Raw genomic sequence first — 57671 nt, 5'->3', positions numbered from 1 at the left:
GCCAGCTCGCTGCCAGCATTCCTGGTGCGCAAAGCGTGGTCCTCGCCGAGCAACGGCATATGATGCCTGTGGAAGCCCCGCGTGAAGTCAACAAGATGCTCCTGGACTTCCTCGCCCAAGCCCGCACCCTCACCGAATCCGCCAAGGGGATTGTTGCATGACCCTCGTTCGTTTCCAGATGTGCATCGACGGCCAATGGCTCGATGCCCAGAGCGGCAAGACCTTCGACAGCCTCAACCCGGCCACCGCCCAGGCCTGGGCGCAACTGCCCGACGCCGACGAAGCCGATGTCGAGCTGGCCGTACAGGCCGCCCAGCGTGCCTTCGACAGCAAGGCATGGCGCAGCATCACCGCCACCGCACGCGGCAAGCTGCTGCGTCGCCTGGGTGACCTGATCGCCGAGAACAAGGAACACCTGGCCCAGCTGGAAAGCCGTGACAACGGCAAGCTGATCCGCGAAACCCGCGGCCAGGTCGGCTACCTGCCGGAGTTCTTCCACTACACCGCGGGCCTGGCCGACAAGCTCGAAGGCGGCACCCTGCCCCTCGACAAGCCAGACCTGTTCGCCTACACCGTGCACGAGCCGATCGGCGTGGTCGCCGCGATCATCCCGTGGAACAGCCCGCTGTACCTGACCGCGATCAAGCTGGCCCCGGCCCTGGCCGCCGGCAACACCATCGTGATCAAGCCCTCTGAGCACGCCTCGGCAACCATCCTCGAGCTGGCCCGCCTGGCCCTCGAAGCCGGCTTCCCGGCGGGCGTGGTCAACGTGGTCACCGGCTACGGCCCAAGCACCGGTGCGGCGCTGACCCGCCACCCGCTGGTGCGCAAGATCGCCTTCACCGGCGGCGCCGCCACTGCCCGTCACGTGGTACGCAGCAGTGCCGAGAACTTCGCCAAGCTGTCGCTGGAGCTGGGCGGCAAGTCGCCGAACATCATCTTCGCCGACGCCGACCTGGACAGCGCCATCAATGGCGCCGTGGCCGGCATCTATGCCGCCTCCGGGCAGAGCTGCGTGGCCGGCTCGCGCCTGCTGGTGCAGGACGAGATCTTCGACGAGTTCGTCGAACGCCTGATCGCCCGCGCCAAGCGCATCCGCATCGGCAACCCGCAGGACGACGCCAGTGAAATGGGCCCGATGGCCACCGCACAACAGCTGGCCGTGGTCGAAGGCCTGGTCGCTGCGGCCAAGGCCGAAGGCGCCAAGCTGCACATGGGCGGCAAGCGTGCCGAGGTCGAGGGTGACGGCTGGTTCTACGAGCCGACCCTGTTCGAGTGCGACAGCAACTCGATGACCATCATGCAGGAAGAGGTGTTCGGCCCGGTCGCTGCGGTGATCCGCTTCAAGACCGAGGAAGAGGCCCTGGCCATTGCCAACGACTCGCAGTTCGGCCTCGCCGCCGGCATCTGGACCCGCGACCTGGGCCGTGCCCACCGCCTGGCCCGCGACGTGCGCTCGGGGATCATCTGGGTCAACACCTACCGCGCGGTGTCGGCCATGGCACCGATCGGCGGCTTCAAGAACAGCGGCTACGGCCGCGAGAGCGGCATCGATTCGGTGCTGGCCTATACCGAGCTGAAGACCGTGTGGATCAACCTGTCCACCGCGCCGATGCCCGACCCGTTTGTGATGCGCTAAGAGGTAGCACGAGATGATCGAACCTGGCATCTACAAAGACGTGATGGGCTCGTTCCCGTCCGGCGTCACCGTGGTCACCACCCTGGACGCCGATGGCGGCATCGTCGGCATCACCGCCAGCGCGTTCAGCGCGCTGTCGATCGAACCGGCGCTGGTGCTGTTCTGCCCCAACTACGCATCGGATACCTACCCGATCCTGCGTGACAGCAAGCAGTTCGCCATTCACCTGTTGTCCGCCGACCAGACCGCCGAGGCCTATGCCTTCGCCGGTAAGGGCAAGGACAAGGCCAAGGGCGTCGAGTGGCAGCTGAGCGAGCTGGGCAACCCGCTGCTGACCAAGGCCACGGCGATCATCGAGTGTGAACTGTGGCGCGAATACGACGGCGGTGACCACGCGATCATCGTCGGCGCGGTGAAGAACCTGGTGCTGCCGGCCGAACCGGTGACGCCGATGGTCTATCACAAGGGCAAGCTGGGTGCCCTGCCGCCGCTGGGCTGATAGACCTTGAAGTCGGTGTTGGCTTCTTCGCGGGCTTGCCCGCTCCCACAGGGACAGCGCAGTTCCCGAGACCTGTGCAATACCTGTGGGAGCGGGCAAGCCCGCGAAGAAGCCACCACCGATGTCCCTGTTTTCAGGGGCCGCACTAATCGTCTCACCCTCGGTTGCGGCCCCTTTTTATTCCGGAGTACTGCGCATGAGCAACGAAAAGTACGAGAAAGGCCTGCAGATCCGCACCCAGGTGCTGGGCGAGGAATACGTCAACCGCTCGATCCAGAATGCCGACGACTTCACCAAGCCCCTGCAGGAACTGGTCACCGAATACTGCTGGGGCCACGTCTGGGGCCGCGAAGGCCTCTCGCTGAAAGAGCGCAGCATGATAAACTTGGCCATGATTTCCGCGCTCAACCGGCCCCACGAGCTCAAGCTGCACATTCGCGGCGCATTGCGTAATGGCCTGAGCCGTGAACAGATTCGCGAGATCCTGCTCCAGGTCGGCATTTATTGCGGCGTGCCCGCGGCGGTGGACAGCTTCCGCCTGGCCCGCGAAGCGTTCGCTGAAGCCGATGCGGAGCCAACCCGTTAACAGCGGGCTGTTCGAACCACTGCAAGGAGTGCCTCGGTTCAGGGGGCTCCGTGATGTTGGCGCAACAGCCTCATAAAGAGCGCACCTGATGAAACGCCAGCCACTCGACGACAGCTTCAAGGTCAACCGCAACCCCGTTACCCTGCGTGAAATCGTGCTCGACAAGCTGCGCGGCGCGATCATGAACTTCCACCTGCTGCCCGGCGACCGCCTGGTCGAACGCGACCTCTGCGACCGCCTGGGGGTCAGCCGTACCTCGGTGCGTGAGGCCCTGCGCCACCTGGAATCCGAAGGCCTGGTGGAGTTCGCCGACGCCAAGGGCCCACGCGTGGCCATCATCACCCTGGAAGACGCCCGCGACATCTACGAGCTGCGTTGCGTGCTCGAAGGCCTGATCGTGCAGCTGTTCACCCTCAACGCCAAGGCCAAGGACATCCGTGCCCTGGAGCGCGCGCTCGAGGTCAACCGCGAAGCGCTGGAAGAAGGCGAGCTGCAGCAGGTGCTGGACTCGGTACAAGGCTTCTACGACGTGCTCCTGGAAGGCTCCGGCAACCAGGTCGCGGCCCAGCAGTTGCGCCAGCTGCAGGCACGCATCAGCTACCTGCGCGCCACCTCGGTGTCGCAGGAAAACCGCCGCGGCGCCAGCAATCGTGAAATGGAAAAGATCGTCGAGGCGATCAAGGGTGGTGACCCGCTGGTGGCCCACCAGGCCTCGGTCGACCACGTCCGCGCCGCTGCCAAGGTGGCCCTGGACTACCTGCGCCAGAAGCAGGACGACAACACCAAGGTGCGCGACATGGTCGAGCCCCTGGCCCTGAAGGATCCACGTATATAAGACCCGCACAGGCCGCTGACCATGCCCAACGCCCCGCGCTACTGCCCACACTGCACCACGGAACTGGCCCGGGGCGTTCCCACAGGCGACACCCACGAACGCCTGCACTGCACCGGCTGCGGCTATATCCACTACATCAACCCGAAGATCATCGCCGGTTGCATCATCGAGCGTGATGGCAAGTACCTGCTGTGCCAGCGCGCCATCCCGCCGCGCCCCGGCACCTGGACCTTGCCGGCCGGCTTCATGGAAGCCGGCGAGACCACCGAGCAGGCGGCCTTGCGCGAGGTGTGGGAAGAAAGCGGCGTGCGCGCCGACATCGTCTCGCCCTATTCGATCTTCAGCGTGCCGAAGATCAGCGAGGTGTACATCATCTTCCGCGCCATCGCCACCGAAGAGACCGGGCAGTACGGGCCGGAAACGTTGGCGTACAAGTTCTTCGAACCGGACGAGATCCCCTGGGACGAGATCTATTACCCGGCGATCCGGCAGATTCTCGAGCGCTACATCCTCGAACGGCAGGCCGGGGTCTATGGCATCTACATGGGCAATGACGACACCGGCAAGGTGCATTTCATGCGCTGAGGTACCGTCCCCCTCGCCAAGCGTCTATTCTCGGTGCAATCTAGAGGCCTCAAGCAAACGGACCGGCACTGCACATGGCAAACTGGCTAGACGGCGGCGGGCTGATGGCCGAGCGCATTCGCAATCACGACTGGGCTGCCACACCCCTGGGGCCGCTTGCTCAATGGCCTGAAACACTCAGGACCAGCGTCGCCCTGTGCCTGGACTCGCGCTTTCCCCAGGCCGTGCTCTGGGGCCCAGAGCTGATCACCCTGCACAACGACGCCTTCGCCCAGATCCTCGGTAACAAACCGTTGGCCCTGGGCAGCCCCTTCAGTGTGGTATGGCAAGAGGCATGGCACGAAATTGGAGGCATGGCCGCACGGGCACTCGCTGGCGAGGCGGTGTTCATCGAGGACTTCCCCCTGCTGATCGACCGCTGCGGCAGCCCGGAAAAGGCCTATTTCACTTTCTGCTACAGCCCCATCCGCGGTGAGGATGGCCGTGTGCTGGGAATGCTAGACACGGTCACCGAAACCACCGCCAGCGTAGTCACCAACCAGCGCCTGAACTTTCTCGACAACCTGGGCCGCGCCGTGGCCAATGCCACCGACCCGGACCACATCATGGCGATCACCACGCGCATGCTGGTGGAGCACCTGGAGCTTGCGAGTTGCGCCTATGCCGTGATGGAAGCGGACGAGGACGGCTTCACCATCTGCGGCGATTGGGTTGCACCGGGCTCGCCGCGCCTGCTTGGGCAATACCGCCTGGCCGATTTCGGCCGACTGGCCGTCAGCCGCCTGCGCGCCGGCCTGCCCTTGGTGATCAACGACAACCTCAAGGAGCTGGCCGCCGAAGAGGCGGCCACCTTCCAGGCCATCGGCGTCACCGCCACCGTCTGCATGCCGCTGATCAAGAATGGCCGGCTGACGGCGCTGATGGCCATCCATGACCGCCAGCCACGTACCTGGACGCTCTACGAGCAGGCACTGATCAGCGAAGTTACCGAACGCTCCTGGGCACACATCCAGCGCATCCAGGCCCACGCCGAAGTGCGCGAGGCGATGGCCGCCCTCGAAGCGCTCAACGCCACTCTGGAACACCGGGTCGAAGAGCGTACCGCGCAGTTGCTGCATACCGAAGCCGTGCTGCGCCAGACGCAAAAGCTCGAAGCCATCGGCCAGCTGACCGGTGGCGTGGCTCACGACTTCAACAACCTGCTGACCATCATCCGCTCGTCGCTGCACTTTCTGCGGCGCCCCAACCTCGACGAACAGCGCCGCGAACGTTACCTCAAGACCATGTCCGACACCGTCGACCGCGGCGCCAAGCTGACCGGCCAGCTGCTCGCCTTCGCCCGCCGCCAGGCACTGAGCCCGCAAGTGTTCGAAGCCGGGCCACGGCTGGAGGCGATGGCCGACATGCTCGACACGGCCACCGGCGCACGCATCCACGTCGAGCTGCAGCTGCCGGCATCGCCCTGCCATATCCGCGCCGACCTCAGCCAGCTGGAAACCGCGGTGATCAACCTGATGCTCAATGGCCGCGACGCCATGGCCGGTGAAGGCACCCTGCGCCTGCGCCTGCAGGCCGATCAGCACATGCCCGGCCACGACGGGCTGTTCGCGGCCATTTCGGTGAGTGACAGTGGTGTCGGCATCGCCCCCGAGTTGCTGGAGCGAATCTTCGATCCGTTCTTCACCACCAAGGCGCCGGGTGAAGGCACCGGGCTGGGCTTGTCCCAGGTATTTGGCTTTGCCAAGCAGTCCGATGGCGACGTCAAGGTCGATAGCGTCCAGGGCCAGGGCACCCGTTTCACCCTGTACCTGCCACAAGAGCCGGCACCGGCCAGCGACGCACCTGCCAGCGACCCGCAAGACGGGCCTCAGCCCAGTGGCGAGCGACGGCGCATCCTGGTGGTCGAGGACAATCCCGATGTGGGCAGCTTTACCGCACAGATCCTTGAAGACCACGGCTACCAGATCAGCTGGGCCAGCTCGGCCGAAGCTGCCCTGGTGCAGCTTGCCAACGCGCCCGAAGGCTTCGATGCCGTGTTTTCCGATGTGGTCATGCCAGGCATGGGTGGCCTGGCACTGGCCAGGCAGTTGCGCCGCCAGCGCCCGCAATTGCCGGTGATCCTCACCTCCGGCTACAGCGAGGCGATTGCCGAAGGCGGGCACCAAGGGTTTGCCTTCCTGGCCAAACCCTACTCGGCCGAACAGGTGTGCCAGCTGCTTGGCAAAGTGCTAGGCGTGTAGAGCGATAACCGCCACATCTGCGTCGAAGGTAATCGCTGAAATCAGTGGATCTGCCCGGCTATCAAACCCAGGGCCACCGTAATCATCGCCACCCCCGACACCCGTCCGACGAGCTTTGCCGCCCCTGGCCGGGTGCTCAGCACAGCCTTGGCGCCAAAGCCGACCAGCGAATAGATCACCAGCGAGCTGCACAGGTGCACCAGCCCCAGCAGCAAGATCTGCAACGGCACGGGCCAGCTAGACTGGGGGTCAGTGAATTGTGGCAGCAGGGCCAGGAACAGCAGGAATACCTTGGGGTTCAGCCCACTCACGCAAAAGCCTTTCAATGCCCAGCGCGAGCCCGACTCCCCAGCCCCGCCCTGCCCGGCCGAAGGCAACGCCGGGCTCAGCAACAGGTTACCGCCGAGCCACAGCAGGTAGCTGCACCCTGCCAGGGTCAGCAAGGTCAGCGCCAACGGGTGGCCCGCGAGCAGGCTCCCGACCCCGGCCGCCACCACCAGGGTGGCAAGGAAATGCCCCGACAACATCCCCGCCACTGCGGGCATTACCCAACGCCCGCGCATGCCCGCCGAGATGGCATAGGCCCAGTCTGCTCCGGGGGTCATCACGAACAGCATCGACACAGCCCAGAACGCCGTCAGCACACTGATAGCCACTTGAATCTTCCTTATCTACTGCCTTGGGATGAGGAAAGATTACGGATTCCGCCCGGGGATTTTCTTTCGTATATTCCCTCCCAGCACTCACTTACTGGAAGATTCTTCCCCATGGACAGAACTGATCGAAAAATCCTTGCCGAGTTGCAAAAAGATGGTCGGCTGTCGGTTACTGAACTGGCCGACCGCGTGGGGCTCAGCCTGTCCCCCTGCCATCGGCGCCTGAAGGCACTGGAAGAGTCCGGGGCGATTCTGGGCTACCACGCCCGCCTGGCGCCGAGCGCCCTGGGGCTGAACTTTGCCGCGCTGGTGTTCGTCACCCTGCGCGAAGTGACCCGACAGCCTGTGGCGGACTTCGAAGCGGCTCTGGCCGAGATCCCGCAGATTGTCGAGGCGCAACGGCTGTTCGGGGATCCGGATTACCTGCTGCATGTGGTGGCCAAGGACTTGCCGGCGTTCCAGAAACTGTATGACGAGCAGCTGACCAGCATTCCCAATGTGAAGCGCCTGAGTTCGACCCTGGTGATGAAAGAAGTGATTCAGGATCGGTTGTTGCCGATGTAGATTTTTTCCTGTGCCGGCCTCTTCGCGGGTTTACCCGCGAAGAGGCCGACACAGGCAACCTCTCCATCTGCCCCATCAAGGCGCACTGTGCACCACCACAGTCCTATCGCACCAAGCCCAGGCCACAGCAACCCCCTCTACCCCAAGCCCTCCAGCCAGCTGGCACCCTCCTTGCTACCGTCCACCGCTTAACCTTTTGTCAGCCTTAGGTTTTTTAAGGTTTATGGGCACATATTTACTAATTTCTCGTTATCCCCGCGCCCCGCATCATCGCTCCAACAAGAACGCGTCGCCCTTCGCCGGCACGCACCCGGGCAGCACCCGATGCCCCACCTTGCCTTGGAGTCAGTCATGACCAGTGCAGCCAATTCGGCACCCCTGATAGAAAAACACACGATCGGCTACGTGCCGCCGGAAGACCGCCATGGAAAGGTGAGGGATCTGTTCACGCTGTGGTTCGGCGGCAATATCGCGCCGCTGCCCATCGTCACCGGCGCGCTGGGCGTGCAGCTGTTTCACCTGAACCTGATATGGGGCATCGTCGCCATCCTCGTTGGCCACCTGGTCGGCGGCGTGCTGATGGCGCTGCACTCGGCCCAGGGCCCGCAGATGGGCATCCCGCAGATGATCCAGAGCCGCGCCCAGTTCGGCACCCTCGGTGCCTTGCTGGTGGTGGTGATCGCCGGGGTGATGTACATCGGCTTCTTCGCCTCCAACATCGTGCTGGCCGGCAAGTCGCTGCATGGTGTGGTCGAGGCCGTACCGGTGCCGGTGGGCATCGTCATCGGTGCACTGGGTTCAGGCATCATCGGCATCATCGGCTACCGCTTCATCCACGTGCTCAACCGCATCGGCACCTGGGTGCTGGGCATCGGCATCGTGGTCGGCTTCGGCTACATCTTCAGCCATGTGCAAAGTGACGACTTCCTCACCCGCGGCGGCTTCAACCTGGCCGGCTGGCTGGCCACCGTGTCGCTGGCAGCGCTCTGGCAGATCGCCTTCGCCCCGTATGTGTCGGACTACTCGCGCTACCTGCCAGCCGACGTAAAGGTCAGCTCGACCTTCTGGACCACCTACCTGGGCTCGGCCCTGGGTTCGAGCCTGTCGTTCGTCTTCGGCGCCGTGGCAGTGCTGGCGATCCCGGCCGGCATGGACACCATGGACGCGGTCAAGCTGGCCACCGGCACCCTCGGCCCGGTCATGCTGGTGCTGTTCCTGCTCAGCGTGATCAGCCACAACGCCCTCAACCTGTATGGCGCGGTGCTGTCGATCATCACCCTGGTGCAGACCTTCGCCTACCGCTGGATCCCGACCGCCAAGAGCCGCGCGGTGCTGTCGCTGATCGTGCTGTCGGCCTGCTGCGTGGTGGCGGTGTTCGCCTCGGCAGACTTCATCGGCCACTTCGTCGACATGGTACTGGTGCTGCTGGTAGTGCTGGTGCCGTGGACGGCGATCAACCTGATCGACTTCTACGCGATCCACAAGGGCGACTACGACATCCAGTCGATCTTCCAGGTCGATGGCGGCATCTACGGCCGTTACAACCCGCAGGCGCTGATTGCCTATGCGGTGGGCATCGTGGTGCAGATCCCGTTCATGAACACGCCGCTGTACGTCGGGCCGATCTCCGAGCACATCAACGGGGCTGACCTGTCGTGGCTGGTAGGCCTGGCAGTGACCTCGCCGCTGTACTGGTGGCTGGCCAGCCGTGACAGCGCCTACCGCCGTCGCCAGACCAGTGCCAAGCTGGCCATGGGGCACTGATCAAACCTGTACTGGCCTCTTCGCGGGCACGCCCGCTCCCAAAGGGATACGCAATCCCCTGTGGGAGCGGGCGTGCCCGCGAAGAGACCAGTACAAGCAACCCATCCATCAGAGGTTGTAGGCACGCTCGTTGTGCTCCGCCAGGTCCAGCCCCTGCTCTTCCTCTTCCCGGCTGGCCCGCAGCCCCACGGTCAGCTTGATGGCCCCGAGAATCGCCCAGCTCACCACGAAGCAATAAACAAAGGTAAACGCCACGCCCTTGAGCTGCACCAGGGCCTGCCCGATCGGCGAAGCCCCCTCCACATAACCGCCCAACGACGGCGCGGCAAACACGCCGGTCAACACGGCCCCGATCATGCCGCCTACACCATGCAGCCCGAATACATCGAGACTGTCGTCGTACCCCAGCGCCTGCTTGAGCCGGGTCACGGCAAAGAAGCAGATTGCCCCGGTCAGCAAGCCGATCACCACCGCGCCCAACGGCCCGACGAAGGCACAGGCCGGCGTGATCCCCACCAGCCCGGCCAAAGCACCTGAAGCCGCGCCCAACGCGGTAGGCCGACCATGCATGACCTTCTCGGTCAGCAACCAGCCGACAATCCCGGCACAGGCCGCGACCATGGTCGCCAGCATCACCACCCCTGCTCCTTCGTTGGCCGCAAGCCCGGAACCGACGTTGAAACCGAACCAACCGACCCACAACAACCCCGCGCCCACCAGGGTGAAGCCGAGGTTGTGCGGCGGCATGGCCGTCTGCGGGTAGCCCTTGCGCTTGCCCAGCATCAACGCCGCCGCCAGCGCTGCCACACCGGAGTTGATATGCACGGCGGTGCCACCGGCAAAGTCCAGCACACCCCAGTTGACCATCAGCGCCCCCGGCCCGCCCCAGACCATATGGGCGATGGGCGCATACACCAGGACGAACCAGGCCGCCATGAACAGCAACGAGGCGCTGAACTTCATGCGCTCGGCAAAACCACCGGCAATCAGTGCCGGAGTGATGATGGCGAAGGTCAGCTGAAACACTGCGAACACGCCCTCCGGGATGCTGCCTACCAGGCTGTCGTGGCCAATGTTCAACATCAGCGCCTTGTCCAGGCCGCCGATGAAGCTGTTGACGGTCAGCTGCCCTTCGACCATGCCGCTGGTGTCGACCACCAGGCTGTAGCCGAACAGCACCCAGAGGATGCCGATCACCCCGGCCACGGCGAACAGCTGGGTGAACACCGAAAGGAAGTTCTTCGCCCGCACCATGCCGCCATAGAACAGCGCCAGGCCCGGGATGCACATCATCAGCACGAACATTGCCGCGCAGATCATCCAGGCGGTGTTGCCGGTGTCCAGGGTGGGTTCGGCGGCGTGGGCCCGGGAAGTCAGGGCTAACAGCATTACAGCGAGGGTGAGATGCTTCATGGAGTCACTCCTGTGTGAATGTGGGGGGCCCTGGGGCTGCTTTGCAGCCCTTTCGCGACACAAGGCCGCTCCTACAGGAGATCGCGGTCCCTTGTAGGAGCGGCCTTGTGTCGCGAAAGGGCCGCAAAGCGGCCCCCGATGGTTAACTCAATACTGCGCCTGGCCCGGCACCCACGCGGTCCCCGCCAAAGGCACCCGCGCCATCGCCGCAGCTTCGACGGTCAACGCCACCAGGTCCTCAGGGTCGAGGTTGTGCAGGTGTGACTTGCCGCAGGCGCGGGCCATGGTCTGTGCCTCCAGCACCAGCACCCGCAGGTAGTTGGCCAGACGCCGGCCGGCCTCTTCCGGGTTCAGGCGCTTGGCCAGCTCCGGGTCCTGGGTGGTGATGCCGGCCGGGTCGCGGCCGTTCTGCCAGTCGTCGTAGAAACCGGCAGCCGAGCCGATCTTCTTCAGCTCACCGTCCAGCCGTGGGTGGTTGTCGCCCAGGGCGATCAGCGCCGCCGTGCCGATGGCCACCGCGTCGGCACCCAGGGCCATGGCCTTGGCCACGTCGGCACCGTTGCGGATGCCACCGGAGACAATCAGCTGCACCTTGCGGTGCATGCCCATCTCCTGCAGCGCCTGCACCGCCTGTGGAATGGCCGGCAGAATCGGGATGCCGACGTGTTCGATGAACACTTCCTGGGTGGCCGCCGTGCCGCCCTGCATGCCGTCGAGCACGATCACATCGGCACCGGCCTTCACCGCCAGCTTGACGTCGTAGTACGGGCGACTGGCGCCGATCTTCACGTAGATCGGCTTCTCCCAGTCGGTGATCTCGCGGATCTCGGCAATCTTGATCGCCAGGTCGTCCGGGCCGGTCCAGTCCGGGTGGCGGCAGGCGCTGCGCTGGTCGACGCCAATCGGCAAGGTGCGCATGCCGGCGACGCGCTCGGTGACCTTCATGCCCAGCAGCATGCCACCGCCGCCCGGCTTGGCACCTTGGCCGAGGACGATCTCGATGGCATCGGCCTTGCGCAGGTCATCGGGGTTCATGCCATAGCGCGATGGCAGGTACTGGTACACCAGATGCTGCGACTGGCCACGCTCTTCCGGGGTCATGCCGCCGTCGCCGGTGGTGGTGCTGGTGCCGGCAATGGTCGCGCCACGGCCCAGGGCCTCCTTGGCGTTGGCCGACAGCGCGCCGAAGCTCATGCCGGCGATGGTCACCGGGATCTTCAGGTGGATCGGCTTCTTGGCGAAGCGGTTGCCCAGCACCACGTCGGTGCCGCATTTTTCGCGGTAGCCTTCCAGCGGGTAGCGCGACACACTGGCGCCGAGCAGCAGCAGGTCGTCGAAGTGCGGCACGCGGCGCTTGGTGCCGCCGCCACGGATGTCGTAGATGCCGGTTTCGGCGGCGCGCTGGATTTCCTGGATGGTCAGGCGATCGAAGGTGGCCGACTCACGCAGTACCGGGGGGAATTGTTCGCTCATGGGAATGCTCCTGGATCAGTACGCGCTGGCGTTGTCGACTTTGAAGTTGTACAGCTGGCGAGCCGAGCCGTAGCGTTTGAAATCGGCGGCCTTGTGCGCAAGGCCGGCCTTGTTCAGCAGTTCCTGCAGCTCTTGCAGGTGCTCGGCGCGCATCTCTTTCTCGATGCAGTCCGAGCCCAGCGACTGCACCGAACCCTTGACGTAGATGCGCACCTCGTACAGCGAATCGCCCAGCGCATCACCGGCATCGCCACACACCACCAGGCGCCCGGCCTGGCCCATGAAGCAGCTCATGTGGCCGATGCTGCCGCCGACCACGATGTCCACGCCCTTCATCGAGATGCCGCAACGTGCGCCGGCATCACCCTCGATCACCAGCAGCCCGCCATGGGCGGTGGCACCGGCGGCCTGGGAGGCGCTGCCCTTGACCCGCACCGAGCCAGACATCATGTTCTCGGCCACGCCCACACCGACGTTGCCGTGCACGGTGACGCTGGCCTGCTGGTTCATGCCGGCGCAGTAGTAGCCGGCGTGGCCTTCGATATCCACCGACACGGCGGCGTTGATGCCCACGGCCAGGTTGTGCTTGCCGTCGGGGTGGGTCACCCGCCATTCGTGGTCTTGCACGTCGCCATGCAGGGACTGGTTGAGCATGCGCACCGAGGCGCTGGAAAGGTCGATCGTCTTCATGAATGTCTCCAGTGATTCGGTGAGGGTCAGGCGCTTTCGCGTTCCCAGACGTACAGGGTGGCCGGCGCCGGCTCCCAGACCTTGGCGTGCTCGATGCCCGGCAGGCTGGCCAGGGCCTGGTACTCGGAGGCCATGGCCACGTAGTCCTCGGTCTCGGCCAGTACCGCTGGTTTGCAGGCGATCGGGTCGCGGATCACGGCAAAGCCGTTGCGGGTGCCGATGGCAAACGTGAAGAAACCGTCCAGATCTTCCAGCGCACCATCCAGGGCCTGGGCCAGGGTGTCGCCCTGTTGCAGGCGCCAGGTCAGGTAGCCGGCCGCCACCTCGGTGTCGTTGTCGGTCTCGAAGCTGATGCCTTCGCGCTTGAGCTCCTGGCGCAGGCGGAAGTGGTTGGACAGCGAGCCGTTGTGCACCAGGCACAGGTCGGCGCCGGTGGAGAACGGGTGGCTGCCTTCCATGGTCACGGCGCTTTCGGTGGCCATGCGGGTATGGCCGATGATGTGGCTGCCCTTCATGCTGGCCAGGCCGAAGCGGCTGGAGATTTCTGCCGGCAGGCCCATGCCCTTGAGGATCTCGATGCTCTGCCCGGCGCTCATGATGCGCACGTCGGGGGCCAGTTCGGCCAGCGCGGTGCGGGCGGCGGCTTCATCGGTGTGCACCTTGAGCACGGCGGCGCTGGCGTTCTGGAACCAGTCCAGCGAGCAGCCCAGGCGCCCTTCCAACTGGCCCATCAGGGCCGCCCAGGGGTAGTTGATGTCCGTCGCCTGAAGGGTCAGCTTGACCCAGCCATCGGCCACTTCGTCACCGTAGATGGCGAAGCCGGCACTGTCCGGGCCACGGTCGGTCATGGCTTCGAGCATGGGTTCGAAGAGCTTGCCGAGCTGGGCTTCCAGCTCTGGCTTTTTCAGGTACAGACCTACGATTCCACACATGGTGATACTCCTTCTAGGCAGTGGGTAGCCGCTGCTGTCGCCGCTACCCAGGGATAGGGTTGGCGGTCAGAAGAATTCGGTGTAGCGCTGGATTTCCCAGTCGGAGACGTGGCGGCAGTACTCCACCCACTCCATGCGCTTGAGCTTGATGAACTCGTCGACGATCTCGGCGCCGAGCACCTCGCGGAACAGCGGGTCGGCTTCCAGGGCGTCGGCCGCTTCCTTGAGCGACTGCGGCAAGGTCTTGATGCCGCGTGCGGCGATCTCTTCCAGGCTCAGGTTGTAGAGGTTCTCGTTGCACATCTCGCCCGGCTCCAGCTGGCGGTCGATGCCATCGAGGCCGGCGGCGATGATCGCGGCGGTGACCAGGTACGGGTTGCAGCCGGCGTCCGGCAGGCGGAACTCCAGGCGCCCATAGGGGATGCGCACCATCGCCGAACGGTTGTTGGCGCCGTAGGCGACGAAGGCCGGGGCCCAGGTGGCACCGGACAGCGAGCGGCCGACCACCAGGCGCTTGTAGGAGTTGACCGTGGGGGCGGCGAAGGCACACAGCGCCGGGCCGTGGGCCAGCAGGCCGGCGGCGAAGTGGTAGGCCAGTTTCGACAGGCCCATGCCGCTGCTGTCGGACGGGTCGTGGAACAGGTTCTTGTTGCTGCTGCTGGCCAGCGACAGGTGGAAATGCATGCCATTGCCGGCGCGCTTGGGGTCGGGCTTGGGCATGAACGAGCAGATCATGCCCAGGTCGTTGGCAATCTCGCCGGCGGCCATGCGGAAGAAGGTGAAGCGGTCGGCCGACTCCATGGCGTCGCTGTAGGTGTAGTTGATCTCGAACTGGCCGTTGGCGTCTTCGTGGTCGATCTGGTAGATGTCGAAACCGACCGGTTGCAGAGCCTCGGTGAGGCGCTCGAGGAACAGCCGCGAGCGCGACAGGCCCTTGTAGTCGTAGCACGGCTTGTCGAGGTTGTCGGAGGCATCCACCAACTGCAGCTTGCCGCCTTCGTCACGACGGAACAGGCTGAACTCGGGCTCAAGGCCAGTGTTCAGGGTCCAGCCCTTGTCGGCCAGGCGCTGCACCTGCTGCTGCAAGACGTAACGGCTGTCGTAGGGCCACGGCTGGCCGTTGACATGGCCCACGCACACCACCCGCCCATAGCCCGGCTGCCAAGGCACCGGGATCAGCGTGGAGAGGTCGCCACGGGCCATGAAATCCGGGCCATGGGGCTCCATGCCCATGCCGCAGATAGCGAACCCGGCAAAGCCGGCGCCCTCTTCAGCCACCATCTTGAGGCCCGATACTGGCACCGACTTGGTCTTCGCCGAACCGTGGATATCGACGAACTGCGCCAGCACATACTTGATGCCGTACTGGTCGAGGGTGCGCTGGGTTTCTGCTGGCAACATGGGTTGATCACTCCTGGGTGAGGGGCACTAATTCCGCATGAGAAACTTACTTTCCTCACAGGAATGCAACGTGCTTGCCAACTTCGGATCAACCTGGGTCATGTGGCGCCTGTGCAGGCCTCTTCGCGGCTAAAGCCGCTCCTACAGAGACCGTGCAAAGCCCTGTAGGAGCGGCTTTAGCCGCGAAGAGGCCCGCGCAGGCTGCACAAAACCCATGCAGGTTTTTATGCTCTATTTATGGGAAACTTGTTTTCATCTGAGGAAAGAAGCAGCCAACGCAGCTGCATTTCGCACTTTCCCAGTGCGAAATCTTTATTCTTGAACTGAAACCGTGCAGGACATTCGATGCCAACCGACACCCAACCGCGCCTTCGCCTGGAGCAGTACCTGGGCCTGCAGATCAAGCGCCAGCGCCAGGCCCAATCGCTAAAGCTCGCCGATGTGGCGCGCATCGCCGGCATCAGCCAGGGCATGCTCAGCAAGATCGAGAACGCCCAGGTGTCCACCAGCCTCGATACCCTGAGCCGCCTGTGCGATGTGCTGGGCATGCCGATGGCCAAGCTGTTCAGCCAATACGACCAGCCCGACGGCAATGCCCTGCTGGTCAAGGCCGGTGAAGGGCTGGAGGTGGTGCGACGCGGCACCGAGAAGGGCCATACCTACCATTTGCTCAATCACGCCAGGGGCCCAAAGAAGAACTTCGAGGCGTACATGGTGACCATGGACGACGCCAGCGAAGAGTTCCCGACCTTCGCCCACCCCGGTACCGAGTTCCTGCATTTGCTGGAGGGGGAACTGGTCTACCGCCACGGCAACCAGCTCTACCACATGCAGGCCGGCGACAGCCTGACCTTCGATGGCGAAACCCCGCACGGCCCTGAGCAGCTGGTGCAGGTGCCGATTCGCCTGCTGTCGATCATGAATTACGGTGAGGAATAAGAAGGCGCTGCAAGGCAACAGCCGATGTCGCGATCAGACAAGCACACGTCGCCCGCAATCGGCTTCCAAACCGTGTCTACAAAAATAATACACACATCGACCAGCCCCGCGCCGTGGGCTGATCGATGTGGTATTCGCGAGTAAAACAGCCTCGCTTCACAATTCCAACGCTGTGGCGCCTTTTTGCACCGGGCAGTTCGTCCGGGCTCATAACGATAAAACTCCCAGTATTAGAGACCCGCGCCGCGCCAATCGGGAGTGTTTGCGCGCGCCACATTGTGAAGACTTGACTGCCATGATCGCGACTTCAATCCCCGTAGCCGGTGCTGCCACCGGCCACCGTAACGCCCTGTGCGTTGCCCACATCGCCGCTGTGCTGTTCGGCCTGACCGGTATCCTCGGTCACCTGATCGACGCCGACGCCAGCATCATCACCTTCGGCCGCGCCACCTTCGCCTTCATCGCCCTGGGCTTCGTCGCCGGGCTCAAGGGCACCCGCCTGCTCGACGCGCTGACCCTGCGCAACCTGCCGGTACTGGGCCTGACCGGCGCCTTGCTGGCGACTCACTGGGTGACCTTCTTCATCGCCGTCAAAGTGGGCGGCGTGGCCGTGGCCACCCTGGGTTTTGCCAGTTTCCCGGCCTTCATCGCCATGATCGAGCGCGGCGTGTTCGGCCAGCGCATCGGTGCCGTGCAAGGCTTGCTGCTGTTGATGGTGACGGCGGGCCTGGTGCTGGTGGTACCAACCTTCGATTTGCTCGACAAAGGCACCGTCGGCCTGCTCTGGGGCCTGGGCTCGGGCCTGGCGTTCGCCCTGCTGACCGTGGCCAACCGCCGCAACGGCTCGAGCATGAATGCCATGCAGGTAGCGTTCTGGCAGAACGTGGTGGTGGCTGCACTGGTGGCGCCGTTCGCCTTCAGCCACCTGGGCAACACCAGCCTGGGCAGCAATGACTGGGTCAACCTGGCGCTGCTGGGGGTGTTCTGCACCGGGCTGTCGCAGTTCCTGTTCGTCAAGAGCCTGGAAGGGCTTGAGGCGCGGACTGCCGGCATGATCATCGCGCTGGAGCCGGTGTACGCGATCCTCGGTGCCTGGTGGCTGTTTGGTGACCAGCCGAGCCTGCGCATGGCGGCCGGTGCTGCGCTGATCGTACTGGCGACCATTCTGGCAGCGGCGCGCAAGGCCCCGGCCGAGCAAGGCGATACCAGCCGCTGCGCGCATTGACCTGCTTGAACGCGACCTAATGTGGGAGCGGCCTTGCGTCGCGAAAGGGCCGCATAGCGGCCCCAGGATTCCAGCGCAAAATCACGAATTGCTGGGGCCGCTGCGCGGCCCTTTCGCGACGCAAGGCCGCTCCCACAAAGACCGCGCCCACAAATAAAATGTCGCTCAGGCGCCTTCGGGTAAAAGGCTCCGGTCGAACATGAACACCCGCTCCCCCTGTGGCGTGTACTGATACAACTGCTGCGGCCGGCCCAGCCTGGGCTGGTTCTTCTCCCCGGTATCCCTCACCCAACCCAGCTCGCGCAAGCGCTCCAGGCGTTTGCGCAGCGAGGTGCCGTTCACCGCCTGCCCCAGGCACGCCTGCACCGCCCCCAGCACATCGAGCACGGTGAACTTCTGCGCCAGCAGGTGCAGCGGCAGGCTGCTGTACACAGTCTTCGAAGCCAAGCGCTCGCGCGCACGCTCTACCAGCAGGTTATGGTCGAACGGCAGCAACACCTTGCGGTCAATCACGCTGTCCAGGTCAAAAAACGCCAGCTGCTCACCCTCAACCTGCTGCTGCGGGTCAAGCAACGCCAGGTAGTAGGTACTCAACGACCAACCCCGCGGGTCACGGAAGGCATTGCCTTCGGTACCCACCTGTTCGAGGTGGCGCGGCTGCACCAGGGCTTTCTCGCCCAGGGCGCGTTCGGCAGCGCCCTCCAGGCTGGTGTCCGGGGTTCGGCCATTGACGATTACGCCGGGCAAGGCCCACTGGCCAACATGCGGCTCGCGCTCACGACGGTGCAACAACACTTGCAGATGCTGGGCATCAGGGGCCAGGCGCAGGGCGACGATATCGACACTGGCCAGAACTTCGACTGTACTCACCGGGGACTCCTTGTTCATCAGCGCAATAATCCACCAGAGCTTCTAAGTATGGCAACCCGCAGGCCCGTAAAAGTTGTCACTTGACACACTTAATACACCAGGTGAATTATATAGCCATTCCAGCGAGGAGACCCGCCATGAAGATCGCCAGTTTCGATGTCGACGCGCAGAACACCTTTTTTGCAGACACCTAAGCATAAGATTGCATTAAAACACTTATAATACAGTACCTTGTAGAGATCCTGACACCACAAACTTGACACCTAAGATTCTCAGCCTAGCCTTTCATTACCTTTCCCTTTGATGAGGTAATGGCTGATGAAAGCAACAGTGATAGTGACTAACGGCTACTTAACTATCTTTCGTCCAAATGTATTGATGCGATCAGGTGGCAGTTCTATCAAGGCTAAAATGCCAAGCCATTTATCTATATCTGATGCAACTCGCATTGGACATTCTTTTATACGATCAATTAACGGGAATACTTTTATATCAGGTACGACGATGTTTTCCGGAGTACGGACGCTTTTTTCGTACCTTGATCGCTCTGGGCGCGCACTACCGAAAACAGTAGAAGAAACCAAGCTATTTATTGCCGACAGTCAGAAATGCATTTTGATTGGCGACATTCACAACGGATGCAATACGGAAAGTCGAAAAAACATGTGGGAGTGTTGCAAAAGCTTATTGCGCCAGCTTATGGCTGATAAGTTAATGCCGACCGTCATGATGCCGCCAGCTATTCTACCACGGGGTAGGCTGCTAGATGATGCTTCTCAACTAGGTGTTCTTGGCGAATCAATTATCCCCCTCCCTGCTCCTTTATCTGCATCAGATACCTGGCCAGATATTTACCTTGGCACACCTAGCTATGTTGATTCTACTGATGATTTTTTAGATCATATCCACGAAAAATTGAAACACCTTGCGCACGAAACCGTCACTATTGCTGAAGAGCACTGGAACTCAAAAATAATTAAATATCGAGCACTTAGAAATAAGATTGACTCAGTGCCTCCTCATCGAGCAGCAGAACTTCTTCGCAGCTTAGATAACAAAACTATTGATCGCTTCACGTCTGAAATCAACCCAATGACTAAGAAAGGTCTGATCAATATTTTAGCAATAATGAAGTACATGATCATCAACCATGACGACGTCCAACAGATCACTTGGAAAACGCTAGCAAACTCAACACCTAGATTTGCTTTCAACACTTATCTACAAGTGCAGGTTACAAAAGAAATCATACGCTTCGCCGACTGCGAACTATATGATAACAAGAGAATGTCGAAAGCTTTGTGCGAAATACTAGGAATTCCTAACGCAACAGACTATGCCGCTGCCATGATTGTACTGATAACCGACAATCCTAAGTTCAACCCTATGTCGCTGACTCAATCAAAACTGACCAATAAAAATGGCAAGCGCTATCTGATCATAGGATCTGAACATGTCCCAACGACATTTAGCGTCGAAAAACCACGGTCTAAATCACGTAAAAGCTCCAACCTATCAACTCGCTCCAGCCGCATTATAAATGAAATACTCGAACAATCTTCCATAGTGCGAGAAAAGCTTCAAAAAGCTCAGCATCCTGCACTACACTCACTTTTCATTGAAATCACAAATAAAGGCATTAATGAAACAGTTGGAATTTCTCATGAGTTTTGTGATAGAAAATACTCTCTCTGGGACACATTAAGTGATCGCTTAACTGCCGCTGGCGTTAACGTGCAAAACTTTTCTTTATCTGCGGTAAGAAATACCCAGGGAATTCTCGAATGGTTTCGCACGGGCTCAGTACGCATGATGGCAAAAAAAATGGGTAACTCAGCAAAAACCGTGCTGAAAAGCTATATACCACCATGGATCCTCAGACGTCAGTATGAGCGAACAGCTCGTGCATTCCAGCAGAAAATGATCGTGCTTGCCAATATCGATTGCCCTTGGCTCTTGGCTGCATCTGACTTTAACACAATTGAAGACTTAAAAGCGTTCATGGACTCAGTGCTTTTTCGTCCCCATGGAAGAGATCAGTTCACCAATGCAATGGAAAAGTCTTTCAGGAATGAGTTCCCTGATGAATTTGAACCATTTGAGCACCTAAAAGCTAAATTTCTTTGCCTGAATCTATCTTCTGTGAGTTTGGCGGCACTAAGATTATTTCTCGACATTACTGAGAAAAAAGAGGAAACCGCCTCAGAAGTAACGCAAAGCGAAACAAATTCGCTGGCTATTCCATTGAATGACCTCAATCTCCTAGCCCGAATGATGCAGGCTGCAGTAGAACTCCCTGCCACCACTGCTGCAGCCCAAGCAATTCGCTCTAACCTTCAGGGAAATTCATTTAAAGAATTAACAATTGCGTGGCAGCAGTCCTCGGAGCTTCTAACAAAATGGAAGTTAGACGCAACGCACCCCAAGCTTTCCCCGTAGATTCCTGAGAACATAATGATTCTCCTTTAGAACTTACATCTTTCGAAATACAAAGCGAGGAAATTCACTATGCCACGCTATGAAAAAAGACAATATTCTATCACTGACCTTGAACGTGTCATCGCCATAAATAATGAAAGGCTGAATCGAGAACCAGACGACTTTACTGCGAGTTGGCTTCTTGAAGGTAATATTGGGTCTGACGCCTGGAAAACATCTAATGGCGATAAACATGTCCTAACTGAAGAAGGTTGGAAGCACACAAAGAATGTTAATTTTAATGTACGGCTTCCCGATGATTCTCTACTTACAGATTCACAAAACACCATAATGTTACACGCGATTCAAAAAACCCTTTTTTATATCAGGTCAGGCTCTTTTGGAATTTACCCTGGGCCCGCCGCCTGGGGTGATCACATCCAACCAATTTTTAACTTAGCTTCATACATGTATCTAGACAAAGAACGATTCATGCCTGATAAATTTGGGTTCAATCTCCTGAACGAAGACGCTTTGAAGCACTTAGTAACCAAACTTGCTCAAGGCGGATGGGAAAACGCCCTTGAAATTATACCTAGGACTTTGGACAAACTTCACATTAAAGCACTTGGACAAAAGGCGCCAGATGCGTTGCACAAACGAGCGTTCAATCTCCCAGAAAATGTGCGCTCCAAAATTCTGGACGCGCTATTTAGTGATCGTGGTTTTATCAAATACCAAACGGATACAAGGGGAAAAAGCCCCGAGAGAATCCCCACAAATTATATTAAACACATTATAGGAAAGCCCGGAATCAACCCAAAACACTCAAAGCTAGTAGTGTTTCTTGCGCAATTTAACAATGAAACAACCAGTGAAAAAACCATCAATGATTATTTGCGCACAACGCAGCACCCCAGGACAACCACAAGACTGTTAGACCACGAACCTAGCCACCCACTTACAGAAGCAACTCTAACGAAAATCATCTACAATTTAAATAATTTTTTTAAGGGAAAGCATCACCCATCAACAACCATCCCAAATATCAACTACAATCCTCAAGAGCTAAGATTGTTGGCGAGCCAATATATAAATTCATCGCAACACAAGCAGCTCATCCCATTGCGATTCGGTTTGAAAATCCTTAGAAAGTCGACTGAATTCGTAATAGTTTATGGCGACGCTTTAATTGACTGCTGCCTTGAATACATAAGACACCTGCACAACGAAAACCCTAATAAAAGGCTAGCAACCCGGATGCATTTAGCCAACTTAGAGCTACCAAAAATACTTGAAAAATACATGACCTTAGAGTGCCCTGGACTGCCGAGCAACAACATTGGCGACGCACTTAAAATACGATGCGCAAAGAAAAACTTGCAGGATTTAGACCCTGAAAATTTAACCCTAAACCAGGCCTTAGGACTACTGATATGCGCTCAAAGCAATATTATTTGCATGCTAAAACCTCTTAGAATTAGCGAACTCATTAGCTTGCGCCGAGATTGCGCGATGTACGACACGTTGTTAGGAGGGGCATGGATGGAGTCAACAGTTGGCAAAACTGGACTTGAAGGGATAAATATGGAATTTGCGCGCCCCATACCGAAGCTTACTCTCAAAGCTATATCCCAACTTCAATATCTTGGAATGAATCTTGCCGAACTATTTGAGGACACCTCGCCACACGCCACCGATGATTTATTCTATATCCCGTCTATGGGGACTTTCAAAAAAAGCTACAGATCCGCATTAAAAATTAAACTTAGTTTGTACACGGGGCTTTTTCACGATTATATAGACTCACCCATAGACGAGCATGGGCGTCGTTTCTACCCGGGGCCACATGAGTTTCGAAAATTTTTTATATTGATGATGTACTGGCACGAACAAAACATAGGTTTTAGCTGCGCCGCCTGGATGGCAGGCCACCGTTTGACCGAACACACCCAGGCCTACACTGACGCGTCGGTTAGTGCAGAAGAAATTAGTCTGTGGGAAGCGGAGTGCATTGAAGATAAAATAATCGAACTTGAGGCCGGCAGGTCTAACAGACAAGACGTCGACGGGTTAGTAGCCCTGTACAACGCAGTGAAGGCACGTTTTGGCGTAGGCCGTGTTGAAGGCTTGCAGAGAAAAGCTTACATTGAATTTCTGCAAGACTTACGCGCAGAGGGAACAATAACAATCAAACCCTATTTTATTTTTGCGCCTGGTTGTATGGAGCCAGACGGTATTGACTTGGCATTTAAATATGAGGACAAGCAGGATGAGCAATTCTAGTATCAAAAACGCCGAAAACCGGTTCATCTGGCTTGAGCAGTTGCTAAACTCTCAAATTACTCTCACACCAGACCTAATACCCTACCTTAAAGACTTGCGCACATTTTGCTCTTTAAAAATTCCTGGTTTTTTTACCAAAATATCTTACAACACGCTTCAAAAAGCAACCTTAGACCCCAAGGCTTCTTACCCAACAAATGCCAATGCACGTGACCGCTGGGAACTAATGAAAACGAGGCGCGAACAGGCATACCAACTCTTACAAAAAACCTTTCAGCCAGCCCCCCCCCCACAGAATTCAAAGTCTGACGACAGGGACTCTAAAGCAGAAATCAAAGAGTGCCTCTGGCACGCCACTCAATGCTCCCAAGCCTACTTAGAATTATATAGAGCTTTAAAAATATTCGTAGATCAACCGGCCAACGCATCAACTGAGATTGACCGCATCACATTGAAAAACATACTAGACAAAAGCCGTATAACTTACTTAAATATAATATCTTCAGAGCCTAGCCCAGAACCTGGAAACCTAAGGGTAATCGAAGGTGGCAAAGATGCCTAAATCACTTTTTATAGAGTATCTCAATGTAGACATCCCTGACTATGTAGACTACCGAAGAGAACGCTCGCACCTCAAACATAAAAAGTCAATATCATTGATGCGCTGGCCAAATGGCAAACCTTGTTCCTTAGTAAATTTCTGGATAATGGAACTAGCATCTAAGTCCACTGGGCAGTCGCTCAGGCAGTATTGTTCAAACCTGACTCACCACATAAAATATTGCTATAGAAATCGAATAAACCTCACAGAAACAACTGACTTCGACCTTCACGAACTTGCTTCGGAGCTTGTCAGCGCTCGAGATCCCCGAAACCCAGATAGGTACTTAAGAGATAATAATACCATCAGAGCTATAATGATTACAGTCATCGAATTTCTTCGATGGCTGGAAGTCAACCTACGAGGCCCGCTTGATCAATGCCTTATAGGCCCTGCAGACAGGAATCCAAAAGTCACAATCGAAAAATTGGTTAACCCGATGACCGGGCGCGCTTACTATCAACACCCCTCTATACCTATCGACGCGAGCGAGCAAAATGACAAGCGCGCCATGCCTGACAACTTTATTGACGCAATCGAAAACGAGATATCTAGTTTATTAATATCCGCTACTGCTCAAGATGGACTCCCACAAGCTCGATTCGTATCTCAAGGCCTTTTCAAAGCGCAACAAGAATATCTCTATTCCCGGAGGTTTTTTATGAACTGGATCATGAAAAATACCGGCCTGAGGCCTGGCGAACTTGTATCCATACCGCTTACTCCCCTCCTGAATATTTATAAAACTCGAGACCTCCAGATCCCTACATTAAAAAGACGAATGGAACCCCCACCCATTAGGCACTTTCGTTTAAACCTCACTGGCTGTGGTCAGGTCTCTCGATACCTCACAGCGCGCACAGTTTTCTTACAGAGTTTAATCGACAACAAAATAGATCCTCTGCATCAGGACGCTCTTTTTCTGACCCAACAAGGGACGCCATTGTCCGCGGCCTCATTGGCCAAAGATTTTTCCCGCTTGGCCATCAATGCTGGATTAGGAGATGAGCGAATTTGTCTTTCCATGTACCGACATCGTTTTATCACAACTGAAATTTTGATCCACCTTCGTGACCTTCTTGATACAGATAAGCCCAATAGGGAAATCCTCTCAGAACCCCTGACAAGGACAATATGTGAAAGGATACGTAAAAAGATTGGGCATGGATCCCCCTCATCAATGTGGCACTACTTTGATGCAGCTTTCGATCTTTTGGACTTCTGGGGATCAATCGACGCTGCTCTTGATCACCTTTCAGAACTGGACGACGTCAAAGACCAGCTAAGACGGTTGAACTACTTGATGCAGAGGGATGGTGCCACCGACGAGCAGAAGAGCATGGTAACATCTCTACAAGAACAGATTGATGCCATGCGGGCTAAACGCAGCCTCAAACAATGAAAGCTGCAAAGTATGCTCAGACACCGGCCTATGCAGCCAGTGCCTGAGCAGTTGTACAAGCGACAACTATCCAAATTACGAAATTTAAGACGCCAGTAGTGCTCTCATATTCTCCTATAAGCTCTGCGGCGTATCTGAGGTTTTTCTGAGGCGAGTAAGGATCTGGTTAAGCATGACTGCTGCTCCCTCGCAACCAAGCTCTACCGCGTATTCGAGGTTTTGCACCAGACTGATTGGTTGGCAAATCGTAGCTGTGTTTGTCAACAAAAGCTTAGCTAAGGCGACGCTGGCAGGGGGGTAGTTCATACGGGCAGCTTGCTGGTAATGAGCGTATGCGATCTCTGCGCTATTGGGGGCCTCGCCAACGCCCCACTCCGCGAGTTGCCCCAACTGATAATGACAAGCGCTGCAGCCCATTTCTGTACCTCGGTGATATACCACAGCAGCCTCTTCGACACGCTTCTCTTTAAGTAGGTGGTCGCCGAGAAACGCGTACAGTGCGATATTCCCTTCATCTTCAGCCACTCGAAGAGCGTCCATTTCCTTACCGCTGTTGCGCAGTGGTGGAAACCGGTCACCGATCAGTTGGAGCTCAGCGATCACTAACAACGCATTCAGTGACCCCTTGGCATAGAGAGCTAAGAGCGACTGATACATTTCGTCGTAGACTCCGCGTAGTGAAATGGCCGGCTGCCCTTTATCCAGCAGCTCTTCAAACACAGGGATCCTTTCACGAATCGCACCGAGGCGCGTGCTCAGGTCATGTAGCGCGGCGCATCGCAAGGAGGCCCAGGTTTCGCCGTAATAAGACTGGCAATACTCAGCTAATATTTGGCGGTCAGTGCTGATCTCTTCCGCCATACGCCCATCTGGCAGGTTAAGCCTATTTTCAACAGGTGTTTCGATCAGCGAAGGGTGAAATTTTCGGGGGGAAACAGGTGGAAGGTCTGGTTTCATCTCAGGCTCCAGACAATAGAAAACGAACTCCCCGCCGAACGGGGCAATGGTTTGTCTATGGTCTGGCCACATCACTACTGACGGCACGATGTCAGCGTACATCACCAAACAAGCGTAGACGCTTGATGACGTGAGTCAAGGAAAGAAGAGTTAAAGTCTGCCTGATGAGCACCTCGCTTCTCCCTGAGCCTAGCCCGAGCTACAAGATTACCAGGTCTGTAGATCTCTACGAATGATCGCTTGTCGCTAGACCATGCGGGCATAGCCCAGGGTGTTCATAGGATCTAAGTTTCCTGGGAGTTAGAATCTAGCTTCAGCAAACCTCTCACACTTAGCTTGCAGCTCTGCCGCTTCTGGAAAGACTTTGGATACACCGAAAAAATGATGCGCCGCCTCCGAAAATTTCCCCTGGCTCATATACAGATGTGCCAATTCCAGTTTGGCCTTAGCTGCCAACCCGGGCGAAGCATACTCAGACCCGCAGACACGCAGATACCATCTCTCGGCTTCTCTTAGATCTACCTGCACATCGAGCACACCAAACTCATTACCGGCCAGCAGCCTCGCCAGCTTCATCTGTGCATCAACGTCACCATACGCTGCGGCACAACGATAGAGGGAGATCACCTTACGCTTGGTTCCATTAGAGCTGTTCGTGTGCAGATACAACCCCGCCAGCGCCATCTCAGCCCCATCACACCTCATCTCAACGCGCTCCTTAAGCACGGTTTCCAGGCGTGTTGGCTGAAGAGGCTGTAAAGGACTCCGTAGCCACAGTGTCGCCATCGCAACATCAGCTGGCGGATAGTTTTGTTCAGCTGCTTGGAGATAGAAATCGAATGCAGCGGAGTCACTCTGAGCGAGCCCTCCGACGCCTCGTTCGGTGAACTGCCCCAGCTGATACAGGCAGGCGCTGCAACCTTTCTGAGCTCCCTGTTGATACATCGTAGCCGCTTCATCAGCCCTTCCCTCCTCTAAGAGGTAATCGCCCAGAGAACAATAGGCTGCGATATACCCGAGATCAGCGGCCATCAGAAAGGCCTCATCACCAGCCCTCGGATTGGCCAGCGGAGGAAACTTGCTTCCGATCCTAAGACTGAGGTGTCCCATCAGCACTAACGCTTTGAGTGATCCATCGCTGTGCGCTTTTTCCAAGGCCTCCCAGATGTCGTCATATGCTTGGATGAGCGTCTCGGGTGGCTGACCTTTTCGTAGCAGCACTTCCAGCGGAGCCATTCGGTCAGTGATTTCAATGAGCCGGGAAGACAGCTCTACCTCGGCGTCGCACCGCACACGCAGCCAACTCTTGCCAAATGCGGCCAGGCAGTATTCATCCAGCTTCTCAGGGTCTGAGGCTACCTGCTCTACCATGCAGCCATTAGGCAGTTTGAGCCGATTTTCTTGGAAGGAGTCAAGAATAATGGGATGGAAATCAAGGGGGGATACTGGTGGAAAGTCTGGCTTCATGTCGAACTCCAGACAATAGAAAATGATCTCCCCGCCGACCGGGGCAATGGTTTGTCTGTTGTCTCGCCCCTGCTCAATGGGCGGGATGATACCCACCACATGGCATCACGTTAAGCTTAGAAGCTGGTTTTGGTTCGTCCAGGTTGTGTTTGAGGGTTGATTTGGCGCCCTGAGCACAACCTGTGGTGGCGGACACTTAACCGCTCCGCTAGCCGACTCTTCGAGCCGGAAGAGACGACAGGCTCAAGGTCACGGCTTTAGCTCTGATGGATACTCAGGATTTGAACCGCTCGAATGATTGGATTGAAAGGAATGCCTAGCTTGGACGAGGATTTGAGGCGCGTAACCCATGTGCATTACGTCACAGGGAATGCCGCAGTCAATTTCCACTGGCCTGGAAAGGCTACGGGTGGATGGCATCGTTTGTCCTACTGGGATAGCTCAGTCGGCAGGGTCAGAGTTGCGCTGGCCGGGATTCACTACCCTGACACCACTCGATATTTCGCCGAAGTAGGCATCGTCAACGCCAGCCGAGAACTTGAGCGCCAAGGCTGGCTGATCGAGGGTGATATCTTCATGGCTAACCATTACCGAGCAACCGCAGATATGGTCGTCACCTGGGCATTGGGATCCTCTAAGCACTGCAACGTAGACCTTGCGGACTGGTTTCCGGAGGATGCAGAAAGCCAACAGGTCATTGACCTCCTCGCCAGCGCCCTGCCAAAGCTAGATCAATTGCCTCGAAAGCGGCTCAGCCAATGGCTGGAATGTCAGCAGCAGTAACCTTGCTGGCAGCCCCCATCTAATGCATCGACCTAACGTAGCTAATTGTCCTGGATCCGAGCCTAGTCGACCCAAAGAGCGTCCTACCACTGCTGAAATGCTAAGCGACTAAACCAAACCGCAACACACTCGGATCGGTCTAGAAGCGGTTGCGAATTGATCGACGGTCAAAGAGCAAGCGTAGCGGTCGAGATGAGAACGAATCCTGATACCTCGGCGACACGATTGATCCCTTGCACGAAAGGTCATGCTGAACGGGCACTGGTTACTGGCAAGCGTCAAACCATAGCGGCTCGTCTCGGTTTTTTCTACGAGTTAGGAAATCACCATCCATCTTGACAGCGGTGTAACACCATACTAGGGTTTTTGTGCGGTGTGCCTGCATCGTGCGGTCGGCTCGCAGAGGTACAACATCCACCAGGCAGCATTGTCTCCCTTCATGCACGCATTTCGACAATAGTCAGCGGGCAGCCGACACCCTGACGCTATTGGAGATTTGCCATGCGCGTGCCCGTCCTCCCAAGTGATCTTGCCCCTAAATCCGGCCTTAAACGGCTTGAAAAAGCACTGCAGAAAAGATGGTGTGGCGCCAGACCGATAACACTGTCAGGAGCTCGTGAAATCCTTTCCAAAGGGTTGGGATACCGCGACTATCGAGATCTTTATGAAACTTCTAAAATAGCGCGCATTGGTACGACGACACCTCTAGAATCTGAAGTGCGCAGCCAGATTCTCTCAGCGATCAAAGTGGCCTTGAAGCCTCAAGAATGGATTGCTACCGATCTTGTCGCATGGGAAAAACTTGTTACATCGCTTCCCGTAAATTCTCTCTCAGCCTTTACGGCATCACTCCATATTCGAACGCACGACAGGCATATAAGCTCATTTGGAAGTTCTGCAGCTCATTTGGATACGGCCGGAGACTTTAAAACGCATCGAATTATTTGCGAACAACTTGAACGGATTAGTAGATACGTTGCAGCTTCAGGCGACCTGAGAGATGCGGCATTACTGGCCTGTCTTGTGAACGGAATTAGACCATACGAATTGTTGTCAGCCAAGATTGATCAGAATTCCACTTTCACCTGCAGAGCACTAATTGATATTAATTTATCAAAAAAATTAAAACACGCCGATACGAGAGGTATTTGCACAACAGAATTCAGCGCAATCGAAGTTTATATTAAAGCAATGAATCTCTCTCAGGGAGATTACCTTTTTCCCGCAGCTGTCAATTCAGGGGCCTGTATGACCTCTAATCAGCTTTCGAGGATATGCGAATCTTGGGCGGTAAAGGCTGGAATTGAGGGTAGTACCAGCATGCTGTCAAGAATTCGAACTCTAGCGATTTATAAGCGATTTCTAGAGTTTAAAATGCAGAGTGGGACGTCTGTAGATTATATAAACTGGAGGCTGGGGCACATGCATGCTGACGCCTTAGGATCTTACTCAAACAAACGCACTTAAAGTGTGGATCTGGCTCGACCCGCCTCTCTCTAGAACATAGCTTCTAGCCGCGGGTCAGTCCTCATCATCGCTATATTTGGCATCCGTGATGCAATACGAACCGGCGCCAAGCCGCCCTGCATAAAAGGGATGCTCATCAGGGCTCTGTGAATTTAGGACGCTGAAATAGCATGCCGTAACCCCGATTTCATCTTCCAACTGCAATGCCAACGCTCGAGCGATTTGTTGACGCTCCCTCAAATCTCGGCCAGGATCCAGTTCATCCAATGAAGCCAAATAACGCCCCAGCTTGTTCACTTTGACACGGCCGACCGCCACTAAGGCCCTGACATAGGGGTGCGTGTTGTCTTGGAATGAAAGCCAGCATCCTCCATTTTCACGGATTTCATTCCGAGGGGTTGACGATTCAAGGTTAGCGAGCCGGGAGGAGAAATCTCTTAGTGCCTCCGCTGCTACAGTCGCCGCCACGGTCATGCATGATTTGTAGTCGAAGGTAGCTCTGGACAGCGCGCCACCTATCTCTTCATCTGAAAGACCATAGAGACACTCAGGGAGTTGGTCACATACCAGGACATACTCGAAATGAGCCTCCGAAACGATCCCTTGGTCAATCAAGCAGATCAGGTCGTACTGAACCTCGCGGGCGGCTGCGACGTCAGGTACCACCACTCCTATGCCTGACATGCTCTTTTCGGTAATGTCTAGGCCCGGAATCGCCGCGCAGCTAAGTCCTTTAGCAACGATCCTAGTCGTTGCACGGCGATAGTCTTTGAGGTACGGCCACCGCCACTCCGAGGGCTGATTGGCCGAGTTTTCCGCAAGCACAACGAGCCTGAATTGGTTGTCTACAATATCCTGCTCGGGTAGTACGGAGCCATCATGTAAGTAGGTGCGCCCCTGCATCAAGTATGCGACATGCTGTGCACCGGCACTCTCGGCAATGCTCGTTGGAATTGTTATCGCATACCGAGTAGCAGCCAAATTCACGTCTTTCCCTCCGTCTCGGACAGCAATCAAATCCGAGGCACTGAATTTGGAAAAACAGACAGCCGGCTTTGACCCTTGGATAGTCCTCTCACCTTCGCGAACTCCATAGGTTGCCCAGATATGATGGAAGCGAAGCGCGACTCTCTGAAGAAATCGAGCAGGCCAACAGTCGTCTTCCACCCAACAATTCGATGAGAAGGCTTCCGGTACGAACTCGGGGCATGAACTACTGCAAAGATCAACGTCGCGAAAATAGTGGACGACCCTTGGGACTAAGTGAGGTTCGAGCACTTTATGCACCATCGTAGCCTCCGACATTCCGTGGGTTACCGCACCCACTTCCCGGATTAATCACCTGAGGCAATGGGGGGAACTTTATCAAAGATTGCCCTCAAGCTAGACCCAATTCACATAATTATCAACAGCGACCAGAAAAAAATATCACCCCAAAAACAATTAGCTTATATTGACAGCACTAAGATAGACCATAAACTCCATTAAGCAGCTTTCAACTTTTTCTTACAGAATACGCACCAACTCAATGCCAAATTACTTGTCAGCACAAACAACAAAACCAGAAACGCAAAGCAAGATAAGACTATATTTAGTCTGAGCTTAGATCAGGCGACCAAGCTACTATGCAGAAGGTATCGAGCATTAGACCGTCACCTAAAGCGACTTAAACGGTTGAAGTACCTAACAGCTAGCTAGCCAAATGTGGTTGAATTGATAGGTACCAAGCAGCGTAAGGCGTGTTGATCGCCTTGTGACGGTTGTAGTCCGGACTACCATCATCCCACCAAACCGGGCCCCTCTCCCCTAGCACCACCTTGGCCTTATGTACTGACGCTCGAGCCGCACGCAGCTGGTCTTCGTCGTTCGATGCTTTCGCTTCCTTCACGGCTAGCCGAGCCTCCATCAGATCGTGCACCCAATGCTGACGCTCCTCATCAGGCAGCGCGGGATTGCTGCGGCGCCAGAGCTGACCTTTGACTACGAAGTAGCGACCGTCTGGCGTGGTTGGATGCATAGCGTAGATCCCGTGGGTTGATACATTTGGGACACTGAATACGACTCAATGGCTGCATCAGACACTTAGGCGAGTCGCGGCATAGCTTGCGTCAATCGAAGACGCGCTGTAAGCCCTCCGGCTCAATGACCGCTGAATCAGTCTTTACAAGCCCAATGGAGTACATTTGTACTCCATCGTTATTCCGGTCACTTCGCCTAGCCCAACTTTCGCTCCAAACGGCTTGATTCCTGTACCACCTTTTGCACGGGGTAGTATCTTCGACTTGATAACCGACAGGCCTGGGCTGTTTATGATTCAACATGACCATCACGACGTACCACCAAGCACCCTGACGGCTCGAGAAGTCTGCCAGGTGCTGCGAGAGGTGGTGCTAGGACGACGGACGATGACCAAGGTGGGCAGCCAGTCCTGGGCGCAGCTGTACGCCTGTCATTTCGAAGTCGATGTAGAAGGGTGGCAGATCACGATCTACAACGACTGTGATGAGCTGGACTACTGCGAGCGGTGCGTGAGTCCGGAGGGGAACTGCTGGGATTTCAATCCAGGTGATCGGACAGATCCGATTGCTCTGCTATCGACGTGGGAACTTCAGACCCTGGAGCGGATGTTGAAAGCCCTGTAGGCCGATCAGGGCGTGTCCTGTCAGGCCCGGCTGTCGTGAATCGAGCCATAGTCGTACGCCGACGTCTCGCCCCATCGGGCGTCCATCCGTCACGCCGGCGCGCTCCGCTTGCGAAAACGGCTACGTTTTAGCGATTAGATGATGACCTGGCCGTTTACAGCCATGACCGACCTGAACTCGAGGTCGCCCAGCAATACCCCCGGCGCTCGTTGGAGTATCCCCGATTGCGAGAAATAGCCTCACGGCTGGCCGACCATTCGCCACATCGGTCGGACTGCCGACGCTCACTGCTGGATCTGCCAATCCTCCAAGCGCTCGCACATGTCGATGACTACCACTTTCTCAGCGGTGCTGGCGTCAGCACCCTTTGACAGCACAAAGTCGTCCAACTGGTCATACGCAAACACTAGCCCTTCGCAAATCAAATCCTCATAGCACGCCATAACGTCCTCAAGACCTGAGTCGCTGCGAGACATCACAACTTTCATTTCAGGATCGAAGGCTTGCAGTAACTGAATCAACTCACCGACCTTCATGCTCTTACCTCACTCCACGACGATCACTAAATGCAACTGTTCACGCCCTCCTCTTCCTGCTCAGGCTTGCAGGCCTCACGACGCTGCAGCCGGCCTCTGCCCAAAGGTTCGACAGATATGATCGAGCGCCTCTTGGTATGTGCGCGACACCAAACCTCAGCTGATGACCGAGCCATCAATGGCCATGATGGATCGGAACGCCACGCCATGAGCCTCGAATTCCAGCTTTGACCATTCAGACCTATAGTCGAGAGAATCATGATGATGGCCATGCACGACCATTTTAACCCCCATGGCTTGAGCGAGCTCATCGATCTCTGAGTAGCCGTAGGGATGACAGCTAGGGGCCTCATGACAGACCAAAATATCCGCCTTCTCCATGGCGAGCGAGAAGTAATCATCTGGGTAGATTGCTGACAGCGCGTGCTGCCTCTTCGTCGCGAGTATGTCTGCCTGCTGTGGCCGGAGCGCTAGATGCTCGAGGAAGTCTCCGTAATTCTGAATGCCGGTATCAGGGCTACCTGGTAGCCAGACTTGCGACTCGAAGGTGCCCCCCAACCCTGCTATTCGATGGCCAGCAATCTCCACTACACGGCCATGCAGGCTGCGCTTAGAGAGGCCGCAGCCATGGAGGTTATGCCAATAGGCTGGACGATCCGTGTCATGGTTGCCGTGAATGAACCAGACCTCTGTCTGCCCTAAGATCGGGCGAAGGATCATGTCCAAGGGCAAACCGCATTCAAGGTCGCCCAGGAATACCACTGCCTCGGGACGGTGAAGCTTCACCAACCTGATGACATGATCAAAGCGCCCATGTACGTCACCCAAAAACCAGATCACTCTTTTCCCCCACGCACTCCAAGATCTCCACGGTGTAATCGACTTGATAAATTCGGTGATTTGCCTCCAGTAGAGGAGTAGCAAACGCACCAGAGGCATAGGGGTAGTGATTGCCCTCTAGCAGTTGTAGTCCACGTGCTGACGTTCCTGTTCAGATAGCGTGGGCGTACCCAGTCGGAGCCGGCTGTGGTGAACCCAAGTCTCCGGCGTGCGCCGCAATCTCGGCCCTGCAGACATCCATCCATCACTCCTAAGCGCTCCGCTTGTTGCGAAATCTAGTACGTAACGATCAGATGCCAGCTTTACTAACTGAGGCTGTGATACAAGGTCTACTGCCAACCTTAACAGGACACGCTAATCATGAAAGAGCTACGGACAGCCGCTGAAGCCCTTGAACGCCTGAGCCACAACCAGGATGCCTTGCGCGCCGCCGTCGAAGAGTTAGCCAAATGGGTTGGTGACCGAGGAGCTGCAACGGTTGTGGACAACGTCAATGGAGCCCTTGCAACCCTGGACGACAACATCGATGCCGTACGATCAGGGATTGCAGAGCTAGTCGCCGCCAGCGTCAAACCGTAGTCAGTCCTACTCCAATGAATGATCAATGATTCTGTACAGGTTAGGGGCCAAGATGATAACTGGTGAAGTCCGGATGCAAGCGGTACCTGATCGCCTTCCGAACAAGCAGTGCTGGATGCTTTTCAAGGTAGCAAATCTCGATCGACTACAGGCACTTCAACGCGGCCTGCTTTACATGAACAGCGTCGACTATTTCGCGAAGCTTGAAGGTGAAGCCGGCGCTGCGCTTCGAAAGGACGAGCTGGAGAATGTTTATCTCAAACTCAGCTCCGGACTCAGAGATGGGGTTGTCAGCGAGCTCGTGCTCCAGGTCGAGGGTCAGGACGAAATGATTTTGAATCCTGAAACGGTGATGACCCTGAATCTGCCTCGACCTGAAACTGTCATGATCTACTGCCTTGGATCTGTTTCAGCCGCACATGATGGCAAAATTTGGGGACTCGAGAACGGAGAACTGCGATTCAGTGAACGATTTCGAGAGTTTGGTACCCATGTCCTTCGCATTACAAATCACGCAGAATTTTCTAGAAGGCTTTCACAAGCTATCGAGGCCCATCCCCATCTATACAATTCTCCTTTTTTTGAAGGAGGCTACGGTCAAGTCGATTACGTAGACTTCAGTAACTACAGCGGGCCCATAGGATTGTTCCGAAAACCGATTGAGTACGCCTGGCAACGAGAGTACCGACTGTGCTTCGGGGCAGAGCCTGAGGCTCTAAACGATCGTGGCGCGTTAGAGCTGAACATCGGCGATCTATCGGACATCACTCAGATTACAACGATCGAGAGCTTCACAGCGAACCCGATGACTGTTATTCCGAGAAAATACAGGATCGTCGATGGCAAGCCTCTGCAGGTCTGCGATTAGGTCAGTATCTCTTTCATAGATTTAACATAGCGCCCCGCCGTCTTGAGACTGGGCTCACGCGCAGGCGCATAAACAAGAGCTCGCTGGTAATTTCAGGCTTTTGAAAGAAGACTGATAGCACAGACTAAGACTCAGCGAGGAAATGCATTGCACCGCCATTGGTTTCATCTGGGTAAGTCTTGACCTTTGAAGATAGCTGCATTTCAGACTCAAATTGCAAACCAACAAATACCTATGAACACATGAGAAACAGACCATTGGAAATATTGACCCTCGAAAAAATCGAAAAAATCGCAATCCAGTTCAACCTAGCATTTGGAACTTCAACTGTAGTCTCAGCACCTAAAACAAGGTCATACAAGCTGGCATTCATCTCATTTACCCTGACCATTTTTTTCTTGGCCATTTCAGCCATTAACCATGATGCGTCACCATTCTTCGTGCTTCTTTCTAGCCTCGCCGCCGCCGTCTTTGAAGTGATTGGCATTTATCTTTTTGCTTCGAAGTATGATCAAGAATACCGGCAGTTCATGCTAAGAAAATGTGGTGTGCTCAGCAATGAAAGCAGGTTCTCATACAAAAATCTCGAAGTCTACAAGACATTATGGCTCAAAAAGCACTTTAAGGTTCCACAGGAATCATACCTAGAGATCATAGAAAACATTGACAAGACGATAATTCTTGGCAAGCGCTTCAAAGAAAACTCTTTAACTCTAGGCGAAAAGACTTTAGGTCATATTTTCAGCGGCCGCCTATTTTTAAGGCTTTTCACCTTAAGCTTCTTAAGCATAGCTCTAAACGTATCCTTTAAATTTATTGACCTAAGCGGGGAACTAAAAATGCAAATTTCGCCATACTTAAATAAACTACCAGCATACACAATAGCAGGCGGGGTTATTGCAATTTACACTGCTGCATTATTTGGGCTCTTGGCTTTGGCTTGGCGGGGAGGCCGAGATCTTTATCTTGAGCGGCGTAAAGGGAAGTGCTCTAAAAACTCAATGAACCTCTTCGTACAGACCCTTATCAAGAGAGCTACGCTACCAATTTACGATGCACGCGCGCTTGCCCGTGCCACTGACTAGATGGCTGCATAGATTCGAAATACGATGCTACAACCACTATCTATCATAGCTGAAGCCAACCCACTATCCTCGGTTAGATGAGCGAGGATTTAGGCTGCGTATGATTCTAGACGTCTGCGATGACACTTCCCCAAGCGCGATCACGGCCCGGGAAGTCTGCCAGGTGTTGCGAGAAGTGGTGCTCGGACGCCGGACAATGACCAAGGTCGGTAGCCAGTCCTGGGAGCAGCTGTACGCCTGTCATTTCGAAATCGATGTGGAGGGATGGCGGATCACGATCTACAACGACTGTGATGAGCTTGACTACTGCGAACGGTGCGTGAGCCCGGAGGGAAAATGCTGGAAGTTCGATCCCGGGCCGATCCGGTTGCTCTGCTGTCGACCTGGGAGCATCAGCCCCTGGAGCGTAAGTTGAAAGCTCTGTAGAGCGATGAGGGCACGCCCTACCAGGCCCGCTGTCGTGAATCGAGCCCTCGTCGTACGCCGAGGGCTCGCCCCTTCGGGTGTCCATCCCTCACGCCGGCGCGCTCCGCTTTTCTGCTGAACCTTTAAATTGTTCACAGCCCTCAATTACGTAGAATGCTCCACTGTGCAGTAAGTAGACTGGACAGTAACGCGTTTGAAAGCAGCACCACCATACTAAATCTTCTGGTATTTTTGGAAACCTGGTTTTGAAAGTTAAGCCATCAATTGTAACACCAATTATCTCTGAGCATTTCAGGGCAGTAGGTAAAGAGCTTGAGGTTGCATCGCAACGTCTCAATCATGCAAAACATAGCGACATTAAGGGCGGTGGTCGCGAGGCACTGGCATCTAAATTCTTGTCATCACATCTACCTAAAACTGTTGACTTCTTCACAGGGGAAATCATTGACCCTGAGCACAATAGATCCTCTCAGATTGACCTAATAATTTATGGAGGAAATACTCCTCGCTTGCCATTAGTAGACGCTTATCATCTAGCATTCATTGATGCCGTCATGGCTGCAGTCGAGGTAAAGTCCACACTCGACAGTGCTGAAGTAGGCAAATGCGTGAAGGCAAGCTACAGACTCAAGTCACTTGTGCGTGCCGAGGAAATTATTGGCAGGAATGATGTAGGCGAAGGAGATCGCGTCACTAGTCAATTAAAAAACGCAGTCAAATACTTCACGAACCTGGGATTGAAATTGGAGTATCGCGACGACCTTCGCAGCTCAAACCTAAAAAAAACGCCTTATATAGTATTTGCATACAAAGGCATGAAAGCGCAGTCAGTCATTTCATCCATGATCGAGCACGCCAAGTCAGAATGCCCTGAGCACACCCTTGCTAGTCATGGCCCAGACATGATAATCAACCTTGAGCAGGGATATTACATATTTAAGGATAATGATTTTTTATGGCCTCGCGGTCGACTAGGGAATGTAGCCGGATATGGCGTCTGGGAGATGGGGCCGGACGGACACAAAGGGGATGCACTCATCGGCCTGTATATGCTCCTTTCAAATCTATCGACAGCTTTTCAACTGAGACCTCCTTTAGTAAATCTGCCTGACTATTGCTTCTCAAAATAAGCAAATCACTAGTTAAAATACACTCAGCCCCTTCAACAAAACTTAATAATGGGGCTGAATCAATGCAATTAAGCAAGCAGAAAGATTTTTTCTGAGCTCCGCTTCATCAGCGCTTCTCAGCAGATCTCACGTATGACATCAGGCTCAGTGAACAGCCAAATAGCTCTGCTCAGGCCGCGCCTCTTCTCTGACTAATCATCTCCGCTCTACCATAAGGTCACATCAGCTCTCGGTGTTGGTAACAACAGGATAATGCTCAGCCTCGTATGCTTCGATCAGCAAAACCATGGCTTCGAAAGCCTTAGCCTGTTCAGTACCAGGTTCTGGCTCATTGTTGAAAAGTGGCGAGACCTCTCTGAGGGCTGCTCAGTACTCATCCTCGTTACGGATTTGGCGGATCGCCACAGTAGGGCCCTCTCCCTAATGAATCGGCTCACCTAGTGTGCCGGCCTTGTGCAGTTGATAGTCGATGACCGTCTGATACAGGTGGTCAGCCTCAAGACGTAGACGTTCAATTTCCGCAGCTGGCCGCGCTTCAGCTAGTGCTTCGTTGTGGTCTCGAATTGCCTCCAGCGCCTGCCTCAACAATGGCTCGCCGGCTTCAGCCATACCCAACAGTGTTCTCTTCACTTCTTGAGCCTCAGTGATGTGGCATCCTAGTGTTGGTGCTAAGTGTACTCATCTACCGAGGAATCCTTCACACCCAAGCTCAGATGGCGCTGAAAAATATCCGCAAAAAAATCCGCAAATTTTCGGCAGTTTCTTCGCTACAGCCCAGGCACACCAGGGCCTCCAGAGTTCTGAGAAATCCGCGAAATCCGGCAGTCGATATGGAGATAGGCATGACAATCACAGCAGTTATCTTCGACGCCTTCGGCACAACCCTCAGGATCACCTCCCCCTCGCATCCGTATCGCCAGTTACTGCGAGAGGGAGCAAAGCATGGTCGTCGCCCTACCTCTGGCGATGCCCACAAACTGATGACCCTCGATGCTGGGATTCGAGAAGCTGCTGACATCCTCGGCATCCAAGTTACACCGTCACGCATGGCTGAGATCGAGTCTGACCTTCAACGTGAAATCGAATCGATCGAGGTCATCCAGGATGCATTCGACGCAATCACCCTCCTCCGTGAGTACGGGATCGCCACCGCTATCTGCAGCAACCTAGCTGCTACCTATGGGCCGGTGGTGAAGAGGCTCCTGCCAGACCTCAATGCATACTCGTTCAGCTACGAGCTAGGAGTCACCAAGCCTGACCCTGCAATCTACCGCGCCGTGTGCCGTGATCTTGGAGTTGCACCTGGACACCTGTTCGGGAATTCAGCCCAGGTAGCCATGATCGGAGACTCGCCGCGCTGCGACCGTGATGGGCCTCGAGCTGTTGGCATCAAAGGCTTTCATATCGATCGGTCAGGTACCGGAGCCATCGGAAACCTCGTGCAGTTCGCAGAGCTGGTTGTCGCGCAGTCCACAGAGGGAAGTAAGTCGCCAGCCTCATGCAGGTGGGACACACCTAGGGAGCTGGGGCGATGAGCCAGCATTCATCTCCAAGTACGGGCGGCAACTACTGGGGAGCATCCCCCTCGCTGTTCATACCGCCTTACATCTTGGCAAGAGCCGAGAAGCTGGCAAGCAAGGCAGCGGAATTGAAAGGACTGATTGCGCCTCAACCCGCCAGGTGTCTAGCGAAGCTCTTTGAGGCGGCAGATGCGCCGCTGACTCAGGTGTGGGGTAGCACGGAACAGAGGGGATCTGCCCCACAGGACACTCTTGCGGATTCAGCAATCGATCCTCGCCGTCGTATCGTTGCGCTGCTGTCCCTTTACGATCAGTCGCTCATCAGCGAACCAATTGGGTACGGCGCCGCGTGGACAAACATTAGGCACAGCTTCGCGCTTCTTGGCCTCAATCCCCACTTGTGGCGGTTGCCCAGGGCAATCAGCCGCTGGAACCAGATGCACGCAGGTGAAGTCGAGCTGTTGGAATACAAGCTCACGACGTGTATTGAAGAAGTCGACCACATCCTTGATGCGTTCAACCGCAAAAATCTTCGCGAGCGAGTTCTCCAATCCTTTAGTAACAGCAAGCTCTTGATGGATGCTGGGGTTAGCGCAACCACAGGCCCGGCGGTATTGAACTTGCTGATCCTGGGTTCACAGCCCAGTAGCGAATTTCGGACTTTCACGGGCCTGCGGATTATAGAGGCCGAGAAAGAGCTAACGCGGCTGAAAGGCTTAGGCCTAGTAGAGGCATCTTCAAGGCGAGATGGGTGGGTTGAGCCAGGTCTGCCCCCATGGTTTGCTGAAGAGATTGGTGCAATCTAGCCCCACACAATCAGCCCGGCGACCCAGTGTCCGGCTCATTACTGCACCACGTATCCTCCAGAACGCTTTTGAACACATCCGCCAGCAATGGATGCTCACCTGCCGCTTGCAGCTCTTGCACGAGCCTCTTCAACGCTGCAGCCTCTTCTGAAGTCATTACTAAGTCGCAGTAGTGAAATTTCCTCATGGCTACCCGCAGCTGCGCTTTGTGGTCGTCCTGCATAACGAGTCCTCGTTAAGGTGCCATGGCTATCCGGCGTTTTTTTGCATGGAATGCCCAGCAGTTATGCAAAAACCGCCCGAAGGCGGTTTCATGCATGCTGTGAAAATGCTGATCAGGCCAGCCAGGACTCTACTTCATCAGCGCCGTACTGGGCTTTCCACTTTTTGAGCAGCTTGTGGTTGCCGCCCTTGGTCTCGATGATCTCGCCGTTGTGCGGATTTTTGTACTGCTTCAACTGGCGAGCACGACGCGGGGCTTTTTCTGCGACTGCAGGAGTAGAAGCACGGCGGCCGGACTGCGGATCAAGCAGATTGATGACATCGCGCAGGCTGAAGCCATATTTGGCTAGCAAGTCACGCAGCCTGGTCTCAAATTCGATTTCTTTCTGCAGCTCCGATGAGCCCTTCAGAGCTTCTAGCTCAGCGAGTTGCGCGGCGAGTTTCTGCTCAAGCTGACGGAATTCGGCAAGACGTGACATATGAGATCCTCAAGACTCTTCCAAAGTGAATACATTCTAGCGACAGATGCCATCCCTGGCTTCATTTTTCTGCGCATTCTATTCTTATGATGCGAGTAAAAAATACTGGATTATCGCTCGAATAATCCAAGTATTTTGCTATACACACAAAATTTCCATCCCTATATCAGGCAGGCGCTAGAGAACCACTCTCGGTCGGAATTTCAGCGATAAAGCCTCTCTTACGCCAAGTCTTCCTCACGAAAGATTGGAAGTCCTTCTCTCCGCTAAGTTTAAGGTCATCAGCATGATCGGTTACAATGATCTGCGGCCTGATTCCAGTGGAGTTATAAGTTTGCTCACAGAATTCAACCAATTTATCGAACATTTTGGTCACAGAACCGATGTCCTCATCCACATGCGCTGCCCGATCAGTGAGCGCTGCAAGCCCCTTGGGATCGAAGCCCTCTATTCGATGATCAATTTTGGCAGGGAAGTAGACCTGCGTCGGCTGATCGAGGAACAGTATCGGAGGAATCTTGCATCCGTCCTCGTGCTTCAAAGCAAATACGGAGTGCAGTGCCAGGAACAGGGTCAGGTGCGTGTATAGCCAATTCGCACCACTCCCCATAGAACGAAGGTAGACATTGCCCATTGTTTCGCTTTCATGCCACAGATCAAACGTATGGAGGTCGAATTTAAGGTTGATTGGCTGGTAGGCCTCCTCGAAGTCGAAACCAGCGCCAATACGTGCCATCTCACTATTGATCAGGTCAGTCAGATCCCGCATTTTCCCGGGAACGTTATATTCATCCAGAACTGGCTGAATCTCTGCCAACCGCTTCTTGATCGCTAATCGAGTTCCCTCGAACTCGGATTTTGGCTTGTTCGCATAATCCTCAATGACACCTTCCAACCTGTGCTTGATACGAAGTGCAATTTCATCAACCGTCTTACTCTTCTTTAGGTCTTCAACCTGCTTATCCAACTGAGTTATTTTTGATTGGATACTTGAAAGATTTTCTTTTTCTGAGCCTAGCTTATTAAGGAGCTTGCCTTCTTCTTCTCGAAAGCTTTCACGCGCATAAGAGGTTGTCTTTAACTCCGTATTCATCCACTCAATTGCAAAGGTTAACTTGTTGGCCTCATTATCTACATGCGAACTGATCGCTTCACAAAACGGGCAATGAGCCTCGCCTACCTCAGCAAATTCAGGGAGTGGAATCTGACCGACAGTTTTAGCAAAGTCCTCAGTAAAATCAATCGAAGACCTAATAGCATACAGCTTATCTTGAAGCTCTCGGACTATGACAGTCTGCTTTGACCGTTCCTCTTCGAGCACTTTTTTGCGCTCAGTATACGCATCCGCAGCACTGTCAATTTTGACATTTAAATCCCTGATCTTATTGTACGAAGACTTGACACTTCCAGCAATCTGCGCCCCAGTCAAAGTCGTAAGCTCGGTTCCACTAATAACCTTATACTCCGCCAACAGTTCGTCAGCGCGCGCAATGAAACGTTTCTTTTCCTCTTGAACTTTTGGAATCTGCGTTTCTAGCTTCTTCAGATCGGCTTTAAGCCGATTACTCTCCTGCGACAACCAAATGTATTCTTGATTTACAAAATCCATAAATACTTTAAGGTGCTCGATTACCTGTTCGCGCTTCTCTTTTTCATCAAATCGATAAAAAAGCGCGTGCTTGTTAGCAATCAAATTTTGGTGTTGTAGCATGAAGGAAGCAAAGCTTCGAATCGACGGCGTAGCACTCTTGCCTTTACTAAACTCTCTAGGCTCGGCGTCTTCATCAACATCGACCATGGTGATCGAAAAGAACCTACCGAGCTCTTTTTTGAACTCACGCAACGGTAGGAAAAGGCTAGACTTAAAGAAATCTTTCACATTCTTCATCCGATGAAAAATCTCCTCCAATGAGCCAGTCACCTCACTGAGAAACACCTTCTCTATATCTCTACTGCGGGCCAGAAGGATTATTTCACTTTCGAATTCTAGAATCGTGAAATACATTTTTGATCTTGTAGTGATGACACCCTTTGGGATCGTGTCATTACCGTTGCCAAGACAAAAATCGAAGATCTCAATGAGGGCACTTTTGCCCATGGATGACTTGCCGGTAATGATGTTCAACCCAGTGGTAAACGTAACCTCATGGATCTCATTTTCTCGATCGATCACACCAATCGCTTTGACAAAGCACTTCATAGCTCAACGACCCCTAGAGACTTGTATACCCACGGCGCTTCTCTGTCTTCGAAAAGCCTCGCGAGATTTCGGGCTGAAACCATTTTCTGATCCATACCCTTAACGGGCGGAAATCTCTTCCTTGTAGTACGCACCACTTGATCGTCATCGATGACCAGATAATTCGCGCTGACCAGGCTCATCAAGGTGATATTCGTAACTTTTCGAAGAGAGTGAATACGCTTATGAATCCCCGCAACACGGGTTTTGTCGGAAACCATCGTGCGCCAAGTATTTCGCTCGCTAATACGATGCAAATAGGATGCGGTCGATTCATGCAGAACAAAAGGAAGCACTAGATAACTGAACAGTATATTCTTCTGGGTTTCCTGCAGTTCCGAGTAAAAAGCATATAGAATCGGAGCCACGATTAATGGGCTACGATGTAGCGTATGAATATGGTCAATTGTCGTGAGCTTCATCACCATAACCTCCAATGCAGCTTTTCAATTCCATCCTCGTCCTCATCGTCGGCGAGCATATGCCAGATGCCGTTACGAAAATCCACCGTAGTACCATCGAATGCTGGCATACCATCTACTGGCTCACCGCGGCGATCGTCAAAGAACAATTGCGATTCTTCGCACCAAAACTCTTCAGCCAAGCGCCTGCAGCGCTTTATAGCGCTGGATCTCAAGCTGACATGGCGACTGAGCTGATCTCGCTTATATCCGTCCACATCGACCTTCTCCACAGTGAATCTCTTAAATTCGCTGCTAATCGTATGAACTGCAATGGTATGTTCCAAAATAGCTAGAGGCACCTTTTCCGCATACTCAATTTCCTGCAGTTTTTTCACGAACAAACGGTGAGCATAAGCAGAAACGTCTACCTTTCCTTGGAAGCTAGAGGCATCGACAACCGGAAATTTCCTAGAGTTTCGCGCATATCGCGCAATAAACGTAGCGTATTTCAGGTCAAACTCGTCATAGGTGATCTTCCAGCCTTTTTTTGAGATACATGGCTCAATTAGGTAACCCAAAACCGCCTCAAAATAGTCACCGCGCTTTGACGGATCCAAGCCTTTTCCATGTCGGCTTTTCGCAAGCTCCGCACGTGTTTTTAGGTCGGGTTCTTCAGAAAGAATTTTAATTTTTTCGATGACATCGAGGAGCACATTACGTCGATCCTCAGCCATCACAAATTGCTGCATCTGGACTGATTTGGAAGGCTTTTTACCAGATGCAGCCAGACGCTCCTCGCTCCCGGCTAGCACGTTTTCGAGCAGCGCTAGCCGTTGTGCCACACATAGGTCGTTCCAGTGCCGCAGTTCAGCCGTTGCTCCATAGGATTGGGTGGTCAGCAGAAGTAGCTCGGAATACAATTCCTGTTTGAATTTCGGCGAGACCCAATTTTTTAGCGTATTCCAGAAGTTTATGTGCCCATCTGTGAGATCTTCGACAAAGTTTTTGACTTCAACTTGTGCCTCCCCCCCTACAGTCACATCGCCATAGACCTCCAGCCAGAGCGTCTGGCCTTCCACCAGGTCATGGCAGTACTCCATGGTCACAATCAGCTGATAACTCAGGGCTTCGAGTAGCTTCGTCGCGTTGTTGGCGAGCTTCTCCACAACATATCTCCGCTCGTTGCTGCACCATTGTGGTAAGGACATAGTGCGAGGAGAGATCAGTTCCAGCCTTCCTGGCAAATCCACTACCAAATTTAAAAAAATGAATGAGGACACCGAACTCGGCAGTGTCTTGTAAAAACCAGGACACCAATACTGTATGTGTGAACAGTAACTTTGGTCACGTAGGCTCGATTGTAGCGTGATGGCATTTTGGAATGCAAAATACCTTGTCTATCGAACAATCCATCACGCCCTTAAGAGCCTCCGGTGTCCAACACTAGGGATTATGGGGCTCTTCACGGACGGTGGTGGATTTGCCTTTGCCTGTAACGACGCGCCCTACCATTCTCACCAGTTGGGTCAGCAGGGTTGCCCAGGTGCAAAAAATGACTGGCAAAGCACGCCAAAGGTTCGCATCTCTGTACTAGACCCCACCCCCGGCCATCAGGACACCGTCAATCGTGTCGTCGATGCTTGGCCTCCGAGCGATTACGCGCATGAGAAAATGTATCTGTGCGACGACATGACGATGTCAAAGCAGCTGGCGGATCGAGCGAGCACTGTCAACTACCAGGTTGAAAAGGGGGCAGCCGTATTCCGTAATCTGATCGAGTCGGAATGCGAACTCGTTGGCTATATGAAACTTCGCTATGGGTATCTGCGATCGGCTCGAATGACATGGATTTAAAAGTCACTGTCGAGAAACGAGATGCTCAAGGTAATGCACTTCCCCGCAGCTTACCTCAAGGTGGTACAGGCCTGACTCAAGCCTATCGATACCAACGCGCCTCCCGCAGGAAAACCGACCCGCTCCGCTCCACCGATGCTATCCCATTCCTCTCCCTGGACAGCGAAGCGCTCCTGTCCGAGGGAGAGGTTGTCCCACTGGACATAGACATCTGGCCGATGGGCCTTAGGCTACACGCGGGGGAAATTCTACAGGTCACCATTGAGCCCTATGTAGACACAGGCAGCGCCCCGCCGCTTGGAACGGCCAAAATTACAATCCCAAAATATCAGTACACGTACTACCCAAGTGAACAAAGTTCCGATGCAAACACTTGGAGACCCAAAACTGCTAGCGCCAAAGTGGGTGAGCGATCAGCAACAGGTGTTCACACCGAGAAATGCTGGAACCCACGTGATTCAGGTCGGCGGCAGCTACGACAGTCATCTGTACGTACCCTTGAAATCAATCTCCTAGTTCCGGTAGCGAAACACGTTAGTGGAACCACCCCAAACGGTAGAAGGTAAACCGTTTGGGGCGGTGCTGGACTATCCACCCCTTGGCTTTTGTGGGCCGTCACCACGGATTCAGACTCCGCTAAAACGTACTACCCTCTATAGAGCCACTTAAAATCGCAGAAAAGCTCACATCCCTTCGACGGTATTGTTGTAGCTCACACCCACTTTGTTATCCACCTGGGTAACTACAAAGCGCATCAACTCGACCTCCCGGCGAGTGAGCACCCCGCAACGCCAAGGGAAATGGTGTGCGAGCTCATCAAACTTCCGGGCCTCAGACTCGAACTTATCTACCAGGTTCTGGACGCGAATCAGCTGTTCATCATCTACGCACTCATCATTCTGATTTCTGATAGAGCCACATAGACGGCGCATGGAGTCCAGCACCGATTCAATATTCTTTGAATCGGCGGGAGAAACCAGCTCTTTCAGCCGTGCAGCACACCCTGGCGTCAGCTCATCAGCCTGTAAGTCAATTGAAACAACCTGCGAGGCCCCACCACTTTGATAGCACTCGGTTGCCGTCACAGCCTTCCAGTAAACTTTGCCCTTGCTCAGATCAACGCACACCATGATGATCGGCAGGCAGAATCTTTTCCAGTACTTAATATGCTTATCAGTTACATAAATGCCCTTCGACTCTTCACTGGATATTGACTCAAAGGTCTTCACCTGAACCTTGATGATGTCCGACGTCGAAGTACCGTTCGCATCAAGTATTTCGATCTCCCCGTCCACGCCCAGATCTACGTCCAGCATCCGGTAGGGCCACCCCAGTACCCTGGTAAACCGGTGCGCAGCTAGATACTCCCCTGCATCACCATTAACCGAACGCTTTAGATATTCCATCATACTGTGATCACCTCAATTTCCCACAAACTCCGCAGCGGCTAAATATCCCCCTGCGCGGATGCACCTCATTGATACACCTATCGCTCATTCTAATTGACCTTGAACAAGGCTAGGCAGCTGGCACTATACACCCTGGCCGCTCGATCACCGGTATCGGCCAACATGAGCTTTCCTGCAGCTATAATCGTGATGAGTCAGATCCCACACTTTCAACTTGATCTCAAGAGAGCGGATCATCTTCCCTGTCAAACCTTCGCAGTCTTATGGAATGACCAAGTGCAAATTCATGACCCTGCATTAATGGGGTGATTGGCTGACCGCGAACGCTTACTCCAACGGCGTTGAGGCAACATCAAGGCCCTCGCAGGCGCAAGGTGTTGATGCCCTCCAACAGTTCAACCACATGCTCAACCACACCTGCATCAAAGTCCTCTCGGTCAGCTTCTTCGTGGGTGCCTTTGTTCAGGTACATCCACACCAACGTTTGCTCACCGATACCGAGAATCTGAACCAGTGCATCGATCAGCGGCTGTTTATCGACATGCTCGAAGGTGTTGGCCCCTCGCAGCTTTGAGCATATAGATGCGCACAGGTTGCTCAGGCCTGGCTGGTCTCCGTCCCTTGCTAGCTGGACGGTCAGTACCCCCTGGCTGCATTTTCCCAACCACTTCCAGATCCTTGAAGTGAGCATTTCCAGTGCCTGCCGGGAGAACTGCAATGCCGCCCGATGATCACCACGATCGACAGCGGATCTGGCCAACGCAAGGTACGCCTGAGGCGGAACGTTGCGGATAACCCTGGGGTGATAATTCCCCTGGTGATGCATGAAGGCATAGACCAACCATTGGTTCTGCTCAACGTGGTTCTGGATGTCCTTGATGAACTCGTTGCTGTGGCATGTGACAATGATCTGGGTATTCGCGAACCGCTCGCTCTGGAACAACGCCTCCCGAATCCCTTGACGGTGCTCGTGGTCGATCGCATTGATAGCATCGTCAAAGATGACTGCAGGCGCCTGAATGCTCGATGCCTTGGCCAGCAGAATCGCGAGCCCCAGGCATCGAACATGCCCCTCGCTCAGCACTTGGAGAGCGTCGACGCGGCGCCCTGGCGCCCCACGGAAACACAGCTCTATACGACCTTCACCGGTTAACGGCAGATGCAGTTCGGCGAGCTTGTCCTCTTCCGCATCGCGTACGTTGAACTCGTTATAAAGCTCCAAAGCCTGTGCATTCAATCCTGCCATCAGCGTACCGGGCCGCTCGGATCGGTGCCTTCGCAACAGGGCCAGGAACTCGGCATAAGCCACTTGGATTCGCGACTCAGCAGCAATCAGGTCACGCTCAGCAGCAGCCGCTGCGATCAGCTCGGCGTTCTGCACTTCGAACTCACCGATGCGCTGCCTTGCGGCTTCGACAAGTACCTGGGCTTGCTGCCTCCTGGCAGCATGCTCGGCCAGTGCTATTCGAGCGCCGTTCAGTCGATCGCGCTCAGCAACGAGAGACTGCCTGTGCGCAAGGTTCTGCTGTGTAGCAGCATCCTCCTGCTCCAACACTGCCGCCCAATCGACAGCTTGCTGTGCAAGTGATGGTGCGCCCTCAACTTGGATGTAGCCTAGGCGCCACCATGCCGTATCTGCGAGCACACCAGGTGCGGCCAGGTACCGAGACACCATATTCTCGCGCTCAGTCTTGGGGGTCGCACGTTGAGCAAAGTGAGCCAGATAGGCACTGAGCGCATCGGAAGCGGCTCTGCGGTGCCCTATGGCTGTGTGGTATCTCTGCTGCAACGCCGTCAGCTCACGCAACCGCTCAAGGCCCTGAGCTGCCTTTTGGTAAGGGTTTACTACGGTATGTGGAACCCCTTGAAGGGGTGTATCGCAGGCCGGACAACGATCTGGGGAAGCTGCCTGCAAACGCTGAACGGCATTGAACAGCGCCTGGTAATCAACATCGCTATGTTGCTGCGCAAGTTGTTGCGACAGCTCTTCCACTTGATTGTGAGCCTCATCAGCTCGCTGGTAGGCAGCCGCTAGGTTTTGTGAGCTAACACCGTAGAGCAAGGGTGGCGGCTGGTTAAGTGCAAGCTCCAGCTCTTGGAGTCTTCCCGGAACCCCCAACAAGCCCACGGCCTGCTGGAGCTGCCCGTAAGTCATGCCAGCCGCGAATTGCTGTGCGAAGACTTCTTCTACCCGCTGGAATTCAGCCCCTGCCATGACCTCGCCAGCCACGACCCCCATGTCATTGGCAATCGAGTTTAGCCGAAGATTCAGCTCCTGGCCTTTTAGTGGAACTAGGTTGAGTTGCTCGGTGAGCGCCTCGTTGAACTGACCCACGAACTCGTTGTAATGATCCATACCAAACAACGCCGCGATGAGCTCGGTCTTCTGCCCGGCAGGCTTGGCTGCAATCCTTGAAAACGAGTCGATTCGATTTTTCTCGATGAAGCAGAACCTGTACGCGTCTGCGTCAGCCTCGATAGCCATGGACTGGCCGGCCAAGTTAATCCCTCGAAGCTGGGGAGCAACAAACCGATTCTCATGGATATTGCGCAGGTACTGACCGGCATCGATACGCTTCTGGGCCCCCTCGTCCACCGCCCCCAGCAACGCGTACTCCAACGCTTCACAGAGGCTGGTTTTTCCGCTGCCGTTGGGGCCATAGAAGAGAATCAGACGCTTGGTGAGGTCGAATGTCTCAGGGTGTCGAAATCCTCGAAATGGCCCAATCGTCAGCTCGGAAAGGCTACGCCAGCTCCAACCATCCCCAGCCGCGATGGCATTCAACCAGGGTAATTCGTGGCTGGTCTGGGCAAACTTGCCCCGGGCAAGCTCAACGATACGAATGGCTCGCTGACTACGATTGCGGGATGTTGCGCTGATTGATTCGAAGTGCTGCAGAACCAAATTGCCCATTCGCCGCGCGTCACCCGATGCGGCAGTCGCTGGCTCATGAAGCCAACGCAAGAAATGCTGATAGTCGTGCGCCGCAGATGCCATCCATGCCTCCCCAGGCTCATGCTCAACCTTTGCATACCTTGGCGGGGCTCGCTGTATAAGCCCCAAAGCCACAAAGTTGTCGCTGCACATCTCATGATAGCAACGCGCCAGGATTAGATCGCTCACGATACGTCGCCACCTTGTAGCGGACGCTGGATGGTGGATCTGACACCCTCTTAAGTGACCAGGGTGATGATCCTTAAGATGCATGAGCAACCATGCCCATTTCCGAAGGTATGATGGGGCAGAATTCATCTCGGGCCCGACTATGACCGCTAGTACCGCAACACTGGAATGGCGTTATCAACCAGCAGATCTTCTCGCAGAAGGCCAGACCATTGAAGCTCATGGAGCAGTCATGGTGATTCAGGATGGGGTGGTACGGGCGGAACTGGATGCAGGTATCTACCAGGCCGATAGCACCACTTCAGAGAAGTTATTGAGAACGATCAAAGCACGCCTGGCCCCCTACGAGTACGCGAGCGTGGATCCGCTGCTTATCGATCCTAGCCCAACGCTCACCATCACCCATCAGGATGGTCGACCACGCGAAATCCACCTGCAGTCAGACTTCGCCAGCGTCCGTATCAGAGACAGCCTGGAAATCCAAATTTACCGGAATGGCGTGCTGATCCAAGACTCGGCTCAAGAGCGCCAGGATCGACTTCACTCCGAGGCAGAGCTGCTATCGAAATACGGAGATGACGAATTGCTCAGCCGGTTGCTAGCAAGCAACAGCGCATCAAAACGCGATCCAAAATCCGAGTTCACCCATCTCTACGAGATCCTGGAAGCCCTACAGACCAGGTTCGGGAAGCCGCCGATGCTGACCAACGAACTCGGCATCGAGAAGTCCAAGGTCGGGAAGTTCCATGCCGTATGCAATGACCCTTCCACCGTCAGTCGACATCGAGGACTGACAAAGGGCCCATTGAGAGAGCCAACCCCTGAGGAATACAGCTATGCCCGCTCTTTCGCCTGGGAAATGATCCTCTCTTACGCGCATCGACTGGACAAGCACTCAGCAACTCATTGAGCTCCATCAGAGCGCGAGCGTGACTGCCTCCAAACACGATGGTGTCGGAGCAGCAGTTGAGTGCAGAACTCAACATGGGAAGAACGCCCATCCGCGAAGCCCTCCAAAGGCTCCGGCAAATCGGCTTCGTGGAAATGCAGCCGCGTTGCGGCACGCTGGTCTGCGGTACGGACATTCATCAGCAGCTGGAGCTACTCGAAGTACGCCGCCCTCTGGAGGAGCTGATGGTCAAATGTGCCAGTCAGCGCGCGACCGACGAAGAGCGAGCCGTGCTGAGGGAGCTCGCGTCCCAAATACTCAAGGCAGCTGAGGACGGAGATACAGCGACCTACCTGAAGGTGAATCGCCAGATTCACATCAAAGAGGTGGATGCGGCCCACAACAGCATGCTGACAGCGATGATGACGGCCAGCCATGCCCAGTCCAGGCGGTTCTGGTACCAGCACATCCAGCAGAACAAGGCCTATGAGGAGGGTGCCAGGTGCCATGCCAAAACACTCATCGCCATTGCTGACAACCAGCCAGAGGCAGCTGTTGCCGCTGCATGTGAACTCATGATGTTCCTTGAGCGGCTCACCTGCTCCAGGTTCACGATGTTCTCTCCTCAGGTAGAGCTATCTCGCTGACCTGCCCTGCTGTACCTAGAAAGAGCGCTGTTTGAAATCCTTGCGCCACGCCAAGACAGGAGCCATTTTTCCCGGCTTCATGCGCAGGCTGTAATCAGTACCTTGGCTATCTAAGCGCTCTCTTAGGGAAGCCAATACTGAAAGCGCCTACCAGATGTCTGGAACAGCGCCGCGCCTGTGACCCGAATTTTTTCTAGAAATGCCATTGAACTGCCATGACTCGCCCTCATGTATAAACGCACCTTGCCATGAGGTGGCCACCAAGGAACGCAGATGCCAGACTTCTGTATCACCCGAGTGAAGTACGATGCGCACCGGCAGCACATTGTCCAAGTAGAGGTTAGCGAGGACTTACCTGCCAAATTCGGCACTATCCACCATGTACCCCGAGGCTTCGTAGCGGACTTGATCCGCATGAAAAAAGCAAGCTTTGCAACTTGGATGAAGAACGCCGAAGGCAAGTACGTAAAAGGAGCAGACGTGCACGTAATTGACGAGACCTATTTGTCTACAGATCGAAACAGCACGAAGCGAGATAACCTCGGTAGCCTTCCAGAGTACTAAGGCCGCAAATCAGCTTGGAAGACCCTCAGGTCATAAAAGCTGGGCATAACTCTGCTTCAATTATCCCCCCTACATTATTCAGGATTGCGATTCTAATGGCGAATTTTACTGTTAGAGTGGAGCTTCACGACGCGCGCGAGCATCACTATGAGACCTTGCATTCCGAAATGGAAAAGCGAGGTTTCGAAAAAACCATTGAAGGTAATGATGCAATATTCGAACTCCCCCCTGGCGAATACAATATTATTCGTACTGCCACTCGTACCGAAATCCTCGATCTTGCTGACGCGGCGATCAAGGTCACGGGCCGCAAGAGTGCAGTGTTAGTTACCGAAGGCAGTCGAACCTGGCGCCGACTGGACAAGGCCTAAACACTTTCAGCTGGTCAGCACCCGGAAGGACGGCGTTTAATCGTCCTTCCGCGATCAATTTCCAGGTCGTAATGCTAGTCATCAGACCGTCAAAATGCCATCATGCAATCTATGTATTTCACTACAAAACCATAGTCTTTTTAGCATAAAAAGGATGAACTGATGACTGCAGAAAACCCAACGGAATTTTATCGTTTTCGCCCCATCCATCGCCTGCTCGGAGAGCCGGGTACCCCGGAGGTACTGGGGGATGACGGCTCATGTATCAAACCCGCTAAACCTGCCAAAATCGGCGAACTGGAAGGAAACTACATCTTCTTCCCGTCACCAGAAAGCTTAAACGACCCCTTCGAAGGCTATACCAAGTTCCATTGGTCTGGCGACACAATCATCTGGGCGAATCTCATCAAACATTACACTTGGAGCCTAGCTGACAATCTAGCCATGAAAATGCTAGAAATCGAAAACTTGCCAATTGTACCAGCACCATCTCATATCGCTCCGAAAATGCGGGCAATTTATAATGAAGCTGCAGAGCTCGTAATTACCAACGAGCGAATACAAGCCCATATTAGCGAACTCGCTTCTTCAGAGAGAAGGGTTTCCAAAGCTGAGCTGCACGCCCTGCTCATGGTGATAAACCCGATTGTGCTTGACGAAATAACCAAAACCTTTCTTAAGTACAAAATGCTGGAAGAGGCGACCAACCTGTGGGATGGCAACACAGCCCTCTCAGATGCATTGTTGAACGTCCAAGTTCACGCCAACCAAAATAAAAGTCCCGACATAGAAACGGAGGCGCATTTCCTTTCGCTTAGCGTCCTTCTTCGAGCATCAGCATTTACTGTTGCCTACGCAAGAACCCAAAGCAAGCTACCTATCACACCCGCATCAAATTTCCCCAGCCACTATATAGATTCATTGCCGGGCCTTACCCATTCCCCATGGTATGTTGCATGCTTCATGTCCTCCTGCACTAATTCGGCGATCTGGGGCTCCTACGGGGATAACCACCGTGGAGCTTGCTTGATTTTTGACACCATTCCTAACGATGACCTAGACCGGTGCTTGATGCTCACCGTCCCATGGGAGGAGCAGGAAGGCTGGGGTACTAGGCCATGGCGTGCAAAGCTACAGAAGGTCGACTACAACGATAAACCATTGGAGCTGAACTTCTTTGAATGCCTTTCCCTCATGACCAGAAGCCAGCTTGATGCTTATTGGCTTGAAGACGGGCATAAAAACAGAAGCACGACCTCACGAGGTTATGGCTCAGACCAATCCCGAGATAAATACTGGAATGATTTGGACACTCGACTTGCTCGAAAATGGAAAGACTGGGCACAAGAGAACGAATATAGGATTGTTTACAACCCCTCTATGATGGATGCATCAAAGGCAGAGCACCGACAACTCAAATATGAGTTCTCCGCCCTCAAGGGAATTTGCTTCGGTCTCAAGACTGAGTTTGAGGATATCTTGGCAATTGTGAACAAGATCATCGAGCTCTGCGAAACCCATGATCGTGACGAGTTCGCATTCAAGCAAGCCATTCACGATCCTATCAGCAACACGCTAAAGATCGTGCCGCTGTTCAGCCTGGCTCAAATCAGGCAGACCACGGATCAAAATCCTCTCAAGCGCGACTGAGCATCAGCGACATTGCATTGCCCCAGGATCTCAGCCTGGATAAGCCGGTCTCCGGTATGCTCCCAGCGACTGGAGGCTTACTTGACGAAATGAAGGGTAGATGCCAATTTAACATCAACGCGAGGTCAGGGAGTGACGTGTGAAGATCACAATCAACGTATTCCTGCTCAAGGAAGGGCGAGCCCCCCGAGACGCGCTTTCCAATGAGGTCAACCTTCAACCTATCGCGTTCATGCTGGGCGATGCAGAGTGCCTTTTCTATCATCAGAAAAACTCTTCTCATCCCAAGTGGACGCAGCTATTTGGTGATGTCCCAGAGGTGTCTGCTCTCGATCTAACTGGGAGATCCCTCAAAGCCCTGCTCGTCATGGCTGTGAATGGCAGGGTCTTTTGCTTCACTTTCGGACATGCCAGGCACCTGATCGATCCACTGGCGATTGAACGCTATTTTGGTCTACGCACGGCGCTCAGCTTGACTGACCCACTGCTGATCAAGTCCGTTGAAAAGTCCAACATCGACCGCACACCGCTGCGTTCGAAGGCTCAGTCGTCCAAGCTGTTGTCAATATCCGAGTTCGATTTCAAGTTCGACTCGGAGATCCTGAAGTCGCTAACCGGCATTGTGGAGAATGACCAAGACGAAGGTGACTACGTCAGCGGCTCGGACTCCTTGGCATTGCATTCCGACGTGAGACTAGAAGAGTTTCCCGAAATCGCGCTTCGACTGTTAACGGCTTATGAGGACGAACACTGCAAGGAAAAATACCCTTGGATGGACTTCATCGTCCCGGTGCGCGATTCCGCCCTGATGCACCAACTGGATGTTGCTTTGGTAGCGGCGATCAACGCTGAGCAGTTCGACCGAATTCGTGCGGCTCCACCCGAAATGCTAGGGAACGATATCAGCGGTTTCGGTTATGTGAAACATCGTGCCGGATCACGCAATGGCCCGGCGATCGCATTCGATCTAGATCTTCGGCAAGCGTTACTCGCAAAGCATTTGTTGGGAACAATCACTCGCCCAGAACTGGAGTCCGAGCGCATCTACCTCTATGGCACCGACGAGCAGCGATTAACCACCTGGCCTCTTTACATGTGTCTTGAGGCGGAGATCGAACACGAAGAAAAAATCTACCTTCTCAGCGAAGGTGATTGGTACCAAATTGACCGGGACTACACCGAACAAGTGAATCGCTTTTTTGACGCCGCAGTGCCATGCGATCTGGTTTTTCCCCCCTATGGCATCGACCACGAAGGCACGTACCTCAGGCGCATCGCTGACAACGTGAACTTCTACCTGCTCGATCAGAAGCTGGTGAGGCTGACAGGTGCAGGCGGCCCATTCGAATTTTGCGATCTACTCACACCCGATAACCACATCATCCACGTCAAAAAGTACTCATCGTCGAGCGTGCTGAGCCACCTTTTCTCTCAGGCTTACGTGTCCGCTGAAGCCCTGATCAATACTGCCGATGTCGTGACTCAGGTAAACGCACATCTAGCAGAGCTCGGCGATTTCCAGTTTGCCTTCAACCCTGCAACCCAACCGCGCAACAAGATCGTCTTCGCGATCATGCAACCCAACGCTGCGTTGCACATGCCCTTCTTCTCGAAAGTAAACTTCAGACAATTCGCTCAGCGGCTAGGTGCGATGGGTTACCAGATCGAAGTTTGTAGAATCGGAAATTAACCTACCTTGCAGGTTTGCCTCTTCACTACATCACCGCTGAGAAAACCCACTACCTCTAGCCTCAAGCTTGGGTTGACATTCCAAGCCAGGCCCTCAACTGTTTCATCGCCAGGTTACTCATGCTCATTTTCGGCAAAGAACGTGAAAGCAGCGCCCTCAACGATGAACCAGCATGCAACTTCCAGCCGCTCCTTCCTGGCTATTTCGACTCGCACAGTCGAACTCCGCCTCCGCCCTAGTGGGGTAGTTCAAGGCCAGTCGTGTTTTGCCATGCGTATCGTAGAGGTCGTAGCCAGCTCCAATGGCCGCTGGGACACCTATACGGCGAGGGAATTGCTCTATCTCTTGTGGCACAGCTGGGATTACAACGAAGCGTGTCTGCATGACCATCCCTCTTCTTAGCAGTCCTTTAGTATTAGTCCTACCTTGTAAAAGCATCAAGGGGACTGGTAGCGGACTGGCCGTGAAATGTCTCGAGATGATTGAAGGCCTTGGTACTGACGAAGCGGGCTAGGCTGTCCTGATGGAGATATAAATCAGGAGGCAAGGATGCGACATCGCGGAGCAGTATTTTAGGCATGGGCTGATCCGAGCCTGAAACACCATTCTCATGAGGAGGTGCTCGCGGACGGGGCACGACTGGATGTACAGGTCAGGCTTTCGCGTACCGGGGACGCGCAGTTGTTCACTGGGATTTATGGACGCTCAGGCTTGGCTCGGATTGGAGAGGCTTATGCAAAACGGCCCGGTGAGACGACTGTACGCGCCATGTTGTGGGGCGCCGGCAGAGGACGCTTGCTGAAATCGGCGCAGAGGTCAGCGGGGCAAGCTCACGCCAAAAACTGAGAGAGGTCGATGTCCATGGCAAACCAGATTACAGAGCTTGACGCGCACTTAGAGCTCATTACCCGGGTAGCCGACGAGCTTGAACGGCAAGTAGCACCCTGCCCCACTACTCGACCGATGCTGATCGCCTGGCTGACGGAGTGGATTCGAAGTCCTGAAGCATTGAGCGAGATCAGACGTGAGCTTCCCCGCCTCCCACACGTTCTGAAGTCGGCGTATAGCGACTGGAATCATCTGGGTAACGGCCATTAGGTTGCCGCCACCACCTCTTCCACCCGAGCCTTACGCGACCTGCCGTTCAGCAGGTTGCTGATTGGTTGCAAGGCATAGTGCTCGTCCCACACCCCAGGCCAACGACCTAGTCATCGGTTCACCAGGCCGCGAGTCGAAGGCTTCTTTATGAAGCGCCATGCCCGTCCCGGCATATACCCCGATAAACAATTGGGTATTGCCCGTGCGCGACAGTCGCACCTGTATATCCATGGTCGTGCCGTCGTCCAGCGTCTCATCGTGAGACCTGTGGTGAAGGGTGGGGTCTGCCCAGTTCAAAAAACATCACCGCGAATTCGCATGCCGCCCTCCTACGACTTTAGCCATATAGGTGGGGTGCCTTCACGATAGCGCAGCGCAGCGGCAGCTCAATCACCGGCGAGCAGATAATAGCTTGCGAATATGACGGGATGTGACGAGTTGCAAGTTGATGTTGGGCAGTTTCAGCAGAGTTCGGGTTGGCCTAGAGTTTTGAAGGCCCTCAAAAGGTTGCTCCGGAGTGCGGATTTGAACCATTTGCTCACGTTCATTAGGTCTCCATAGGAACGAAGGTGAGCCATCACTCCGCTGCCTGTCCAAAGCAAAAGCGGCACTTAGGGGCACCGCTGTCGCGGCTGCATTATCTCGGATTGCAACTCCCGACCAGCCATAGTCTAGATCACCTTCGAGGTGATCCAGGGTAAAGTGCCCACTACTTAGAGCAGAACCGCAGATATCCGACTGTTTTTTTGGCTCGCATCGTGGAATTGGTTGCTTTCCCCTCGCCATTGCTGCAGCAGCTGATTGAGGTTGTGCCTGGCGCTGGCAAGGTAGCGATCTTTGACAGAACCGTAGCCTCGCACGGCATCCGGAATGGATGCAATGTCCACCGCCAACTCACGGTTATTGG

General features: G+C 54.9%; 55 protein-coding genes and 1 pseudogene (2 of these 56 running past the window's edge). 32 read left to right on the top strand and 24 right to left on the bottom strand.

Going from position 1 to position 57671, the window contains the following annotated elements; genetic code table 11:
- The 7 genes from N430_RS06245 to N430_RS06215 form a co-directional block, all read left to right on the top strand.
- Nucleotides 1-161: the 3' end of an alpha/beta fold hydrolase gene (locus N430_RS06245; protein WP_110634217.1), read on the top strand. It extends 673 nt beyond the left edge of the window; 161 of the gene's 834 nt are visible here — the last part of the coding sequence; its start codon lies off the left edge, out of view; it ends in the stop codon at nucleotides 159-161.
- The gene (locus tag N430_RS06240; RefSeq protein WP_110634220.1) at nucleotides 158-1639 is read left to right on the top strand and encodes an aldehyde dehydrogenase; all 1482 of its coding nucleotides are present in this window, start codon (nucleotides 158-160) and stop codon (nucleotides 1637-1639) included. Before N430_RS06245 ends, N430_RS06240 begins: the two co-directional genes overlap by 4 nt.
- 13 nt (nucleotides 1640-1652) lie before the next feature.
- A complete protein-coding gene (locus N430_RS06235; RefSeq protein WP_060513325.1) occupies nucleotides 1653-2138 on the top strand; it encodes a flavin reductase family protein in 486 nt (161 codons plus the stop codon).
- A 196-nt stretch (nucleotides 2139-2334) separates the two neighbouring features.
- Complete coding sequence (locus N430_RS06230) at nucleotides 2335-2724, top strand: carboxymuconolactone decarboxylase family protein (RefSeq protein ID WP_110634223.1); 390 nt, start codon at nucleotides 2335-2337, stop codon at nucleotides 2722-2724.
- An 88-nt stretch (nucleotides 2725-2812) separates the two neighbouring features.
- Nucleotides 2813-3559: a GntR family transcriptional regulator gene (locus N430_RS06225; protein ID WP_027918582.1), complete on the top strand. Its 747-nt coding sequence runs from the start codon at nucleotides 2813-2815 to the stop codon at nucleotides 3557-3559.
- A 21-nt stretch (nucleotides 3560-3580) separates the two neighbouring features.
- Nucleotides 3581-4144, top strand: coding sequence for an NUDIX hydrolase (locus N430_RS06220; RefSeq protein ID WP_110634226.1), 564 nt, complete (start codon nucleotides 3581-3583; stop codon nucleotides 4142-4144).
- A 74-nt stretch (nucleotides 4145-4218) separates the two neighbouring features.
- The gene (locus tag N430_RS06215; protein ID WP_110634229.1) at nucleotides 4219-6384 is read left to right on the top strand and encodes an ATP-binding protein; all 2166 of its coding nucleotides are present in this window, start codon (nucleotides 4219-4221) and stop codon (nucleotides 6382-6384) included.
- Between the two features lie 41 nt (nucleotides 6385-6425).
- Here N430_RS06215 and N430_RS06210 read toward each other — a convergent pair whose 3' ends face one another.
- Nucleotides 6426-7040, bottom strand: coding sequence for a LysE family translocator (locus N430_RS06210; protein WP_110634231.1), 615 nt, complete (start codon nucleotides 7038-7040; stop codon nucleotides 6426-6428).
- 111 nt (nucleotides 7041-7151) lie between these two features.
- Between N430_RS06210 and N430_RS06205 the strand changes: the two genes are divergently transcribed.
- Nucleotides 7152-7604, top strand: a complete 453-nt coding sequence (locus N430_RS06205; RefSeq protein WP_015270735.1) for an Lrp/AsnC family transcriptional regulator — start codon at nucleotides 7152-7154, stop codon at nucleotides 7602-7604.
- A 351-nt stretch (nucleotides 7605-7955) separates the two neighbouring features.
- The gene (locus tag N430_RS06200; protein WP_110634234.1) at nucleotides 7956-9368 is read left to right on the top strand and encodes a cytosine permease; all 1413 of its coding nucleotides are present in this window, start codon (nucleotides 7956-7958) and stop codon (nucleotides 9366-9368) included.
- 108 nt (nucleotides 9369-9476) lie between these two features.
- On the opposite strand, the gene N430_RS06195 is transcribed toward N430_RS06200, so the two are convergent.
- The 5 genes from N430_RS06195 to glnT all read right to left on the bottom strand — a co-directional run bounded on the left by N430_RS06195 (nucleotide 9477) and on the right by glnT (nucleotide 15277).
- The gene (locus N430_RS06195; RefSeq protein WP_110634237.1) at nucleotides 9477-10781 is read right to left on the bottom strand and encodes an ammonium transporter; all 1305 of its coding nucleotides are present in this window, start codon (nucleotides 10779-10781) and stop codon (nucleotides 9477-9479) included.
- A 147-nt stretch (nucleotides 10782-10928) separates the two neighbouring features.
- Entirely contained in the window at nucleotides 10929-12254 is a 1326-nt protein-coding gene (locus tag N430_RS06190; RefSeq protein ID WP_110634240.1) for an FMN-binding glutamate synthase family protein, read from the bottom strand.
- Between the two features lie 15 nt (nucleotides 12255-12269).
- Nucleotides 12270-12944, bottom strand: coding sequence for a protein glxC (locus N430_RS06185; protein WP_110634245.1), 675 nt, complete (start codon nucleotides 12942-12944; stop codon nucleotides 12270-12272).
- Nucleotides 12945-12970: 26 nt separating this feature from the next.
- Nucleotides 12971-13876 (bottom strand): glutamine amidotransferase family protein, encoded by a 906-nt coding sequence (locus N430_RS06180; RefSeq protein ID WP_110634248.1) that lies wholly within the window; start codon nucleotides 13874-13876, stop codon nucleotides 12971-12973.
- Nucleotides 13877-13942: 66 nt separating this feature from the next.
- On the bottom strand, nucleotides 13943-15277 hold the full coding sequence (gene glnT, locus N430_RS06175) for a type III glutamate--ammonia ligase (protein ID WP_110634251.1): 1335 nt from the start codon (nucleotides 15275-15277) through the stop codon (nucleotides 13943-13945).
- Nucleotides 15278-15622: 345 nt separating this feature from the next.
- Between glnT and N430_RS06170 the strand changes: the two genes are divergently transcribed.
- Nucleotides 15623-16216 carry a cupin domain-containing protein gene (locus N430_RS06170; protein WP_110634254.1) on the top strand — a complete coding sequence of 198 codons (594 nt, stop codon included), beginning with the start codon at nucleotides 15623-15625 and terminating at the stop codon, nucleotides 16214-16216.
- 295 nt (nucleotides 16217-16511) lie between these two features.
- Entirely contained in the window at nucleotides 16512-17441 is a 930-nt protein-coding gene (locus N430_RS06165; protein WP_110634257.1) for a DMT family transporter, read from the top strand.
- 165 nt (nucleotides 17442-17606) lie between these two features.
- Here N430_RS06165 and N430_RS06160 read toward each other — a convergent pair whose 3' ends face one another.
- Nucleotides 17607-18311, bottom strand: a complete 705-nt coding sequence (locus tag N430_RS06160) for an NUDIX domain-containing protein (RefSeq protein ID WP_110634633.1) — start codon at nucleotides 18309-18311, stop codon at nucleotides 17607-17609.
- Between the two features lie 318 nt (nucleotides 18312-18629).
- Here N430_RS06160 and N430_RS29250 point away from each other — a divergent pair, with 318 nt between their 5' ends.
- From N430_RS29250 to N430_RS29235, 4 genes are all read left to right on the top strand, one after another.
- A complete protein-coding gene (locus tag N430_RS29250) occupies nucleotides 18630-20750 on the top strand; it encodes a hypothetical protein (protein ID WP_133248831.1) in 2121 nt (706 codons plus the stop codon).
- Nucleotides 20751-20819: 69 nt separating this feature from the next.
- Entirely contained in the window at nucleotides 20820-23015 is a 2196-nt protein-coding gene (locus N430_RS29245) for a hypothetical protein (RefSeq protein ID WP_133248830.1), read from the top strand.
- Nucleotides 23002-23577, top strand: coding sequence for a hypothetical protein (locus N430_RS29240; RefSeq protein ID WP_133248829.1), 576 nt, complete (start codon nucleotides 23002-23004; stop codon nucleotides 23575-23577). Before N430_RS29245 ends, N430_RS29240 begins: the two co-directional genes overlap by 14 nt.
- A gap of 355 nt (nucleotides 23578-23932) precedes the next feature.
- The gene (locus N430_RS29235; protein WP_133248828.1) at nucleotides 23933-25018 is read left to right on the top strand and encodes a hypothetical protein; all 1086 of its coding nucleotides are present in this window, start codon (nucleotides 23933-23935) and stop codon (nucleotides 25016-25018) included.
- A 114-nt stretch (nucleotides 25019-25132) separates the two neighbouring features.
- Here the strand turns inward: N430_RS29235 and N430_RS06145 are convergent, their stop codons facing one another.
- Nucleotides 25133-25975: a hypothetical protein gene (locus N430_RS06145; protein ID WP_133248827.1), complete on the bottom strand. Its 843-nt coding sequence runs from the start codon at nucleotides 25973-25975 to the stop codon at nucleotides 25133-25135.
- Between the two features lie 300 nt (nucleotides 25976-26275).
- Nucleotides 26276-27442, bottom strand: a complete 1167-nt coding sequence (locus N430_RS06140; RefSeq protein ID WP_133248826.1) for a tetratricopeptide repeat protein — start codon at nucleotides 27440-27442, stop codon at nucleotides 26276-26278.
- A 312-nt stretch (nucleotides 27443-27754) separates the two neighbouring features.
- Between N430_RS06140 and N430_RS06135 the strand changes: the two genes are divergently transcribed.
- Complete coding sequence (locus N430_RS06135; RefSeq protein ID WP_110634272.1) at nucleotides 27755-28225, top strand: hypothetical protein; 471 nt, start codon at nucleotides 27755-27757, stop codon at nucleotides 28223-28225.
- A gap of 501 nt (nucleotides 28226-28726) precedes the next feature.
- Nucleotides 28727-29692, top strand: a complete 966-nt coding sequence (locus N430_RS29230; protein ID WP_133248825.1) for a hypothetical protein — start codon at nucleotides 28727-28729, stop codon at nucleotides 29690-29692.
- Nucleotides 29693-29746: 54 nt separating this feature from the next.
- On the opposite strand, the gene N430_RS06130 is transcribed toward N430_RS29230, so the two are convergent.
- Both N430_RS06130 and N430_RS29670 read right to left on the bottom strand, forming a co-directional pair.
- The gene (locus N430_RS06130; protein ID WP_256592094.1) at nucleotides 29747-30679 is read right to left on the bottom strand and encodes a DUF4427 domain-containing protein; all 933 of its coding nucleotides are present in this window, start codon (nucleotides 30677-30679) and stop codon (nucleotides 29747-29749) included.
- Between the two features lie 703 nt (nucleotides 30680-31382).
- A complete protein-coding gene (locus tag N430_RS29670) occupies nucleotides 31383-31709 on the bottom strand; it encodes a hypothetical protein (RefSeq protein WP_110634275.1) in 327 nt (108 codons plus the stop codon).
- A gap of 388 nt (nucleotides 31710-32097) precedes the next feature.
- Here N430_RS29670 and N430_RS06120 point away from each other — a divergent pair, with 388 nt between their 5' ends.
- On the top strand, nucleotides 32098-32334 hold the full coding sequence (locus N430_RS06120) for a hypothetical protein (RefSeq protein WP_371922763.1): 237 nt from the start codon (nucleotides 32098-32100) through the stop codon (nucleotides 32332-32334).
- A gap of 284 nt (nucleotides 32335-32618) precedes the next feature.
- On the opposite strand, the gene N430_RS06115 is transcribed toward N430_RS06120, so the two are convergent.
- On the bottom strand, nucleotides 32619-32870 hold the full coding sequence (locus N430_RS06115; RefSeq protein ID WP_110634278.1) for a hypothetical protein: 252 nt from the start codon (nucleotides 32868-32870) through the stop codon (nucleotides 32619-32621).
- 156 nt (nucleotides 32871-33026) lie between these two features.
- A complete protein-coding gene (locus tag N430_RS06110; RefSeq protein WP_110634642.1) occupies nucleotides 33027-33710 on the bottom strand; it encodes a metallophosphoesterase in 684 nt (227 codons plus the stop codon).
- 360 nt (nucleotides 33711-34070) lie between these two features.
- Between N430_RS06110 and N430_RS06105 the strand changes: the two genes are divergently transcribed.
- The 4 genes from N430_RS06105 (at nucleotide 34071) to N430_RS29225 (ending at nucleotide 37798) form a co-directional block, all read left to right on the top strand.
- Nucleotides 34071-34289 (top strand): hypothetical protein, encoded by a 219-nt coding sequence (locus N430_RS06105; protein WP_110634281.1) that lies wholly within the window; start codon nucleotides 34071-34073, stop codon nucleotides 34287-34289.
- Nucleotides 34290-34404: 115 nt separating this feature from the next.
- The gene (locus tag N430_RS06100) at nucleotides 34405-35157 is read left to right on the top strand and encodes a hypothetical protein (RefSeq protein WP_133248824.1); all 753 of its coding nucleotides are present in this window, start codon (nucleotides 34405-34407) and stop codon (nucleotides 35155-35157) included.
- Between the two features lie 179 nt (nucleotides 35158-35336).
- Complete coding sequence (locus tag N430_RS06095; protein WP_256592093.1) at nucleotides 35337-36242, top strand: hypothetical protein; 906 nt, start codon at nucleotides 35337-35339, stop codon at nucleotides 36240-36242.
- A gap of 671 nt (nucleotides 36243-36913) precedes the next feature.
- The gene (locus N430_RS29225; RefSeq protein ID WP_133248823.1) at nucleotides 36914-37798 is read left to right on the top strand and encodes a DUF6602 domain-containing protein; all 885 of its coding nucleotides are present in this window, start codon (nucleotides 36914-36916) and stop codon (nucleotides 37796-37798) included.
- A 420-nt stretch (nucleotides 37799-38218) separates the two neighbouring features.
- Here N430_RS29225 and N430_RS06080 read toward each other — a convergent pair whose 3' ends face one another.
- On the bottom strand, nucleotides 38219-38428 hold the full coding sequence (locus tag N430_RS06080) for a hypothetical protein (RefSeq protein ID WP_110634292.1): 210 nt from the start codon (nucleotides 38426-38428) through the stop codon (nucleotides 38219-38221).
- 212 nt (nucleotides 38429-38640) lie between these two features.
- On the opposite strand from N430_RS06080, the gene N430_RS06075 reads away from it, so the two are divergent.
- Both N430_RS06075 and N430_RS06070 read left to right on the top strand, forming a co-directional pair.
- The gene (locus N430_RS06075) at nucleotides 38641-39333 is read left to right on the top strand and encodes an HAD family hydrolase (protein WP_110634295.1); all 693 of its coding nucleotides are present in this window, start codon (nucleotides 38641-38643) and stop codon (nucleotides 39331-39333) included.
- The gene (locus tag N430_RS06070) at nucleotides 39330-40124 is read left to right on the top strand and encodes a hypothetical protein (RefSeq protein WP_110634298.1); all 795 of its coding nucleotides are present in this window, start codon (nucleotides 39330-39332) and stop codon (nucleotides 40122-40124) included. The genes N430_RS06075 and N430_RS06070 overlap by 4 nt, the downstream gene beginning before the upstream one ends.
- A gap of 10 nt (nucleotides 40125-40134) precedes the next feature.
- Here the strand turns inward: N430_RS06070 and N430_RS06065 are convergent, their stop codons facing one another.
- From N430_RS06065 to N430_RS06045, 5 genes are all read right to left on the bottom strand, one after another.
- Nucleotides 40135-40347, bottom strand: coding sequence for a hypothetical protein (locus N430_RS06065; RefSeq protein WP_110634301.1), 213 nt, complete (start codon nucleotides 40345-40347; stop codon nucleotides 40135-40137).
- A 112-nt stretch (nucleotides 40348-40459) separates the two neighbouring features.
- Nucleotides 40460-40825, bottom strand: coding sequence for a histone-like nucleoid-structuring protein, MvaT/MvaU family (locus tag N430_RS06060; RefSeq protein WP_110634304.1), 366 nt, complete (start codon nucleotides 40823-40825; stop codon nucleotides 40460-40462).
- A 166-nt stretch (nucleotides 40826-40991) separates the two neighbouring features.
- Complete coding sequence (locus tag N430_RS06055; RefSeq protein WP_256592092.1) at nucleotides 40992-42998, bottom strand: DUF3732 domain-containing protein; 2007 nt, start codon at nucleotides 42996-42998, stop codon at nucleotides 40992-40994.
- A gap of 23 nt (nucleotides 42999-43021) precedes the next feature.
- A complete protein-coding gene (locus N430_RS06050) occupies nucleotides 43022-43486 on the bottom strand; it encodes a three component ABC system middle component (protein ID WP_110634645.1) in 465 nt (154 codons plus the stop codon).
- Nucleotides 43486-44634, bottom strand: coding sequence for a hypothetical protein (locus tag N430_RS06045; protein ID WP_110634648.1), 1149 nt, complete (start codon nucleotides 44632-44634; stop codon nucleotides 43486-43488). The genes N430_RS06050 and N430_RS06045 overlap by 1 nt, the downstream gene beginning before the upstream one ends.
- Nucleotides 44635-44836: 202 nt before the next feature.
- Between N430_RS06045 and N430_RS29415 the strand changes: the two genes are divergently transcribed.
- Both N430_RS29415 and N430_RS29965 read left to right on the top strand, forming a co-directional pair.
- Nucleotides 44837-45322 carry a hypothetical protein gene (locus N430_RS29415; RefSeq protein WP_158288780.1) on the top strand — a complete coding sequence of 162 codons (486 nt, stop codon included), beginning with the start codon at nucleotides 44837-44839 and terminating at the stop codon, nucleotides 45320-45322.
- Nucleotides 45253-45888, top strand: coding sequence for a CocE/NonD family hydrolase C-terminal non-catalytic domain-containing protein (locus N430_RS29965; protein WP_110634310.1), 636 nt, complete (start codon nucleotides 45253-45255; stop codon nucleotides 45886-45888). The genes N430_RS29415 and N430_RS29965 overlap by 70 nt, the downstream gene beginning before the upstream one ends.
- A gap of 117 nt (nucleotides 45889-46005) precedes the next feature.
- Here the strand turns inward: N430_RS29965 and N430_RS06035 are convergent, their stop codons facing one another.
- Both N430_RS06035 and N430_RS06030 read right to left on the bottom strand, forming a co-directional pair.
- Nucleotides 46006-46731 carry a DUF4365 domain-containing protein gene (locus N430_RS06035; RefSeq protein ID WP_110634313.1) on the bottom strand — a complete coding sequence of 242 codons (726 nt, stop codon included), beginning with the start codon at nucleotides 46729-46731 and terminating at the stop codon, nucleotides 46006-46008.
- 352 nt (nucleotides 46732-47083) lie between these two features.
- A complete protein-coding gene (locus N430_RS06030; RefSeq protein WP_256592091.1) occupies nucleotides 47084-49855 on the bottom strand; it encodes an AAA family ATPase in 2772 nt (923 codons plus the stop codon).
- A gap of 82 nt (nucleotides 49856-49937) precedes the next feature.
- Here N430_RS06030 and N430_RS06025 point away from each other — a divergent pair, with 82 nt between their 5' ends.
- The 6 genes from N430_RS06025 to N430_RS06000 all read left to right on the top strand — a co-directional run bounded on the left by N430_RS06025 (nucleotide 49938) and on the right by N430_RS06000 (nucleotide 55666).
- Complete coding sequence (locus tag N430_RS06025; protein WP_133248822.1) at nucleotides 49938-50765, top strand: hypothetical protein; 828 nt, start codon at nucleotides 49938-49940, stop codon at nucleotides 50763-50765.
- A 38-nt stretch (nucleotides 50766-50803) separates the two neighbouring features.
- On the top strand, nucleotides 50804-51391 hold the full coding sequence (locus N430_RS06020) for a GntR family transcriptional regulator (protein WP_110634318.1): 588 nt from the start codon (nucleotides 50804-50806) through the stop codon (nucleotides 51389-51391).
- 273 nt (nucleotides 51392-51664) lie between these two features.
- A complete protein-coding gene (locus tag N430_RS29960; RefSeq protein WP_110634320.1) occupies nucleotides 51665-51955 on the top strand; it encodes a DUF3892 domain-containing protein in 291 nt (96 codons plus the stop codon).
- Nucleotides 51956-52050: 95 nt separating this feature from the next.
- Nucleotides 52051-52326, top strand: coding sequence for a hypothetical protein (locus N430_RS06010; protein ID WP_110634322.1), 276 nt, complete (start codon nucleotides 52051-52053; stop codon nucleotides 52324-52326).
- A 162-nt stretch (nucleotides 52327-52488) separates the two neighbouring features.
- Nucleotides 52489-53976 (top strand): DUF2971 domain-containing protein, encoded by a 1488-nt coding sequence (locus N430_RS06005; RefSeq protein WP_110634325.1) that lies wholly within the window; start codon nucleotides 52489-52491, stop codon nucleotides 53974-53976.
- A 139-nt stretch (nucleotides 53977-54115) separates the two neighbouring features.
- Nucleotides 54116-55666 (top strand): TIGR04141 family sporadically distributed protein, encoded by a 1551-nt coding sequence (locus tag N430_RS06000; protein ID WP_110634328.1) that lies wholly within the window; start codon nucleotides 54116-54118, stop codon nucleotides 55664-55666.
- 156 nt (nucleotides 55667-55822) lie between these two features.
- Here the strand turns inward: N430_RS06000 and N430_RS29660 are convergent, their stop codons facing one another.
- The 3 genes and pseudogenes from N430_RS29660 to N430_RS05975 all read right to left on the bottom strand — a co-directional run.
- Entirely contained in the window at nucleotides 55823-56056 is a 234-nt protein-coding gene (locus N430_RS29660) for a hypothetical protein (protein ID WP_110634331.1), read from the bottom strand.
- Nucleotides 56057-56794: 738 nt separating this feature from the next.
- Nucleotides 56795-57084 (bottom strand): annotated as a pseudogene (locus N430_RS29650) (hypothetical protein).
- 393 nt (nucleotides 57085-57477) lie between these two features.
- Nucleotides 57478-57671 carry the 3' end of an indolepyruvate ferredoxin oxidoreductase family protein gene (locus tag N430_RS05975; protein WP_371922762.1) on the bottom strand. It continues 3361 nt past the right edge of the window, so 194 of the gene's 3555 nt are visible here — the last part of the coding sequence; its start codon lies off the right edge, out of view — the gene reads right to left on this strand; its stop codon occupies nucleotides 57478-57480.

Source organism: Pseudomonas sp. CC120222-01a, assembly GCF_003097235.1.
GTDB lineage: Bacteria > Pseudomonadota > Gammaproteobacteria > Pseudomonadales > Pseudomonadaceae > Aquipseudomonas.
This window is presented reverse-complemented; position numbering and strand designations above follow the sequence as displayed.

Excerpts from the sequence above, each read along its gene's own strand:
- N430_RS06240 (WP_110634220.1), top strand. The coding sequence starts at position 158 with ATGACCCTCGTTCGTTTCCAGATGTGCATCGACGGCCAATGGCTCGAT.
- N430_RS06235 (WP_060513325.1), top strand. The coding sequence starts at position 1,653 with ATGATCGAACCTGGCATCTACAAAGACGTGATGGGCTCGTTCCCGTCC.
- N430_RS06230 (WP_110634223.1), top strand. The coding sequence starts at position 2,335 with ATGAGCAACGAAAAGTACGAGAAAGGCCTGCAGATCCGCACCCAGGTG.
- N430_RS06225 (WP_027918582.1), top strand. The coding sequence starts at position 2,813 with ATGAAACGCCAGCCACTCGACGACAGCTTCAAGGTCAACCGCAACCCC.
- N430_RS06220 (WP_110634226.1), top strand. The coding sequence starts at position 3,581 with ATGCCCAACGCCCCGCGCTACTGCCCACACTGCACCACGGAACTGGCC.
- N430_RS06215 (WP_110634229.1), top strand. The coding sequence starts at position 4,219 with ATGGCAAACTGGCTAGACGGCGGCGGGCTGATGGCCGAGCGCATTCGC.
- N430_RS06205 (WP_015270735.1), top strand. The coding sequence starts at position 7,152 with ATGGACAGAACTGATCGAAAAATCCTTGCCGAGTTGCAAAAAGATGGT.
- N430_RS06200 (WP_110634234.1), top strand. The coding sequence starts at position 7,956 with ATGACCAGTGCAGCCAATTCGGCACCCCTGATAGAAAAACACACGATC.
- N430_RS06195 (WP_110634237.1), bottom strand. The coding sequence starts at position 10,781 with ATGAAGCATCTCACCCTCGCTGTAATGCTGTTAGCCCTGACTTCCCGG.
- N430_RS06190 (WP_110634240.1), bottom strand. The coding sequence starts at position 12,254 with ATGAGCGAACAATTCCCCCCGGTACTGCGTGAGTCGGCCACCTTCGAT.
- N430_RS06185 (WP_110634245.1), bottom strand. The coding sequence starts at position 12,944 with ATGAAGACGATCGACCTTTCCAGCGCCTCGGTGCGCATGCTCAACCAG.
- N430_RS06180 (WP_110634248.1), bottom strand. The coding sequence starts at position 13,876 with ATGTGTGGAATCGTAGGTCTGTACCTGAAAAAGCCAGAGCTGGAAGCC.
- glnT (WP_110634251.1), bottom strand. The coding sequence starts at position 15,277 with ATGTTGCCAGCAGAAACCCAGCGCACCCTCGACCAGTACGGCATCAAG.
- N430_RS06170 (WP_110634254.1), top strand. The coding sequence starts at position 15,623 with ATGCCAACCGACACCCAACCGCGCCTTCGCCTGGAGCAGTACCTGGGC.
- N430_RS06165 (WP_110634257.1), top strand. The coding sequence starts at position 16,512 with ATGATCGCGACTTCAATCCCCGTAGCCGGTGCTGCCACCGGCCACCGT.
- N430_RS29250 (WP_133248831.1), top strand. The coding sequence starts at position 18,630 with ATGAAAGCAACAGTGATAGTGACTAACGGCTACTTAACTATCTTTCGT.
- N430_RS29245 (WP_133248830.1), top strand. The coding sequence starts at position 20,820 with ATGCCACGCTATGAAAAAAGACAATATTCTATCACTGACCTTGAACGT.
- N430_RS29240 (WP_133248829.1), top strand. The coding sequence starts at position 23,002 with ATGAGCAATTCTAGTATCAAAAACGCCGAAAACCGGTTCATCTGGCTT.
- N430_RS29235 (WP_133248828.1), top strand. The coding sequence starts at position 23,933 with ATGATTACAGTCATCGAATTTCTTCGATGGCTGGAAGTCAACCTACGA.
- N430_RS06145 (WP_133248827.1), bottom strand. The coding sequence starts at position 25,975 with ATGAAACCAGACCTTCCACCTGTTTCCCCCCGAAAATTTCACCCTTCG.
- N430_RS06140 (WP_133248826.1), bottom strand. The coding sequence starts at position 27,442 with ATGAAGCCAGACTTTCCACCAGTATCCCCCCTTGATTTCCATCCCATT.
- N430_RS06135 (WP_110634272.1), top strand. The coding sequence starts at position 27,755 with ATGCCTAGCTTGGACGAGGATTTGAGGCGCGTAACCCATGTGCATTAC.
- N430_RS29230 (WP_133248825.1), top strand. The coding sequence starts at position 28,727 with ATGCGCGTGCCCGTCCTCCCAAGTGATCTTGCCCCTAAATCCGGCCTT.
- N430_RS29670 (WP_110634275.1), bottom strand. The coding sequence starts at position 31,709 with ATGCATCCAACCACGCCAGACGGTCGCTACTTCGTAGTCAAAGGTCAG.
- N430_RS06120 (WP_371922763.1), top strand. The coding sequence starts at position 32,098 with ATGACCAAGGTGGGCAGCCAGTCCTGGGCGCAGCTGTACGCCTGTCAT.
- N430_RS06115 (WP_110634278.1), bottom strand. The coding sequence starts at position 32,870 with ATGAAGGTCGGTGAGTTGATTCAGTTACTGCAAGCCTTCGATCCTGAA.
- N430_RS06105 (WP_110634281.1), top strand. The coding sequence starts at position 34,071 with ATGAAAGAGCTACGGACAGCCGCTGAAGCCCTTGAACGCCTGAGCCAC.
- N430_RS06100 (WP_133248824.1), top strand. The coding sequence starts at position 34,405 with ATGCTTTTCAAGGTAGCAAATCTCGATCGACTACAGGCACTTCAACGC.
- N430_RS06075 (WP_110634295.1), top strand. The coding sequence starts at position 38,641 with ATGACAATCACAGCAGTTATCTTCGACGCCTTCGGCACAACCCTCAGG.
- N430_RS06070 (WP_110634298.1), top strand. The coding sequence starts at position 39,330 with ATGAGCCAGCATTCATCTCCAAGTACGGGCGGCAACTACTGGGGAGCA.
- N430_RS06065 (WP_110634301.1), bottom strand. The coding sequence starts at position 40,347 with ATGCAGGACGACCACAAAGCGCAGCTGCGGGTAGCCATGAGGAAATTT.
- N430_RS06060 (WP_110634304.1), bottom strand. The coding sequence starts at position 40,825 with ATGTCACGTCTTGCCGAATTCCGTCAGCTTGAGCAGAAACTCGCCGCG.
- N430_RS06050 (WP_110634645.1), bottom strand. The coding sequence starts at position 43,486 with ATGAAGCTCACGACAATTGACCATATTCATACGCTACATCGTAGCCCA.
- N430_RS29415 (WP_158288780.1), top strand. The coding sequence starts at position 44,837 with ATGGCATTTTGGAATGCAAAATACCTTGTCTATCGAACAATCCATCAC.
- N430_RS29965 (WP_110634310.1), top strand. The coding sequence starts at position 45,253 with ATGCGAACTCGTTGGCTATATGAAACTTCGCTATGGGTATCTGCGATC.
- N430_RS06035 (WP_110634313.1), bottom strand. The coding sequence starts at position 46,731 with ATGATGGAATATCTAAAGCGTTCGGTTAATGGTGATGCAGGGGAGTAT.
- N430_RS06025 (WP_133248822.1), top strand. The coding sequence starts at position 49,938 with ATGAGCAACCATGCCCATTTCCGAAGGTATGATGGGGCAGAATTCATC.
- N430_RS06020 (WP_110634318.1), top strand. The coding sequence starts at position 50,804 with ATGGTGTCGGAGCAGCAGTTGAGTGCAGAACTCAACATGGGAAGAACG.
- N430_RS29960 (WP_110634320.1), top strand. The coding sequence starts at position 51,665 with ATGCCAGACTTCTGTATCACCCGAGTGAAGTACGATGCGCACCGGCAG.
- N430_RS06010 (WP_110634322.1), top strand. The coding sequence starts at position 52,051 with ATGGCGAATTTTACTGTTAGAGTGGAGCTTCACGACGCGCGCGAGCAT.
- N430_RS06005 (WP_110634325.1), top strand. The coding sequence starts at position 52,489 with ATGACTGCAGAAAACCCAACGGAATTTTATCGTTTTCGCCCCATCCAT.
- N430_RS29660 (WP_110634331.1), bottom strand. The coding sequence starts at position 56,056 with ATGGTCATGCAGACACGCTTCGTTGTAATCCCAGCTGTGCCACAAGAG.